Raw genomic sequence first — 57,224 nt, 5'->3', positions numbered from 1 at the left:
GCTGTATCCTCTTCCAGCCCCTTGAAGGACAGGAACTCGGCCTTGCCCGATGGGGTCGGCCAGATGCGCTCGGTCGGCGGCAGGGGCAGGCGGAAGCCACCGGGGATGCGGATACGCTGGTTATAATCCTTGAAGTCCGGCAGGACATTCTCGATCGCATCGCGGATGAGATCGTAATCGGCCACCATCTCGGCCCAGTAGACCTTGCTGTCGGGCAGCGTCGCCATGGCGATGCCGGCGACGATGGCCGTCTCGGAGCGCAGATATTCAGAGGCCGGTGGCAGCTTGCCGCGCGAGGCATGCACCATCGACATCGAATCCTCCACCGTCACGGCCTGGGGCCCGCTCGCCTGCATGTCGCGCTCGGTCCGCCCCAATACCGGCAGTATGAGTGACTGCTTGCCGATGAGAAGCTGCGAGCGGTTCAGCTTGGTGTCGAGATGCACCGTCAGGTCGAGCTTGCGCATGGCGGCATGGCTGCGCTCGGGATCCGGCATGGCGACCGCGAAATTGCCGCCCAGGCAGATCAGGATCTTCGAGCTGCCTGCGTCGATCGCCTCCATGGCGGCCACCGCGTCATGGCCGTGATGACTTGGCGGCTTGAAGCCGAAAGTGCGCTCGATACCCTCGAACAAGGGAGCATTGGGCCTTTCGGTGATGCCGACCGTACGGTTGCCCTGCACGTTGGAATGGCCGCGCAGGGGGCAGATGCCGGCCCCCGGCTTGCCGAAATTGCCTTTCAGCAGCAGGAGATTGGCGATCTGCTGCACATTGGCAGTGCCCCGATTGTGCTGCGTGATGCCCATGCCATAGGCGACGATGGTGGCGTTCGAACGAGCATAGGCCGTCGCGACCTCGCCGAGCTGGGCCTTGCTGAAGCCGCTGATGGCCTCGATGGCCTGCCAGGACGTCGCGGCGAGGTCGGCAGCGAACTCGGCAAAGCCACGTGTGTGATTGGCGATGAAATCGTGGTCGAGGACTTTGTTGTCCGATGCTTCGTCCATCTCGACCAGGGCCTTCATGACGCCCTTGAGGGCAGCGGCATCCGCGCCGACCTTGACCTGATAATAGGACGAGGCGATCCGCGTGGAACCGAAGGTCCCCATCTCGACAGGGTTCTGGGGGTCGGCGAAGCGCTCGAGCGCCCGTTCCTTCAGCGGATTGAACACGATGATCGGCACGCCGCGGCGCGAGCATTCATGCAGCGTGCCCATCATGCGCGGATGGTTGGTGCCCGGATTGTGGCCCAGCGAGAGGATCAGCTCGCAATGGTCGAAATCCTCCAGCGAGACGGTGCCCTTGCCGATGCCGATCGATTGCGGCAGGCCGACGCTGGTCGCCTCGTGGCACATGTTGGAGCAATCGGGAAAATTATTGCTGCCATATTCGCGAGCAAAGAGCTGGAACAGGAAGGCCGCCTCATTAGAGGCCCGGCCAGAGGTGTAGAACTCGGCCATGTTCGGATCGGGTAGGCTGCGCAAGGCGGCGGCGATCCGCGCGAAGGCATCGTCCCATTCGATCGGCTGATAGGTATCCGTCTCCGAATCATAGGCCATCGGATGGGTGAGGCGGCCCTCGTTCTCGAGGTGATAGTCGCTCCAGCCCAGGAGCTCGGTCACGGTGTGATCGGCGAAGAATTCCGGCGTGACGCGTTTGCTCGTCGCCTCCCAGGTCACCGCCTTGGCACCGTTCTCGCAAAACTGGAAGGTCGAGCGGTGCTCCTTGTCCGGCCAGGCACAGCCGGGGCAATCGAAACCGTCCGGCTGGTTCATCCGCAGGAAGGTCAGCGGCGCCTCGAGCACTTCCATCTGCGTGCGCACGGCCGCTGCCGTCGCCTTGAGGGCCCCCCAGCCGCCGGCGGGGCTGTCATAGGCTCTGATCCCGGGAACGTCGCGCTTGCGGGCCATATATCCCTCCGCTCCTCTGAGTCTCGTTGGATCGTCGCGGGTCGCGGCCAACCCGGCCGCCCTCGCATATCGAGGAGCATACCGGGTTGTTTCGGCTCAACCCCAATCCAGCTTGCGCGTTCTCCCCATCCTGTCAACCGACATGAAAGACGCGGCCGGAAAGGTAGGCAGAGAAGCCTGCGTCAGGGGAAATTGCCGCCTCTCAGATCAAGGGCGCGTAGTCGACAGCCTGCATGGCGCGATCTTCGATCACGCCGACCATCTTGCCGTCACGGGCCACGGTTTCGTCCTTGATGCGTTGCCATTCCTGATCGGCCATGAAGCGATCCCAGCTTGCTTTCATGGTCTCGGCATCCGGCCAGCGCAGCAGATAGACGAATTCCGTACTCTCCCGCGTGGTCGTCTCCCATAGCGAAGCGAAATCAAAGCCATAGGTCTTCATGATACGGACGGCATGGTCACGAAAGCGAGCATGGAAAGCCGCCTTGTTGTGCTCGAATATTTCATAGATGCGCAATTGATAGATCATTGATTTTCTGCTCCTTCGGGCATGGCTGGAGCCGGCATGCAGAGCAAAGGCCGCCGTCATGGCAGCCGCTGCACATTTCAGGACATCGCGTCGGTCCGTGGTCTGAAGGTTCATGGCAACCGCTCCCGCTCAGCTCGGAAGTGATTTTGATCACCCAGAGATCATTGTAAAATATATTATAGATAGTCGATTGATAGCTATCACATATCAAACGTGCTCAACCGGCTGACGATTTCGATGAAGCTGTCGCGGATCGGCGAGGCGATATCGGCGCGCCAGCCGAGAACCATGTCCATGTGGCTCAATTCATCCGGTGCGGTGGTGACGATCGGACAAAAGGCCACGCCCTTGCGGTTCTCCTGGGTGGCCGAGGCCGGTACCAGCGCCACTCCGAGGCCGCCTGCCACCAGGCCGACGACGGTCTGCATCTCGCAGGCCTCCTGGGTGATGCGCGGCTCGAAGCCTGCATGGCGGCATAGGGCGATCAACTGGTCATGGAAGCTCACTCCCTCGTCGCGAGGAGTCATGATCAAATCCTCCCCGGCCAGTTGCTCGAGCCTTATCGCTGTACCGGCTGCGAGGGGATGATCGTCGGGTAAGGCCGCCAGGACCGGCTCACGCTCGATCCGCTCGAAGCGAATATCGGCTGCCGGTACGCCCGGCCAGCGCATGAAGCCGATATCGGCCTGTTTGCCTCGCAGGGCCTCGATCTGCTTGGCCGTGGTCGCCTCGCGCAGAACCAGTTCCACCTCCGGGAAACGGGAGCGGAAGGTTCGCAGTGCCAGTGGAACCAGATCGCGGCGGGCCGTGCCGACAAAGGTGATGGCAAGCCGACCCGCCAGTCCCGCCTCGATCCGGCGTGCGCGCAGGGCTCCCTGCTCCAGGGTTGCCAGGCAGGCTTTCGCCGTCTCCAGAAACGCGGCCCCGGCATCGGTCAAAGCGACATGACGATTGCTGCGTGTGAACAGGCGGGCGCCGACCTTCTCCTCGAGCTTGCGCACGGCCTGGCTGAGCGGCGGCTGGGCCATATGCAGGCGCTCGGCCGCGCGATGGAAATGCAGTTCCTCGGCGAGGACGACGAACTGGTGCAGGAGGCGCGTCTCGATCATCGGTCAAAACCATCGCGGCCGTGGTGCTGGCCTGTTTCAAAACGAAAGAGGGAGGGCATTGCCCTCCCTCACCCGCCATAGACTATCGCGAAAGCTCAGTGATGGGCCAGGATGGCCAGCAGCAGCAGCGCGACAATGTTGGTGATCTTGATCGCCGGGTTGACGGCGGGGCCTGCCGTATCCTTGTAGGGATCGCCGACCGTGTCACCGGTCACCGAGGCCTTATGGGCTTCGGAGCCCTTGAGGTGCTTGGTGCCGTTGGCGTCGATGAACCCATCCTCGAACGACTTCTTGGCATTGTCCCAGGCGCCGCCGCCCGCCGTCATCGAGATGGCGACGAACAGACCCGTGACGATCACGCCGAGCAGCATGGCGCCGACGGCGGCGAAGGCATCCGACTTCGAGCCGGTGATCCACAGCACCAGGAAATAGATCACGATCGGCGACAGGACCGGCAGCAGCGAGGGGATCAGCATCTCCTTGATGGCAGCGCGGGTCAGCAGGTCCACCGCCTTGCCGTAATCCGGCTTGTCGGTGCCCTGCATGATGCCGGGCTTCTCGCGGAACTGGCGCCGGACCTCCTCGACGATGGCCGAAGCGGCCTTGCCCACGGCGGTCATGGCGATGCCGCCGAAGAGATAGGGAATGAGGCCGCCGAGCAGCAGGCCGACGACCACGAAGGGATTGGCCAGCGAGAAGTTCGGCTGCACCCCGGCGAAGTAGGGATACTGGGCCGAATTCGAGGAGAAATAGGCAAGGTCCGAGGTATAGGCCGCGAACAGCACCAGCGCCCCGAGGCCGGCCGAGCCGATGGCATAACCCTTGGTGACGGCCTTGGTGGTGTTGCCGACGGCGTCGAGCGCATCCGTCGACTTGCGGACTTCCTTGGGCAGGCCGGCCATTTCGGCAATGCCACCGGCATTGTCGGTGACCGGGCCGAAGGCGTCGAGCGCCACCACCATGCCGGCGAGGCCCAGCATGGTCGTCACGGCGATCGCCGTGCCGAACAGGCCGGCAAGCGTGTAGGTGGCGACGATACCGGCGACGATCACGATGGTGGGCAGTGCCGTCGCTTCCAGCGAGACCGCGAGGCCCTGGATGACGTTGGTGCCGTGACCGGTGACGGAAGCCTGCGAGATCTCGCGCACCGGCCGGTAGCCGATGCCCGTATAGTACTCGGTGATCCAGACGATCAGGCCGGTCACCACCAGGCCGACGATGCCGCAGGCGAACAGGGAGGTGCCGGTGACGTCATGGCCGCCAATGGTGCCGATCGAGCCCCAGCCGATCAGGAAATGCGTGGCGACTGCCAGGCCCGCCACCGAAAGCACGGCCGAAGCGATGAAGCCCTTGTAGAGCGCGCCCATGATCGACTGGTTGGCGCCGAGCTTGACGAAGAAGGTGCCGACGATCGAGGTGACGATGCACGCCGCGCCGATACCGAGCGGATAGAGCAGCACGTTGGAGAGCACCGGCGTTCCGGCGAACAGGATCGCCGCGAGCACCATGGTGGCGACCACGGTGACCGCATAGGTCTCGAACAGGTCGGCGGCCATGCCGGCGCAGTCACCGACATTGTCGCCGACATTGTCGGCGATGGTGGCAGGGTTGCGTGGGTCGTCCTCGGGAATGCCGGCCTCGACCTTGCCGACGAGATCACCGCCGACGTCGGCGCCCTTGGTGAAGATGCCGCCGCCCAGACGGGCGAAGATCGAGATCAGCGAGGCGCCGAAGCCCAGAGCCACCAGCGAATCGATGATCTCGCGCGCCTGCTTGGGATCCGCGAAGGAGAGCTGCATCGGGCCGGTCAGCACATAGTAGTAGACGGCGACGCCAAGCAAAGCGAGACCGGCCACCAGCATGCCGGTGACAGCACCGGCCTTGAAGGCGACTTCGAGCCCCTGCCCCAGCGAGTTCATCGCAGCCTGTGCCGTGCGGACATTGGCTCTCACCGACATGTTCATGCCGATGAAGCCGGCAAGACCCGAAAGCACTGCGCCGATCAGAAAGCCGATGGCGCTCGGGATCGAGAGGAAATAAGCGACCAGCGCGAAGATGATGATGCCGACGCCGGAAATGGTGACGTATTGGCGCCTGAGGTAAGCCTGTGCGCCTTCACGCACGAAACCGGCGATTTCCTGCATCCGGGCGTTGCCGGCGGGCTGCGCCATCACCGACTGGAATGCCCAGATTCCGTAAACGAGGGAAAGCGCCCCGCACGCAATAATGACCCACAGAGAAAGCATGGACTAAATGTTCCTTGTTCTTTACTCGCACAAGCCACTGAACAAATCGCACGAACGAACGACCCCTGCCCTTCGTATCGAAGGTCAGGATATTGCAGGTGCGGCGAATCCTCCCACCGGAGCCGTCTGATTGTCCGGATTGCCGCGATGCTGCCAAAATCATACGGGCAGCGCAACCGACGCCGTGCGTTCGCGGCAAGTTCTTTCGAAGATCCTCTTGGTGCGTCACCCGCCGGAAAACTGTCACGCCTCTGTCATCGGCTCTTGCCAAGGAAGTCCACGCTGAAGCGTTTCGCAATTCGGCCATATTGCTGAAAATTGCGAAGACACGTCGAAACAACAATGACCGGGAGCAAAGACGCGTTTTCGCTGAGGCGCGTCTGTGTTCTGGCCACCGAGCGAGATTTCCATGCGCCTTCTTCGCACCATCCTTCTCACCACCCTCCCGGTTCTGCCGACGCTGGCAATGGCCGAGCCCCTTGCCATCAAGGAGCCCTTCGTTTCTTCCGCCCCGGGCGAAGAGAAGATCGATTTCGCCGGCGGCAGCTTCGTCAATCATGGCCTGGTCGGCGTCGGCCGGCTGAGTGCCGACCTCAAGGACGAAAAGGGCGATACGCTCGGCTCCTTCTCCTCCATGGCGATCGATCCCAAGAGCTGGAGCAAGACCGCCACCGGCTATAAGGGCCAGCTCCGCTCCCTGCCGGACCGCGGCTACAACAATCCCGACAAGGGCCTGTTCTTTGACTATCAGGGCCGCGTCCTCGCCTTCGACTTCGCCTTCACGCCCTATTCCGGCCCTGCCCTGCCTACCGCCGTCACCTCGCAGTCGCAGATCGAACTGAAGCCGCTCGACGGCAAGGGCGTCTTCCTCACCGGCCTCGACGGCAAGCCGACGACGGGGGCCGATCCCGCCGACAACACCGTCGAAATGAACGGCTATACCCTGCCCGTACCGCCGGCCGGAGCGCTTGGCGCCGGCTCCCTCTCCTTCGACGCCGAGTCGATCGCCTATCGTTCCGATGGCAGCTTCTATGTCGGCGATGAATATGCTGCCGCCGTCTATCTGTTCGGACCGGACGGCAAGCTGAAGGGCCTCATCCCGCCCGGCCCGGCCCTGGTTCCCACCAAGAAGGGCAAGATCAACTTCACCTCGATGGAAGCGCCCGACACCGGCCGGCGCAACAATCAGGGCCTGGAAGCGATCTCGCTGACGCCGGATGGCAAGACCCTCTACGCCGTGCTGCAAAGCGGTGCGCTGCAGGACAGCTCGGCCGGCAAGAACCAGGCGAACCGTGCCACCACGCGGATCTACGTCTATGACGTCGCCTCGGACCCGCTGCCCAAGACCCCCAAGGCCGTCTACTCGATCGAACTGCCGGTCTATTCCAAGAAAGGCGACGGCAAGATCGACAGCACGGCCGCACAAAGCGAGATGGTGGCGCTCGACGACCACCGCTTCCTTCTGCTCGCCCGCGACGGCGCCGGCCATGGCTGCGACTGCAAGAATCCGGAGATGTTCAAGGCCATCCTGGTGGTCGACACCAGCGGCGCCACCAATCTGGCCGGCACGGACTATGAAACCGGCACCAAGCCGATCGCGCCCGCCAAGGACGACCGCAATGTTCTCGATCCCGCCATTACCCCTGCCCGCTCCCAGGTGCTGGTCAACCTGTTGAACGCCACCCAGCTCGGCAAGTTCGGCCTCAACATCGACAATGCCAAGTCCAACGATCTCACCCTGTCGGAAAAATGGGAAGCCATGACGCTGGTGCCCGCCCTCGACCCGGCTGCGCCGAACGATGCCTTCCTGTTCGTCGGCAACGACAACGACTTCCTCACCAGGAAAGGCGTGATGAAGGGTCAGAGCTACGACGCCGGCCTCACCAACGACACGCTGGTGCTGGCCTATCGCCTGACCCTGCCGGAAGATCTGGCCAAGGCCTTGGCAGGGAAATAAGGGCATCGATGAGAGTGGGGGTAGTTGCCCTCACCCCCGACCCCTCTCCGAACCTGGGAGAGGGGAGCATCGGCGTCGCGGTTGATAACGGTCGGGCGAAGCGCACGACAACAAGGCGGAACACAACGCCTGCGGCTCCCTCTCCCGAATCGGGAGGGGGACAGCCCCTCAAAAATGACTGAAACTGCCTCGGGCGAACTGGACGTCGTTGCCCTCACTGTCGAACCATCTCGGAACATGATGACCCGATGTCACCACGCCGATCGGGCTGACTGGTACCCCGGAGTTCCGCGCTGCCGCTTCGAAAGCGGCGCGTTGCCCGGAAGGCACGGCGCAGAGGATCTCGTAGTCGTCCCCTCCCGTTAGGGCCGTTTCCAGCAACGTCGCGTCAAGCTTGCAGGCTGCCTGCGCGGCTGGCGAAAGCGGCACGGCATCGCGTTCGACATCGGCCGACGCACCGGAAGCCCTCAGCAGCTTGGCGAGATCGCCGACGAGGCCATCGGAAATATCCATCGAGGCCGAGGCGTGGGCGAGCACCGCCGGCGCCAGCGCTGTGCGCGGCTGTGGCAGGAGGTAGCGCCTGGCCAGGTGATCGCGCTCCACCTCTGCAAGCCCGGCCAAGGCAGCCGCGCCGCGACGTGCCAGCAGACCCAGAGCTCCGTCGCCGATGGATCCGCTGACATAGAGGATGTCGCGAGGCTGCGCGCCGTCGCGGCGCGGAATGCGATCGGAGGGCACCAGGCCGAAGGCGTTGACGGCGATCGTCAACGGCCCCGTGGTCTTGACCGTATCGCCGCCCAGCAGAGCAAAGGCGAATTCCTTGCCGTCGACCGCCAGGCCCTCGGCGAAGCGCTGCAGCCAGTCCTCACGCCAACCCGGCGGCAGGGCAAGGCAGAGCGTATAGGCATGCGGCCGCGCGCCCTTGGCGGCAAGGTCGGACAGGTTCACGCGCAAGGCCTTGCGCGCGATGAGATCGGGATCGTCGTCGGCGAGGAAATGAATGTCGGCGACAAGCGCATCGGTGGTGACCACCAGATGCTCGCCAGGCGGCACACTCAGCGTCGCAGCGTCGTCCGTCAGCCCGCGCGCGCCGGGATGGGTCGCGAGCGGGGCGAAGAAGCGGCTGATCAACTGGTCTTCGGTGAGCCGCGCCATGCGAGGACTGATGCTCAGGAAGCCTGGAGATGGTCGTTGCGTTCGGCCTTGGCGATCTTGTCGAGCACGGCGTTGACCATGCCGGCCTCCTCGCGATCGAGGAAGGCATGCGCGACGCTGACATATTCGGAGATCGTCACCTTCGGCGGGATGTCCTTGCGATGCAGCAATTCATAGACGCCGGCACGCAGGATGGCGCGCAGGATGGCATCCACCCGCTTGAGCGGCCAGCCATCGGCCAGCGCCTGGTCGACCTTGGGATCGATGCTGCGCTGCTCGCGCACGACCCCGCCGACGATGTCGCGGAAGAAGCTCTCTTCGGCCGGCGAATATTCCACGCCGTCGATCTCCTGGCCGATCCAGTGGTTCTCGAATTCGGCCAGCACCTCGACGACATTGGTGCCGCGGATGTCCATCTGGTAGAGCGCCTGCACGCTGGCAAGGCGCGCAGCAGAACGTTTCTGGGCGCGGCTCATGCCTCGACCCCATGCAGGCGGCGTTTCAGGGCAACCATGTGCAGGGCGGCATCGGCGGCGCCGCCACCCTTGTTCATTTCCGAAATGCTGGCGCGAACCCGGGCCTGCTCGTCATTCTCGACGGTGAGGATGCCGTTGCCGAGCGGCAAAGCGCGCTGCACCGAGATGTCCATCAGGGCGCGCGAACTCTCGCCGGCGACGATGTCGTAATGGGTGGTCTCGCCGCGGATCACACAGCCCAGGGCGATTGCCGCATCATAGGCACGGCCGCGCTGTACCGCGGCGTCGAGAGCCATCACGATGGCCGAGGGGATTTCGAGGGCACCCGGCACGGTGAGCACGTCGAAGCTGCCGCCAGCCGCCTTGATGGCGCCGGTCGCGCCGGTGAGCAGCCCGTCGGCGATCTCTTCGTAATACCGGGCTTCGACGATCAGGATATGCGGCGGCAGCGGACCGCCGAAGCCGGACTCGGTATTTTCGAAGGAAGGGGCGGAGGAACTGGAAACACGCCTGGGACCGGCCATGGGAATTCTCGTCTCAGAGGAAAGGCAGGCTCTAAACGCGCCGCCTGAATGCTGTTGGATTGACGGCGTTCCTAGAGCGTTTTGCGATGAGACGGAAGCGTCTCGAATCGCAAAGACGCGTCGGAACGAGGAGCTAGAGCAAAAAAGCGTTCAGTCACGAACGCGCTTTGCTCTAGAGCATTGGGCCGAAAAGGGGAAGCCGGTTTTGAGCAGGAGCGATGCGACCATGAAGCATGGCAGAGCAGACGCCGCTCGGCATCAGGGACGGTCGCTCCAACGCTCGGCGCCGACATCCGCCAGACGTGCGGCATAGCGTGCCATGGTATCGATCTCGATGTTGATCTCGGCTCCCACGGGCGTCTGGCCCCAGGTGGTGACGCAGAGGGTATGAGGGATCATCATCACGCCGAAATCCTGCCCCTCCACTTTGTTGACGGTCAGCGAAGTGCCGTCGAGCGCCAGGGATCCCTTCTGGGCGATGAAGCGCGACAGGGCGACAGGCACGCGGAAGGTGAACTGCGAGGTGCCGTCCTGGTCCTTGCGATCCAGTACCGTCGCCACCCCATCGACATGTCCGGAGACGATATGTCCGCCGAGTTCATCCCCGATCCGGAGCGCCCGCTCGAGATTGAGCTTATGCCCCACGCGCCAGGCGCCGAGCGTCGTGCGCCCGATCGTCTCGGAAGAGGCATCGACGGTGAAGAGCGTGTCGCCCCCCGGCCGCAGGGCCAGACTGGTCATGGTAAAGCAGATACCGGCCACCGCCATGGAGGCGCCCACCGTCATGGTGTCGGCGGGATAGGAGCAGGCGATGGTGATGCGCTTGGCGGAGCCGTGGTCCTCCAGCGCGACGATCTCGCCAATGTCGGTGATGATGCCGGTGAACATGGCTCAGTTCCTGCGTTGAATGGTCATGGTATCACGGCCGACCATACGAGCGGCCAGATTGGGCAATTGCTCGTCAATTTTCGCCTGAAGCTGCGATGTCAGGGCCGTCACCCCCTCCCCGATCGGTTCGGGCGAGGTGAACTGCACGAACTCCTCGACGAGATCGGCCTCGACCAGGCCGGCAGCCAGCTGGGGGCCGGCTTCGACCAGCAGGCGGGTGACGCCCCGTGTGCCGAGCAGGCGCAAGGCCTCGCCGAGATCGAGGGATGCTCCCCCGCTGGGCGAAAGGGCCGAGCAGCCGATCCGCATCACCTCCACCCCCGCCTCGACCAGGTCCCGTTCCGGTTCGACGGGGGCGTCGGCGCGAGCCATGACCCATACCGGCACCTCGCGTGCCGTCTCGACCAGCCGCGAGGAGAGCGGGAGCCGCAGCCTTGAATCGAAGATGATCCTCACCGGCGACTGGGCAGCCATGCCGGGCAACCGCACGGTGAGCATCGGGTCGTCCTTGAGCACCGTGCCGATGCCGACGGCGATGGCATCGCTCTGGGCCCGCATCAGATGCACATGGGCGCTCGCCTCCTCGCCGGTGATACGAACCGGGCGCCCGCCGGGACCGGCGAGCTTGCCGTCCGCCGAGACCGCGATCTTCACGGTGACCCCGGGCCGGCCGAAGGTCACGCGCGTGATGTGCCCGACATGGGCCTGGAAGGCCTCGTCCGCCAGCACACCCTCGCGAACCTCGAGGCCATAGCGCCGCAGCATGTCGAAGCCGCGCCCGCCCACGCGCGGGTCCGGATCGCGCAGCGCTCCAACCACACGGGCAATGCCGCCGCGCGCCAAGGCATCGGCGCAGGGGCCGGTGCGCCCGTAATGCGAGCAGGGTTCGAGGGTGACATAGGCGGTGGCCCCCTTGGCCAGTGCTCCAGCCTCGGCCAGCGCCTGCGTCTCCGCATGGGGCCGCCCACCCGGCTGCGTCCAGCCCCGGCCGACGATGATATCGGCGTCGCCGACCCGGCGGACGATCACGCAGCCGACGGCCGGGTTTGGCCAGGTATTGCCAAATCCCCGCCGGCCCAGCGCCAGAGCCGCCCGCATGAAGCGTTCGTCACGCCGCTGAGCATCGATGGCGGAGACAGGCATGGCGAAAGTCACGGGAAAGCATCAAACCGGCAAGGGGGCTCGAAGCAGCAGATAAGCTTGCCGCATGCGTCATGCAAGCGCGACACGGGAATGCCGCGCCCACATGGACCGGCAGAGCTCACTCCTCGTCCACCCGCGTCTCGTCCTCGATGCTCAATTCATCGAGAACAGCCGTAAAGTCCTTGGCCTCGCTGAAATTGCGATAGACCGAGGCGAAGCGCACATAGGCAACATCGTCGAGGGCCTTGAGCCCCTTCATGACGATGCGGCCGATCTGCTCGGAGGTGATCTCGCTTTCCCCCAGGCTCTCGATCTGCCGAACCAGGCCGTTGACCAGCCGCTCAATGCGCTCCTCATCGACCGGGCGCTTGCGCAGTGCCGTGGTGATGGAGCGCGAGAGCTTGTCGCGGTCAAACGCAACCTTGCGGCCCGAACGCTTGACGACCGTCAGTTCACGCAATTGCACGCGTTCGAAGGTCGTGAACCGTCCCCCGCAGTCCGTACAGACGCGGCGGCGGCGGATCGAGGTTCCGTCATCGGTGGGGCGGCTGTCCTTCACCTGCGTGTCGGGCGCACCGCAATAGGGGCATTTCATGGATTATTCCTGGGAGTGCGGACATCCGACATGCTCGCATGTCGCGATGTCCGCACTTCCTATACTGCACGCGATGCGTTTCCAAGAAGCGGACGTCGCAACATGCAGACATGTGGCTGAGATATCCGCTCTCCCGGCAGCGATCAGTAGATCGGGAAGCGGCCGGTCAGCTTGTTGACCTTGACGCGCACCGCTTCTTCGACTGCGCCATTGTTGTCGGCGCCGTTCTTGGCCAGGCCTTCCAGTGCCTCGGTGATGAGATCGCCGACTTCCTGGAACTCCTCGACGCCGAAGCCGCGCGAGGTGGCGGCGGGCGTCCCAAGGCGGATGCCCGAGGTCACCATCGGCTTCTGCGGATCATAGGGAATGCCGTTCTTGTTGCAGGTGATGTGGGCGCGCTCCAGCGCCTTCTCGGCGAAATTGCCGGTGAGGTTCTTGGGGCGCAGATCGACCAGCATCAGATGGTTGTCGGTGCCGTCGGTGACGATGTCGAAGCCGTTGCTCTTGAGATTGGCGGCCAGGGCGGCGGCATTCTCGACGACTTGGCTTGCATAGGCCTTGAACTCAGGGCGCAGCGCCTCGCCGAAAGCCACGGCCTTGGCGGCGATGACATGCATCAGCGGTCCGCCCTGCAGGCCCGGGAACACGGCCGAATTCACCTTCTTGGCAATCTCCTCGTCATTGGTGAGGATGATGCCGCCGCGCGGGCCGCGCAGGGTCTTGTGGGTGGTCGAGGTCGCCACATGCGCATGCGGGAACGGCGAGGGATGCGCGTCGCCGGCGACCAGGCCGGCGAAATGGGCCATGTCGACGAAGAAATAGGCGCCGACCGCATCGGCGATCTCACGGAAGCGGGCGAAGTCCCAGTGGCGGGCATAGCCCGAGCCGCCGGCAATGATCAGCTTGGGCTTGTGCTCATGGGCGAGGCGCTCGACCTCGTCCATGTCGACGCGCTGGTCGTCGGGACGCACATTGTAGGGCACCACGTTGAACCAGCGGCCGGACATGTTGACCGCCGAACCATGGGTGAGATGGCCGCCGGCATTGAGGTTCAGGCCCATGAAGGTGTCGCCCGGCTTCATCAACGCCAGGAACACGCCCTGATTGGCCTGGCTGCCGGAATTGGGCTGGACATTGGCATAGGCGCAGCCGAACAGCTTCTTGACGCGCTCGATCGCCAGGTTCTCGGCCATGTCGACGAATTCGCAACCGCCATAATAGCGGCGGCCCGGATAGCCCTCCGCATATTTGTTGGTCATGATCGAGCCCTGAGCCTCCAGGACCGCCTTCGAAACGATGTTCTCGGACGCGATCAGCTCGATATGGTCGCGCAGGCGGCCCAATTCGAGATCGATGGTACGCGCCAGCTCCGGATCGGCGGAATGCAGATCGGCGGCGAAGAAGCTGTTCGACAGGGCGGCGGAGCGAGCGTCATTCATCGTGGCAGGGCCTCGTTGGAGAAGAGGCAGACGACATAACGGAGTTGCACCGCAAAGTCATGTCTGCAAGCGACCAAAGTTGCGCCAAGGCTGGAAAGGCGGGCTCCAAACGCAGCAACGCCGCAGACGAGGCTGCGGCGTTGCCAATCTCTTTCAGGACGGAGGGAGCAGCGCCCCGATCAGCCCTGCTCTTCCTTGGTGACCACGGAAAGCGAGGCGAAGCCATCCTTGTTGTAGATGTCGTCGCGGAATTCGACGAGGCCCTCGGGCGTCGCCCAGGCCGTGATATAGGCCCAGAACACCGGCACCTTGGCGGTCGGGTTCACCGTCGTCTGGGCGCCCGAACGGATCACTTCATCGATGCGGTCGCGAGTATATTCGGTACCCTGCAGGATCCAGGCGACCAGCTCACGAACGTCCTGCACACGGGCACAGCCCGAGGAATCGAAGCGGTAGTCCGAGCCGAACACCGACTTGTAGGGCGTATCGTGCATATAGACGCCATACTGGTTGGCGATGTTGATGCGCACCTGGCCGAGCGAATTGCCGAAGCCCGGCTCCTGCCGGAAGCGCATCTTGGTGGCTTCGTCGGTGTTCCAGTTGATCTGCTCGGGCGTGAGCTCCTGGCCCTGCGGATTGAAGATGCGGATATGGTGATCGGCCAGGTAGCTCGGCTCCTTCTGCATCAGAGGGATCAGGTCCTTCTTGATGATGGAGAGCGGCACGGTCCAATAGGGGTTGAAATTGATGTTCTGCACCACGGTCGACAGGATCGGCGAGGGTCGGTCCGGCTTGCCGATCACCGTGGAGTGGCGCTGCTCGACCGCGCCGTTGTTCACCGCTTCCAGCTCGGTCGCCGGAATGTTCATCATGATGTAGCGGTTGCCCAGATTGCCCATCGAGCGCAGCCGCACGATGTTCATCTGCAGCTGCTTGATGCGGACATCGATCGGAATGGCGAGGGCGGCGCGCGAGGTATCGCCGACGACGCCGCTGGACAGGATGCCATGGCGCGACTGGAAGCGCTTCACCGCACCGTCGAGATAGGAATCGAAGACGGGCGAACCGCCGAGCGACGGCGCCAGATCGCCCGAGGCGATCAGGCGCTGGCGCAGCGAGACGACGTCGGGGCTGCGCGAGCCAAGCTGGAGCCGGCCCTTGCCGGTCACCTGGGGCCAACCGCCCTGGGCCGCGATTTCGCTATATTTCTGCAACGCATTCTGCGTGGCCTGCAAGGTGTAGGCCGAGAAAGTGGGCGAGGAACTGCTGGCCTGCCCGATGGGGCTGGCCACGGAATCGTAGCGTTCCTTCATCTCCATCTGGCCGAGGCCATAATCCTGCGCGGCGGCCGGACGCGCCAAGGCGGTCGCAGCGGCCCCGAGGGCCAAAGTGGAGAGAAAACCACGACGAGAATAGTCAGACATCTTGTTCTAATCCTGCAGCAAAGCCCGCTTGCGCCACGCACCTACCGTACCGGTAATTTCCTGCGGCCGTGAATTAGCCGAGCTCTTTACACGGGAGAGGTAAACGAACCGAGACCAAAATCAGACCTCGTCACCGGCCATTTGCGATCCCGGTATACGAAACTTGCGCAATGCCCTATCGCCAGAAAGCGGCAAAACCGGGACAAATGTGGCAAGGCCCGTCACGATCACCGCCATGTGAGCGCGAATCGCGCCTGCGTGACAAAGTTGCAACAATCAGGTCGCCGACTCTCACGGATGGCGCCGCTCGCGCGAGGCGAGAAAGGCCAGCCCGACATAGAGCAGGATCAGAACACCGATCGTCGTCATCATCGCATATTGCCGGCCGAAGATCTCCGGACGGAACAGCGAGATGATGAAATAGCTGCCGGAAGCGATCAGCCAGATGACCCCGCCCCAGGTCGCCGCCATCCACAGGCCGACGGCCGCCACCAGGTCGAAGACCGCGAACACGATCACGGCGCTCTGGGTGAGGACCGGCATGTCGAGGAAGCGATCCGGATCGGCCTGCCCGATCCCAAGGATCAGGCACCAATGAATGATACCCTTGGCCATCCACAGCACGGCGACGGCACGCATGAACCACAACAGGTAGGCGCCATAGGGCGGGCCGTCGCGGTCAAACTCGATATCGCTCATGTCGTGCCTCGTTGCTGTCGGTCCTTCTAACCGTGCAAGGAGCCGAGGGCAAATCACCCGGCCGCATGGAGGCGATCGAAGCCTGGCCGATGAAGGGGGCGAGGAATGCCCGCCATCTCGCGGGTGCTTCCCGGTTTTTGACCATCGAGCCCCTGCATTTGCCGCTGCCGGGGTGTGACATGACGGCATGCCTCCACTGCACCGGATGTGATAGAACCTTTCCAAAGTTCATTTCGAAGAGACTGCCATGCCTTCCTCCGTCACCCCGCTCAAGCCCGCCCTCGCCTCCGCCTCGGACCGTCTCGACCTCGTCGAGCGCCCGCGCCGCAACCGCAAGAGCGAATGGGCCCGCCGGCTGGTGAAGGAGAATGTGCTCACCACCAATGATCTGATCTGGCCGATCTTCGTGCAGGAAGGCGAGAATCTGAGGAGCCCCGTAGCGGCGATGCCCGGCGTCGACCGAGTCAGCATCGACATCGCCGTCGAGGAAGCGCAGCGGGCCGCCGCCCTCGACATCCCCGTGGTGGCGATCTTCCCCTACACCGATCCTTCGCTGCGCGACCCCACCGGGAGCGAGGCCCTGAACGCGCAGAACCTGACCTGCCGGGCCTGCCGCGCCATCAAGGCCAAGGTGCCCGAAATCGGCCTGCTGACCGACGTGGCGCTCGATCCCTACACCTCGCATGGCCATGACGGGCTGCTGGAAGCGGGACGCATCCTCAATGACGAGACCGTCGCCTTGCTGGTGCGCCAGGCCCTGGTTCAAGCCGAATCCGGTTCTGACATCATTGCACCGTCCGACATGATGGACGGCCGCGTCGGCGCCATCCGCGCCGCACTCGATGCCGCCGGTTTCCTCGACGTGCAGATCATGGCCTATTCGGCCAAATATGCCTCGGCCTTCTACGGCCCGTTCCGCGAGGCGGTCGGCTCCTCCGGCGCGCTCAAGGGAGACAAGCGCACCTATCAGATGGACTATGCCAATTCGGACGAGGCCGTGCGCGAGGCCGAGCTCGACATCGCCGAAGGCGCCGACATGATCATGGTCAAGCCCGGCCTGCCCTATCTCGACATCGTCGCCCGCCTCAAGCAGAGCTTCGGCCGCCCGACCTTCGCCTATCAGGTCTCGGGCGAGTATGCGATGATCATGGCCGCCGCCCAGAACGGCTGGATCGACGGCGAAAAGGCGATGATCGAGAGCCTCACCGCCTTCAAGCGTGCCGGCGCCGACGGCATCCTCACCTATTTCGCACCGCGCGCCGCCGAATATCTGCGCGGCAGATAGCAGGCCGGCCTATCTATCGATATGGCCGAGATCGCGATCGGGATCGAGCCGGTCGCGCACCAGCTGCTTGAGAGCTTTGACGTCGGGAAAGCCGCCGTCGCGCTTGCGCTCCCAGATCTCCTGGCCCTCATATTCGATGCGGAAGGCACCGCCGGTGGCCGGCACCAGCGTAACCTCGCCCAGATCTTCCGAAAAGGTCGAGAGCAGTTCCTGGGCCATCCAGGCTGCCCGAAGCAGCCATTGGCATTGCCGACAATAAACGATGGTCACACTGGGCTTGCCGTCACGCATCACGAGTCTCGAAACAGGAAAGGGATTCGACGATATCCCCGCCGCCGCCTCAGGAAAAGCTCGCTATTGAGTGGCCCCTCACCCGGGACGGCCGGGTTTGCTGTCCGAATCGCGGCAAGCCTGTAATCTGCTTGCAGGCAGCGCCGACATAAAAATCGGGTCAACCGGTGTGGCGCGAAGATTCAGGCGGCACCCTTGATCCATCGTGTCATCGCCTTGCTTCTCGTCACTTTGTGCCTGGCTTCCTGTCGCGACAGCCTCGACCCGCAGGAAATCCGCATCTGCCGGCAGACATTGCCCGCCGTGGCGCTCGACGCAGACGGACTTACGGTCACTGCCGTTACCCCCGCCTCGCCACCGTTCAAGATCCGCATCGACTATCGGACGCTACACCAGGGACGCAGCAGCAATCACAGCGTGTTCTGCGCCTTCGGACCGAGCCCGCCGGATAACCGGTTCATCGAGCTGAGTGCCCTGGCCGCGGACGGCAGAGCCTTTGCTGCCTGGAAGCTCCACCTCCTCAAGCGCTATTGGCTCGAACGCCCCGAGGCCGCCCTTGCCGATCCGGGCCCCGGTGAAACCATCGCCGATATACCCGAGGTCCCCGGCAGCATTGCCTTTCTGGTGCAGAGTCTCGGCAACGGGGTGCCGACCACGGCCATGACCATGCTGATCGCGGTGGCCTATGCCCTCGTCTTCGGCCTGGTCCAGCGCATCAACCTGGCCTTCGGGGATTTCGCCACGCTCGGCGGCGTGATGAGCGTCTCGATCATGCTGATCATGCTGGCGCTCGGCTCCCGCTCTCCGGCCCTGGACCTCATCGTCGTGTTCGCGGCTGCGGTCGGCCTCGTGGTTCTCGCCGGTCATATCGTGGAAAAACTGGTCTTCGCCCCCCTCGCCTTCCGGCGCGGCCAGACCATCCTGATCGCAACGGTGGCCGTGGCATCGGTCATGCGCGAGGCGATGCGGGTCGCCCAGGGTCCCAATGATCGCTGGGCACCGCCGGTCACCAGTCCCTATCTGCCGGTGGTGCGATCGGGCGATTTCGTCGTCCATTTCACCGTCATGCAGATGTCGATCGGTGCGGCCGCGTCCATCGTCGCCATCGCCTTCGTCGTGCTGATGCACCGCAGCGAGCTCGGCCGGCGCTGGCGCGCGATATCGGACGATGCCCTGATGGCCAACCTTGTCGGGATCTCGAGCCGGGGCATGCTGGCCTTGACCTTCGGCCTCGCCTCCGCACTGGCCGGTTTCGCCGGTTTCATCATGACCGTCTATTACGGCGGAGCCGATGCTTATGGCGGAGCCATGATCGGCTTGAAGGGCCTGGTCGCAGCCGTCATCGGCGGCATCGGTTCAATCGAAGGGGCGCTGCTCGGCGGCCTCGTGCTCGGCCTGTTCGAGGTTGTCTGGCAGGCCTATTTTCCGATCGAGCACCGGGACGTGGCCGTGATGACCTTTCTTGTCCTCATGCTGATCTTCCGTCCGGGCGGGCTGTTCGGCTTTGCCGATGCCACGCCCCGGCAGGTCTGACGACCGACTTCAAAAACGACGCCGGGCGCGATAATTTGATCTCGCCCGCCAGCAGGACTCTGGCGAGACGCGGCGCCCGGTGGTAGCTTTCGCCTTCATGCATGGAGAATGGCGTTGAGCATTGAAATACGCGACTCACCGCAATTCTATCTGACCGCGCCATCGCCCTGTCCCTATCTGAAGGGCAAGCAGGAACGCAAAGTGTTCACCCACCTGATCGGTGAACGGGCTGCGCGCCTCAACGATGTGCTCAGCCATGGCGGCTTCCGCCGCTCGCAGACCATTGCCTACCGGCCGGCCTGCGAAAACTGCAAGGCTTGCGTTTCGGTGCGCGTGCCGGTTGCCGATTTCATCAGGACGAAATCTTTCCGCCGCGTGCAGGCCGACAATCGCGACGTCGTTTCGCAAATGCGCAGTGCCACGCCGACCTCGGAACAATATTCCACCTTCAGGGCCTATCTCGACCAGCGCCATGCCGATGGCGGCATGGCCGACATGACGGTGCTCGACTATGCGATGATGGTCGAGGATACCCATGTGAACACGCAATTGGTCGAGTACCGGCTATCCGGTGCCGGCCTGCCGTTGAACCGGCAAGGCGAGGGTCCGCTGGTCGGCGTTTCGCTCACCGATGTGCTGGCCGACGGCCTGTCGATGGTCTACTCGTTCTATGAGCCGGGTATGGCGGCACGCAGCGTCGGCACATTCATGATCCTGGACCATATCGCCCGTACGCAGGCGATGGGACTGCCCTATCTCTATCTGGGCTATTGGGTCGAGGGATCGCGCAAGATGGCCTATAAGGGGCGCTTCCTGCCGCAGGAACGGCTCGGCCCCAATGGCTGGGATCGCGTCGAGAAATAGCGGCCGGGGCGTTTGGTGACGGGGCGTCACGCCAAGAATCTCCACGATCCGTCACCCCGCCATCATGTTTCTGAACGTCAGATGACCAGGGCGTTCGCGCCTCGTTCAGGCAGGAACTGGCATCGTGTGCTCATTGCTCCTTGAGTTCCTACGAGCTCGAGCCCCCTCAATGAGGTAACCGATGAACCTTCTCGGCAAGACCATGATTGCGGCCTCCTTCGCGCTGACGGGCCTGATGGCCAGTGTCGGCACGTCCTCGGCCATGAACGTCGCTCCGGCGACGCCAGGCGCTTCGCCGCTGGTCCAGGATGTCCGCTGGGGCTGTGGCCCTGGCTGGCAGCCCAATCGCTGGGGCCGCTGCGTCCCAGTCCGCCGTCCCTACTATGGCTATGGCGGCGGGTATGGCTATGGCGGTGGCTGGGGTCCTCGTCCCCGCTGGGGCTGGGGCGATGGCTACCGTCCCCGCCATGGCGGCTGGGATCGCCCCTATTATCGCGAACGCCGCTGGGACAATTATTGAGCCCACCAAACGAGTTCCAGGGGGCGGTAGCGTATAACCGCCCCTCTTCCCCTATCCGGCCGAGCCACCGGTGTCCTGCGTAATTGGCTCACATTCGGAAACGGTGCCCCAGGCAAGCCCCCAATATCGCGTAGGCAAGACGCCTATGGAGGCTTTGCGGACGCTCCGGCCAGGCGCGGCTTGTCAGGCTGCAATGGCGCGCCGAACCTGGTATCCGCGCCTGACGGCACCGTTTTGACTGAGAGCGCCGTTGCCCCCGCACCCTGCCTCAAGAGACCAGGCGCGCATCCAGCCTGGCTGCCGCTTCCACCACGGCTCGCCTTTCGGGCATGCCGTCCCAGCCATTGCCGAGGCCGCATTTGAGGCTCGCGGCCGCGCTGGCAAAACGAGCAGCATCGATCACGGACCGCCCCTCCGCCAACCCGGCGGCCAAGGCACCATGAAACACATCACCCGCACCGGTGGTGTCGAGCACACTCACCGGCAAAGCCGGCACCAGGGTCAGCCTGCTGTCGACCCACCATAGCGAGCCCCGTGCGCCCAACGTGACGCCAAAGGTGCCGCCAAGGCGCCGAGACAACGCTTCGCAGCCTTTTGCATCCGGTTGCGCCCCGGCGCTGGCAAGCGCAAATCCATCCTCCGAGAACACCGGCAGGCTCGCGCGTCGTGCCAGCTCCAACAGCCGCGCCGGATCGGTCACTTCCGCATCGAGCACCGACGGGACGCCCGCGGCAGCAGCCGCATCCAGCACCGCACAAGAGGCTTCGTGCCAATTGATATCGGCAAGCACCGCGCCCGCCTTGGCAATGTCCTGCAAAGGCAGATGGGCCGGCGAGGCCGGCAGGTCGGTGTGATCGTGACCGACGATGAGCCGTTCGCCCTGCCGATCGACGATCACCACGGCGGAGATGGTATCCATCTCCCCGCTGCATTTCACGCCGTCGATCCCGACGCCGTGATGGCGCAGGCGCTCGCATAGGAAAGCCGCTTCGGCATCGTCACCCAAACGGCTCCACAATTCGACCGGCTGCTGCAAGCGGGCGCAGGCGACCGCGGCCGTCGCGGCCGGACCGCCTCCCCGCTTGAAATGGTGCCGGGCCGTGACCTTGATGGCCTGCCGCGGCATTTCATCGATTTCCAGCACCTGGTCCACCGTCGTGGTGCCGACGCAGATGACGGCTCCCCTCGTTCTCATCGGCTCTTGCATGATCGCTTGTCTTCGCCGCCCGAAGCGTTCTGCAGGCGGACCTTATGGGTTGTTTCCTCGCGATGATATAAAGCCAGTTTGTCAGACAAAACAATATGGCCATCGGCTCATCTGGCGGGCACCGAAGCGGCGCGAACCATGATCAGGGCGGCTTGGCAAGCCTGACCAAACGTCAGCTTCCGTACCGATATAACACCCGCGTCACGCTCGTGCTGGTGTTGTCGGACCAACGTTCGGGAGGATCGAGGAAGAGCGCATGTTGCAGCTATGGACAAAAGCGCTCGCCTCGCACTGCTGTAACAACTTACCGGCGGACTTGGTCGCTTGCGCTCTTCGTGAGGCAATGAAAAGCCCGGTCCACGCAAACGCGGCCGGGCTTTCGCATGTCGGGCAACCGGGTGGCTCGAATCGGGCATCCGACCACCGTGTCTGGTCAATCACGACGGACCGGGCTCGCAATGGCGCTGTGGCTGAAACCGATTTCGGCAAGACCCTTTTGGGTCGGTATCCGATGGGTCTCCCGGCGCTTTTGACAGGCAGGAAACGCCCGACAGCAGATGTGCAATCTGGCAATGAGACTGACAAGGATCATCGCTACCTAAGGAAATTCACCGTTTGTTGCGGTGCAATATAGCGCGCCAAACCGGCCTCCAGCGACGCGAGTGCGTGGCTGGCATGCGGGCCTTTCGCAACAGCCCCAACCCAGGAGCTAGGACTATCGCCTACCTGACTAACCAACCGCCCTCCGAGTTGTCGAAGGGACCCAACACGCATTTTGCACCTATCAATACGACCGATCGCACGGATGAGATCGAGGAAAGTTCACCTATGCCCCTTCTGTCGGCATTCACCGTCGCTCCCACCATCGAGACGTCACGCTTGATTTTGCGTGCGCACAGACCCGGCGATCTGGAGAGCGTCACGGCCATGTGGGCAGAGCCCGCGGTGCTTCGTTATGTGCGCAAATCCCCCTATCCGCGCGAGGAAGTCTGGACCCGCATGCTGCGTTATGCCGGCCACTGGCTCTGGATGGGGTTCGGCTTCTGGATCGTGACCGACAAGACGGACGGGCGATTCCTGGGCGAAGTCGGCATCCATAATTTCGAGCGCGACATGGAGCCTGAATTCTCAGGCACACCCGAACTCGGCTACTCCCTGATCGGCGCGGCCCATGGCAAGGGCTATGCCACCGAGGCAGCCAAGGCGGTGCTGAACTGGTTCGACGGCCATATCGATCTGCCACATACCAACTGCATGACGAGCCCCGACAACATCCACTCCCAGCGTGTCGCCCTCAAATGCGGCTATGAATATCTGCGCCAGTCCATTCATCTGGGTTCCCCCGTTGCGATCTTTCGCAGGCGCAGAGTCATCGCACCGACGCCATGATGCGATGTGAAACCACGGCTTGTTCTCCTTGATGACGTTAAGGACAGCAAAACCTTGACTGAAATTCGATCAGAAAAGCTTGCCGGCGCTTCACGCCGGCAAGCTTTTGCCGAAATGGAAACTGATCCGAGCTGATGAAGGTTCCTCTTTTTTCTTTGGCAGACTCGGTCTATCACCAGGGTGTGCCGTACCTTCGCCGTATTCCTGATCACACAAATAGGCATTCCGGCTGAGGCTTATCCAGAGTCGGCGGCGGGCAATATCCGCCGAAAATGAGGGAGTTAGAATGATGCTTCGTTCCGCCATCATTGGTACCGGACTACTGATCGCCAGCGCGGTCGCGCTTGCTGCGCCAGCGCAGGCGCTCACCATGAAGGAGTGCAGCGACAAATATCAGGCCGCGAAGACCGCGAACACGCTGAACGGCGCGACCTGGAACGACTTCCGCAAGGCACAATGCGGCACGGAAGCAACGCCGGCTGCCACCGCGCCGGCAGCACCTGCAGCCCCCGCCGCGACGACGGCTGCCAAACCGGCTCCGGCCGCCAAGCCGGCTCCGACCGCCGCCACCTCGGGCAGCGCCGTGTTCCCGTCGGCCATCGATCCGAAATATGCCAAGGAATCGGCCGGCAAGCAGCGCATGCATACCTGCCTCGACCAGTATAATGCCAACAAGGCCAACAACGGCAATGGCGGCCTGAAATGGATTCAGAAGGGCGGCGGCTACTACAGCGAATGCAACAAGAAGCTGAAAGGCTAATTCTCTTCTTCTTCATCATGCGGCCGCGGATACCCTCCGCGGCCGTTTTCTTTTACCGCTGATGCAAGGCGGTCAAGCCTTCACTTCCACCCAGCGGCCTTTGGCAAAGCTGTCCGCGATGGCATGGATGGTACGCTCGATGGCAAGGCCATCGTCGAAGTCGAACACCGAGGCCTTTTCGCCCTCGATGCGGGCGATCAGTTCGCGGCATTCGATCACTTTCAGATCGTTGAAACCAAGCCCGTGGCCAGGCGCCGGAATGAAGCGATCATAGGGCTTGTGCACCGGCGCACTGAGAATGGTCCGGAACCCCTGGGTTTCCTCGTTGCCCTCGCGGCGGAAAAGCTGCACCTCGTTGAAGCGTTCCTGATCGAACACGATGGCGCCGGCATCGCCGAAGATCTGCAGTTGGATGCGCCCCTTGCGCCCCCAGGCGGCGCGATTGACGGTGAGCGCCCCCGAAGCGCCGCTCTCCAGGCGCAGCAAGGCGGTGGCGATGTCATAGTTCTCGATGGCTCGCCTGCCGCCATCGGGGTGGGGACGGTCCGCATAGGGCCTTGCCATCTCGCCGAACACTTCGGCGACCCCGCCGAGAACAAAACGCAGCAGGCTGAGGGGATGCACGGCAAAATCGTCGAGGGCCCCGTACCCGGCGCTGGCCTCGTTGCGGGTAGCAAAGGGGGTTTGCCGGTCCGCCATGAAATCCTCGTCCATCTCCAGGCGGACATGATTGACGACGCCGATCGCCCCCTCGCCGATCAGCTTGCGGATCAGGCGCATGGCGGGATTTTGAATATAGTTGTAGCCGAGCACCGCCACCTTGCCGCTGCCGCGCCAGGCGGCGTGCATCGCCTGCGCGTCGGCAAAGACGGTCGCCATCGGCTTTTCGCACCAGACATGCTTGCCCGCCTCCAGCGCCGCGATCGCCATCTCGGCATGGAAACGGTTGGGCGTGGTGATCGAGATCACGTCGATCTGCGGGTCGGCCAGGAGTTCACGCCAGTCTCCGGTCGAGGTCGCGAAGCCGAGTTCCATTGCCTTGGTGCGGGCGAGATCGGCGGACGCCTCGGCAAGCGCGACCAAACGAGGCCTGATGACGTCACCGAAGGTCGAGGCGACCGCATTCCACGCCAAGGCGTGACATTTGCCCATATATCCCGTGCCGATCAGGCCAACACCGAGCCCCTTGCCATCCGATTTGGCCAACGCGTTCATCACTGCTCTCCCTTTATGTCCATTCGCCATACCGCCTTGGTATGGCCGTCATTCCATTTCATTGTGCGACGCAGCACAGATTTGTTGTATGCTGCAGTGCGTCAAAATCGGCACAGATCGATTCGACTCACCGCGGGCGGGCTGCCGTCTCTCGGGGAAAGAAAGGATATCCATGCTGGCTCCGCGGTTCGCCGTCGCAGCCAAGGGGACAACTGCCATGCTGTTTACTGGCATCATCGCGGCCTTGATTGCCCGCATCATCGACAATCCGGCCCGGCGCACGCCGCCGCCCTCCACCGACGCGCCACGCGATCGGGATGAGGAGAAGCCGACAACCGACGGTGTCGATCCGCACACGCGCCGGTGTTGAGCCGATCCACATCCGCGATTGCGAAACGGGTTTCGCGGTCTTTCCAGTTGCACTACCCTTCCGTTGGGCGTGCCTTTGCGGCACGATCCGGTATCGCTGCCGCGTGGCACCACCGGTAGGGTGTCAATGATAGGGAGGGCAGCGAGCACACTGCCCCGCTTCTGGAACGGGACATGGCCATGGCTGAGGACGAGACGCGCGACTTTACCGATTTTTCCGCGCGCCTCGCCGATCGCATCGATCAATTGCCCAAACGCCTGCGGCAAGTGGCTCATTTCGCCAACGACCATCCCGACGAGGTCGCCCTCGGCACCGCCGCCTCGGTGGCAGAGAATGCCGGCGTGCAGGCCTCGACCCTGGTGCGCTTCGCCAAGACGCTCGGCTATTCCGGCTTTTCCGATCTGCAGCAGGTCTTCCTCGCCCGGCTGAAACAGCGCTTTCCCGATTATCGCCAGCGCGTGGCGCTGCTGCGGACCGAAGCGAATGAGGGCTCCCTGTCGGCGCCGCTGCTCAACGGCTTTGCCGACGCAGCCACGCTGTCGATCGAGCGGTTGCGGGCGTCGGCCGATCCCGAAATGATCGATGCGGCGATCGAATTGCTTGCCGGTGCCGACATCATCCATCTGGTCGCAGCCCGCCGGCTTTTCCCGGTGGCGGCCTATCTCGCCTACGCCTTCGGCAATCTGGGCCAGCGCTGCGCGCTGGTCGATCATGTCGGCCAGCTCGGCAAGGAGCAGATTTCGCTGGCGGGGCCCAGGGACGTGGTGCTGGCGATTTCCTACAACCCCTACTCGCCCGACACCGTCGAACTGGCTGGGATCGCGCATCAGCGCGGCAATGCCATCCTGGCCATTACCGACAGCCCGGCAAGCCCCCTGGCCCGCCTCGCCCGCATTCGCCTGGATGTGGAAGAAGCCGATCATGGTGCCTTCCGTTCGCTGGCGGCGACCTTCGCTTTGGCCATGACGCTGGCCGTGGGCACGGCCGAACATAAGGGGCGCGACTGACAAGGGGCGTCCCCTGGGAGCGCGGAGGTCCTCGTCCGCGCTTGCCAACGCTCGGCTTGCCACGAAAGGCGGGTCGTCCAGCACTCCTTGAGTGCCCAGGGACGTCCGTGCTCCAAGGCAAATCCAACCTGCCTATATTTTCACCGTCATCCCCGTCTGGGCCGCCTGCGTGGCGGCATCAGCCAGAATCTGGGCTTTCAGGCCGTCCTCACCCGAGGGATTGGGCGACTTGCCCGCCAGGATAGCGTCAAGAAAGGCCGTCATCTCGAGACGATAGGCCTCGGCATAACGTTGCAGGAAGAAATCCTGCACGGGATCGGCCAGGAAACCGGAGCCGGTCGCCACCTCGACAGTGGTCTTCGGCACGTTGTGGGCGCGGATCAGGCCCTTGGAGCCATGCACCTCGATGCGCTGGTCATAGCCGTAGGTGGCGCGGCGCGAATTGGAGATCTGCGCGATCTTGCCCGACGCCGTCTTCAGGAGCACGGCGGCCGTATCGACGTCGCCAGCCTTGCCGATGGCCGGATCGACCAGGGCCGAAGCGACCGCGTGCACCTCCACCGGCTCCTCGGCCAGCAGGAAACGGGCAAGGTCGAGATCGTGAATCATCATGTCGCGGAAGAGCCCGCCGGAGCCTTCGATATAGGAGACCGGCGGCGGCGACGGGTCACGCGAGATGATGGTGACCAGTTCCACCTCCCCGATCGCGCCCTCGGCGATTCGGTGCTTGAGGGTGGCGAAATTGGGATCGAAGCGGCGATTGAAGCCGATCATCAGGGGCTTGCCGGCCTTGGTGACCTCGGCGAGGCAGTGGCGGATCCGGTCGGACGACAGATCGACCGGTTTCTCGCAGAACACGGCCTTGCCGGCCTGCACGGCCCGTTCGATCAGATCGGCATGGGTGTTGGTCGGCGTGCAGATGAGCACGGCGTCGACGTCGGCGGCGGCGATGGCCTCGTCGATCGTGCTGACGCGGGCGCCTGTCTCGGCCGCCAGGGCCTCGGCGGAGGGCCCGTGCGGATCGGAAACCGAAATCAGCCTGGCCTGCGGATGCAGCGCCGCATTGCGACCATGGATCTTGCCGATGCGGCCAGCGCCGAGAACTGCGAGACGAACCATTTCTCTCCCCAATCGTTTGATTTGACCCGAGGACCGGGCCTGTTTGCTGTAGGATAATCGTCAACCATCGCGCCATGCCACCGAATCGCGGCCATGCACGCAAAAGCGGGCGGCGGCACAGGCTTCACGCCAAAATATGGCATTTTTATTCTATATTGACAACATAATAGAATATATGTTTCATTTTTGAAGCGCCGATCGAAGGGATGAAGCAACCGCCGCAAGGCCCGCCGACGCGCGAGACAACAACAAGGCGACAGGCCGGCACGCAGTCGCCAAGAGGAAACGTTTAGAGCCGGCCGTTTCCGCCCATTGCGGCTGCCTTGTGCATCCGCTGTTCCATGGCGGGCCGGTCCGTCTGTCTGGAGGTCAAGCATGAGCACGCCCGCACTCGATGTCATCACGATCGGCCGCGCTTCGGTGGATCTTTACGGCCAGCAGGTCGGCGGCAGGCTGGAGGACATGTCCTCCTTCACCAAGGCCGTGGGCGGCTGCCCCGCCAACATCGCCATCGGCACGGCGCGCCTCGGCCTGAAATCGGCCCTGATCACCCGGGTCGGCGACGAGGCGATGGGACGCTTCATCCGCGAGCAGATGCAGCGCGAGGGCGTGGCGACCGAAGGCATCCACACCGATCCCGCTCGCCTTACCGCGCTGGTCATCCTCGGCGTGCGCGACGAAAAGCAATTCCCTCTCATCTTCTACCGCGACAATTGCGCCGACATGGCGCTCGACGAAAGCGACGTCGACGAGGCCCTGATCGCCTCTGCCGCCGCCATCGTGGTCACCGGCACGCATTTTTCCCAGCCCAACACCGATGCGGCCCAGCGCAAGGCCATCCGCCTTGCCAAGAAGCACGGCCGCAAGGTGGTGTTCGACGTCGACTACCGGCCCAACCTCTGGGGCCTCGCCGGACATGGGGCGGGCGAGGAGCGCTATATCAAGGCCGATCACGTCACCCAGCATCTGCAGACTATACTGCCCGATTGCGACCTGATCGTCGGCACGGAAGAAGAACTCGCCATTACCGGCGGTTCGGAGGACACGCTCGAGACGCTGCGGCGCATCCGTTCCATCTCCGACGGCACCATCGTCTGCAAGCGCGGCCCGATGGGCTGCGTCGTCTTTCCCGGTGCCATCCCGGCCAGCCTGGATGACGGCATTCGCGGGCCGGGATTTCCGGTCGAGGTCTACAACGTCCTTGGTGCTGGCGACGCCTTCCTGTCGGGCTTCCTGCGCGGGTGGCTGCGCGGCGAGCCGCTCGAAACCGCCTGCGCCTATGCCAATGCCAGCGGTGCCTTCGCGGTCTCCCGCCTGCTCTGCTCGCCCGAGATCCCGACCTTCACCGAACTGAGCTACTTCCTCGAACATGGCAGCAAGGAGCGGGCCTTGCGCAAGGACGCTGCCATCAACCACATCCATTGGGCCACAACCCGCCGCCCGGCCGCCGAGGGGCTGATGGCGCTCGCCGTCGACCACCGCGCCCAGATGGAAGCGATGGCGGACGAAATCGGCGTATCTCGAGAGCGTATCTCCGCCTTCAAGGCCCTTGCGGTCAAGGCTGCCGCCAGGATCGCAGGTGGGCGGCCCGGCTTCGGCATGCTGATCGACGGCATCTATGGCCGCGAAGCCTTGTTCCGTGCGGCCGATCACCCCTTCTGGATCGGCAGGCCGGTCGAGCTTCCCGGCTCCCGCCCCCTGGAATTCGAGGGTGGCCCCGATGTCGGTACCAGCCTGATCGAATGGCCGGTCGGACACACGATCAAGTGCCTGTGCTTCTATCATCCCAGCGACCCCCCTGCTCTCAAGGAGCAGCAGGAGCGCCAATTGCTGCGTCTTCACGCGGCTGCACGCACGGTGGGCCGCGAATTGCTGATCGAGATCATCGCGGGCAAGCATGGTCCACTCGAAGACGACACGGTATCGAGCGTGGTGCAGCGCCTCTACGACCTCGGCATCAAACCCGACTGGTGGAAACTGGAGCCACTGAAGACCGCCGCGGCCTGGCGCGCCGTCGCCGCGGTGATCGAGCGTAACGATCCGCTCTGCCGTGGCATCGTACTGCTTGGCCTGGAAGCACCGGAGGAGGACCTCGAGGCTGCCTTCGCCGTGGCTGCGAGTGAACCGATGGTGAAGGGCTTCGCCGTCGGACGCACCATCTTCAATGAACCGGCCCGTGCCTGGCTGCGCGGGGCTCTCAGCGACGATGATGCGGTCGACGCGATGGCAACGCGTTTCGCCAGGCTGGTTCAGGCCTGGGAGAGTGCCTCGGGACAGGCTGCGGCGGCCCAATAGCACTCGCGAAGCAGCTTCGCGCTGGCTATGGTCCGGCATTCCAAGCGAGGTCCGCAAGGGGCCTCCACTTCTCGACAAAGACATTTGGAGCAGGCCACTCAACCATATTGACAGTTGAGTCCAATATGCTCAGGGAGAGATTTCGTGGCAACCATCCGTCTCACAATGGCCCAGGCCCTGGTCCGCTTCCTCACCGCCCAGAAGACAGTCGTCGACGGGCAGACGGTGCCGATTTTCGCTGGTGTCTTCGCCATTTTCGGCCATGGCAACGTCGCCGGTATCGGCGAGGCCCTCTACCAGGCGCGCGAGACCCTGCCGACCTATCGTGCCCACAACGAGCAGTCGATGGCCCATGCCGCCACCGCCTATGCCAAGGCGATGCGACGGCGCCGCATGATGGCCTGCACCACCTCGATCGGGCCGGGCGCCACCAATCTGGTCACCGCCGCGGCGGTTGCCCATGTCAACCGCCTGCCCCTCCTCCTGCTGCCCGGCGACGTCTTCGCCAATCGCCGGCCGGATCCGGTGCTGCAGCAGTTGGAGGATTTCGGCGACGGCACCGTCACCCCGAACGATGCCTTCCGGCCCGTCTCGCGCTATTTCGACCGCATCACCCGCCCCGAGCAGATCATTCCGGCCCTGGCACGGGCGATGACGGTGCTCACCGATCCGGCCGATTGCGGGCCGGTGACCCTCGCACTATGCCAGGACGTGCAGGCCGAGGCCTATGACTATCCCGCTTCCTTCTTCGAAGAACGGGTCTGGACGAGCCGGCGTACCCGCCCCGACGAAGACGAGTTGGCCGCCGCGGTCACCGCCCTGAAGGCCGCCCGCAAGCCTGTGATCGTCACCGGCGGTGGCACGCTCTATTCGCAGGCTGAAGGCACTCTCGCCACCTTTGCCGCCAAACATGGTATCCCGATCGGTGAAACCCAGGCCGGCAAGAGCGCCATCGCGCTGGACGACCCGCTCGGCATGGGCGCCATCGGCGTGACGGGCACCGGTGCTGCCAATGCGGTGGCCGAGGAAGCCGACCTGGTGCTGGCCGTGGGGACCCGATTGCAGGATTTCACCACCGGCTCCTGGGCTCTGTTCAAGGCCGACACGCATCGCATCATCGGCCTCAACACCCAGCCTTTCGATGCGAGCAAGCACCGCGCCTTGCCGTTGGTCTGCGATGCCAAGGTCGGGCTGGAACTGCTCTCGCATGCCCTCGGCGACTGGAAAGCGCCGACGTCATGGACGGACAAGGCGATCGCAGGCCGCGAAGCATGGCTGAAGACGGCCAGCCGCTACACCGACGCCAGCAATGCCGAACTGCCCTCAGACGCCCAGGTCATCGGCGCCGTGCAGCGGGTCGGCAAGCCCACCGACATCGTGGTCTGCGCCGCCGGCGGCCTGCCCGGTGAGCTCCACAAGCTCTGGCAGGCGGGCGCGCCCGGCGGCTATCATATGGAATATGGCTATTCCTGCATGGGCTACGAGATTGCCGGGGGGCTCGGCGTGAAGATGGCCGAGCCTGACCGCGAGGTCATCGTCATGGTCGGTGACGGCTCCTATCTGATGGCCAATTCCGAAATCGCCACCTCGATCATGGCCGGCGCCAAGCTGACCATCGTGGTGCTCGACAACCGGGGCTATGGCTGCATCAACCGCCTGCAGCGCGCAACGGGCGGCGAGAGCTTCAACAACCTGCTGCGCGATACCCGCCACGACGTGCTGCCGGACATCGACTTCGCCGCCCACGCCGCCAGCCTCGGCGCGCACGCCGTCAAGGTGAAGAGCCTGGCCGAGCTGGAGGCTGCCGTCACTGCCGCGCGCGGGCACAGCCGCACGTCTGTGGTGGTGATCGATACCGATCCCTTGGAATCGACCGATGCGGGCGGGGCCTGGTGGGACGTCGCCGTCCCCGAGGTTTCCCAGCGCCGCGAGGTCGAGGCGGCCCATGCGGCCTATGTCCAGAAAAAAACCCTGCAGCGCGTGGGCGACTGAGCATCACCGGGGGCGGGTCTTCAGACCCGCCTTCTCCCCTACTCCCCCTGTAAGAATGCTGGGTCTGAAGACCCGCCCCCGAACCAATATTCTCCGGAGTTCTCCTATGCCTATCCGTATTGGCGCCAACCCCATCGGCTGGTCGAATGACGACATGCCCGAAATCGGCGGCGACACCCCGCTTGAAACCTGCCTGGCGGAGGCCAGGGAAGTCGGCTTCGAGGGCATGGAGCTCGGCAACAAGTTTCCGCGCGAGGCGAACGCCCTCAAGTCAGCCCTTGCCCCCTTCGGCCTCGCCTGTGTCGGCGGCTGGCACTCGATCGAATTGCTGACCCGGGACGAGCATGCCGAGTTCGCGGCAGCGCGTGCCCATATCGACCTGCTCAAGGCGATGGGCACCAGCGTCTTCATCGTGGCCGAGACCTCCAACGCCATCCACGGCGACAAGGCCAAACCGCTGTCGCAACGCCCTGTCATGGCGTCCGCGGACTGGGCCGAATACGGCCGCCGCATCACCGCCTATGCCGAGATGCTGAAGGCCGAGGGGCTGCAGCTCGACTATCACCATCACATGGGCACGATCGTGCAGTCGCAGGCCGACATCAATGCCTTCATGGCGGCGACCGGCCCCGCCGTGCACCTCCTGCTCGACACCGGCCATGCCACCTGGGGCGGCTCGGATCCTGCCGATCTCGCCCGCCGCTATCGCAGCCGCATCAGCCATGTCCACACCAAGGATGTGCGAACCGAGGTCAGGGCGCGTTCGGATGCGCAGGATTGGAGTTTCCTCGATAGTGTGCTCGCCGGTGTCTATACGGTTCCCGGTGACGGCATGATCGACTTTGCCAGCGTATTCCGCGAACTCCAGGGCTATTCCGGCTGGGTCATCGTCGAGGCCGAACAGGATCCCAAGAAGGCCAATCCGCTGACCTATGCCAAGGCCGGCTATGCGCATCTGCGAAAGGTGCTCGGCGAGACGGGATTGAAGGCAGCCTGACGAGAGCGCGCGTTTTGGCAAAAGACGCGCTTTTATTCCAACCCTGTGGTTCGATGCGTTCTTCCGATCGAAAAGTCGATCGGCTTTTCAGGAAAACGCCCCGGCAGCAATGAGCCCGAGGAGGCCATCATGTCGAAACTTCTCCTCAAGCCTGGCAAGTCCGGCTCGCGTATCCACCAGGTCACGCCGCAATCGGCCGGCTGGACCTATGTCGGTTTCGAAGTCCACGAGCTTGCGGCCGGCGAAAGCCTGAGCGCCGAGACGGGCGCTACCGAGATCTGCCTGGTATTGGTGGCCGGCAAGGCCTCGATCAAGGCCGGCAGCCAGGATTTCGGCGTGCTGGGCGAGCGCAGCAATCCCTTCGAAGGCGCGCCCTGGTCGGTCTACATTCCCGCCGGCTCGAACTATGAGGTCAGGGCTGAAACCCCCGTCGAACTGGCCGTCTGCGCGGCACCGGGCACCGGTGCGCTGCCGGCTCGCGTGATCGGTCCCGACCAGGTCGGGCAGGAAACCCGTGGCAAGGGCTCGAACACGCGCCATGTCCGCAACATCCTGCCCGAATGGGAACCGGCCGAGAGCCTGCTTGTGGTGGAGGTGATCACCCCCTCCGGCAATTGGTCGAGCTATCCGCCCCATAAGCACGATCAGGACAATCTGCCCGCAGAGAGCCAGCTGGAAGAAACCTATTATCACCGCTTCAACCCGACGCAGGGCTATGGTGTCCAGCGCGTCTATACGGACGACCGCTCGCTGGACGAAGTGATCGCATTTTCAGATCGTGACGTCGTGCTCGTGCCGAAGGGTTATCACCCCGTCGGTGCCGCTCACGGCTATGACCTTTATTATCTCAATGTCATGGCTGGTCCCAAGCGCATCTGGAAATTCCACAACGATCCGGACCACGCCTGGCTCGTCCAGGCCTGAGGTTCACTCGACCGATACTTCCCAGCCGACGATCCATTCTTCCAAGGCCCGCCAGCCCCAAGCTCGCGGGCCTTTTGCTATTTCACGATGACGGTAGGTTCGAATACTCACCGACAAAAAGATACTGACATAATACCTTCGAGGTAGAGCCTCTGTCCGCTTGGGCTCAAAACCCCTCCCCCATCGATAGCAAGGTCTACGTCTCCATAAGTCGTTTGGAACAAATTGAAGGTTAATATTTCTAAATAATGAGCTTTATTTCACCTAAAGCTAGGACATACTCCCCGAATTTTCAATTGCAAGCACCATAGAATGGCAATTATATACCGCCATCTCCACGGCATCTATAAAAATCAACCCAGTGTGGCTTTCTTGTTACAGACTCAACGTCCGAGAAACGTCACTATTCGGAAAATGTTGTTAGGACATGTAGCCATGAAAATTTCTGCCGCAGCTCTGGCAATCCTGCTTTCCTCAACGGCTGCCTACGCCGCTGATCTCGCTCCGCAGCCCGTCGAACCGATCGCGCCAGTGGCAGCCCCCTATTCCTGGACCGGCTTCTACGGCGGCGTCCAGGCCGGCTATACTTGGGGCAAGTCCGACTATTCGGACTATTGGATCGCTAGCGGCGAATGGGACTACAAAGGCAAGTTGACCGCTAACGGTTTCACTGCCGGCGTCTACACGGGTTACAATTACCAATTCCAGAACAATCTGGTGGTCGGCATCGAAGGCGACATCAATTACGATTCCTTGAAGGGAAGTGCGAGGGCACGAGGCAACCTCAACTTCTCGCACGGCGCACCAGACCCGATCACCACCTACAAGCAGCGGGCAGAGCTCAAATGGGATGGTTCGGTTCGTCTGCGGGTTGGCTACGCCCTTGATCGCTTCCTGCCCTACGTCACGGGCGGTGTCGCATTCGGGAAATATGATTTCGCACCCATCTGGAATGTCGACGGCCCGCTGCGTTATTCCAGCACCCAGGTTGGCTGGACTGTCGGCGCCGGTCTCGAATACGCCGTCACCGACAATCTGATCGCTCGCGTCGAATATCGTTATGCCGATTACGGCAAGAAGGATTATTTTAATTACTCGACAACGGCGGCTGGTAATTACAACGACCGGATCAATCTGAAGACCCATACAATCCGCGCCGGCATTTCCTACAAGTTCTGATCGACCTCCACCTTCCTTGCTATCTGCTGATAGCGAGGACCGGGAAGGACTGCTACGCGCCGGCTCATGCCGGCGCGTTTGTCTTTGCGTGCCGGCGGCCTAGCCGCGTCGCAGATTCCTCGTCTCGACCAGCCTTGGCACTATTACAGCGCCGACATGATGATCGACGACGATCCACTTTCATTGCACGCAATTAATCTTCATGCTCCGATCGAGATGGAGCAAATCGGGCTCGACTACAGTATGAAGGCACGGCTTCGTCCGTGGTGACGTCGAAACTCGACACCCGAGATCGCCAGCATGATGCCCCTACCGCCAGGACTTCCATGAAACAGCTCTTCAAGGCCCTCATGATGCACAGCGCCATTGGCGCCTGGCTGGGGAAACTGCCCTTCCTGAAGGGACTCTACCTCCGGCATGTCTGGGCCGGCCGGATGGATCTTTTCTACGGGCTCTTCGGCAGCTACGCCGAAGCCGAGCGCTTTTCTGCCAATATCGGCAAGGTCGGCTGGCATGACGACACACTCGCCGAACTGCTGGTCCGCGATGCGGAAGTCGAAGCCCCAACCCTGTTCCAGACCTCGCAATTCGCCGTCATGCTGTGGCTGTCGAAGCTCCTCCAGCCGGGCAGCACGGTGGTCGACTTCGGTGGCGCCGGCGGCATCTTCTATGAATTATGCGAGCGTTATGGCCTCCTGAAGCCGCCCCTGAGCTGGCATGTGGTCGACATGCCCGACATGGTCGAGCGCGGGCGGCAGCGCCATGCGAGGCTCGGCTCCACCATGATCAGCTTCGGGTCGGAACTGGCAGAGGCGCCGGCCCCCGACATCATGCTCATGCTGGGCATGATCCAATATCTGCCGGATCCCTTCGGCGAGCAGGGGCCCGGCATTCTGGACACGGTGCCGGCCTTGCCCAAACATATTCTGATCAACAAGATTCCGATCTCAGACGCCCCCGATGCCTGGACGGCCCAGAACCACGTATCCTCCGTCATCCCGTGCCGGCTGTTCAATCGCGCGAAGTTCCTGGCCTATTTCGAGGCGCGTGGCTATCGCCTGCAGGATCGCTGGCTGGTGCCCGAGCTCCAGGCCGAAATCCCCTTCCATCCCGAGCGCACACTGACCTATTTCGAGGGATTTTATTTGCGCCGGCAGGCCTGAGCAGCGTTCGAACCCCGCCTGTTCCTCCTGATCGATGCCGTGGCTCGACCGGAAGGAACAGGCTTGGCCAAACTGCGAAATCGTCCCCTTCGCGGAATGGCAGCCCCCTCGCGCCTGCGGCGGCGAAGCTCCGCCTTTGTGAGGCCATTCCCGCCTCCAATCGCCAAAAGAAGTAGACGGCGCTCCATCGCAGGGGTCTTGCAACCGACCAAATAAGGGCTGTCTTACGTTCGGATAACCCCCTCCGTACAATTCGGAGTACCCTCAGTATATCCAAACCTATCCACTAAGACCGCTACACTTCACATTTTTCCCAACTTGTAACCGTCGATCTCAATAAGCAAGATACTTTCAAAATTAGTGCATGTCTTCTTTTCACGAATGGTCCCGGCCATGAGCCTTTCCGCCGACGAACTCATCACCCTCGATGCCGATGGTTATCGCGCCGCCTACGATCGCGTACCCCTTGCCTTCGAGCACGGCCTTCATCGCCTGCCGATGTTCCAGCCCGACGCGCTGGCGGCTCTGGCCGAGCGTTATGCCGACAGCCCGCAGGATTATTTCATCGCGGGATCGGCGCCGACACCGGGCACGAAGTTCTATGACGTCGAGCAGAACCGGGCCAGGCCGCACGAGGTCCTGGCGCAGTTGGGCAATGCACCCGCCCGCGTCCTGCTGAAACGCCTGGAGAACCACGATTCCGGTTTTCGCGACCTGCTGGACACGCTCTTCCGCAAGGTCACCGCACTCCGCGGCGGCCTGGGCGACGAGAGGATCGCACGACTCGAATCCGCCCTCTTCATTTCCTCGGCCGCATCCACCACACCCTTCCATTTCGATCCGGAAATCACGCATTTCTTCCAGATCGAGGGGCCGAAGCATTATCACGTCTTCCCGCCCAACGTGGTGGAGGAGAGCGATCTCGAACGCTTCTATGTCAGGGGCACGGTGAATATCGGCCAGCTCGATCTCGAAGGCTGCGACCCCCAGCAGGAGCATGTCTTCGACCTCGAGCCGGGCCGCGGCTTCCATCAGCCGCAGGATGCCCCCCATTGGGTGCGGACCGGCGGCGTGCGCAGCATCTCCTACGCCTTCTCCTTCGAGACCGATGCCAGCCGTGGGCGCGGGCGCGTCCGCGCTGCCAATCGCTATCTGCGCGCCATCGGCATGCATCCGCAGCGCCCAGGTCCCAGCCCGAGCGCCGATCGGGCCAAGGCCGCCGTCATGCAGGTTGTCACGCCGACCTTGCGAAGCGTACGCAGGGTCGTCAGGCAGGTGTCGGGACGCTGAGGCGGATCAGCGCAGGCGGCCTGCCGCCCTCATGATCCCTGCCGCTCCCGCGGCATCACGTCGAGGGAGCGGGGCTTGCCGTTGCGCAGCACGTCGAAGCGCGTCGACCTGCCGATCCGCTCCTCGCCAAGCAGCCGGATGAGATCGTCCACCGCAGCGACACGGCGTCCGTCCAGGGCGACGATGATATCGCCCATCAGCAGTCCGGCACTGTCAGCCGGGCCACCGGCTTCGGCTGTGGCGATCATCACGCCTACGCCCTGGTCGATGCCGGCCGCCATCTGCACGCGGCGGGCGATCACCGCCTGCTGGGCGGCAATGCCGATGGAGGCGCGCCGCACGCGGCCATGCCGGATGAGCTGCCCCATCACGAAGCTCGCCGTGTTCGACGCCACCGCAAAGCAGATCCCCTGCGCGCCCATGATCACGGCCGTGTTGATGCCGATGACCTCGCCGAGCGTGGAGACGAGGGGGCCGCCTGAATTGCCCGGGTTGAGCGCCGCATCGGTCTGGATCACGTCGTCGATCAACCGCCCGCTCTTGGCGCGCAGCGAGCGTCCGAGTGCGGAGATCACCCCGGTCGTCACCGTGGCCTCGAAGCCGAGAGGGTTGCCGATGGCGATCGCCACCTGCCCGCGCCGCAACAGGCTGGAATTGCCGAGCCGCGCCGAGGGCAGACTGACCGGCTGCTCGATGTGGACGAGGGCCAGGTCCGTATCGGGATCATCACCGATCAGGCGCGCATCGAAATGACGGCCATCCTGGGTTTGCACCGAAACGCGGGCGGTCCCCTGCGCGACGTGGCTGTTGGTGAGTACCAGGCCGTCCGGTGAAAGGATGACGCCGGAGCCGGACCCTGCCGGCTTGCCGCCCTTGCGGATGTCGAGCTTCACGACGGCGGGACCCAGGCGTTCGGCAACGTCGATGACGGTGTTCGAATAGGCGTCAAGCAACAGCCCGTCTTCGGGCGTGGAAAGGGATGATGTCTGTTGAGGATGCGTATCCTCGTCCAAAATCACGGAGGGTGTATCGTCGAGCAACATGGTATCGACCCAAGACAAAGAAATTGAATACTGAGCACCGATATGGGAATGCCGCCGCCTCGCGGAAAGTCCCCTTCCCCCCGCCCCCGGCATGGCGGAAAAGCGGGTTCCCTTGGCTTTGCATAGCTGCGCTTGATCGAAACGATCAAAAATGATCATGACCGGTGGCATCGACGGACCGTTGCGCTCGGCTCGAATTTCGTCTGTTGTGCTGGTCCCTCAGTGTGCTTGTCCGAGTCACCATGAACATCCTGTCCATTCAGTCCTGGGTCACCTATGGCCATGTCGGCAATGCCTCGGCGGTTTTCCCGATGCAGCGCCTGGGCTGCGAGGTCTGGGCCATCCATACCGTGCAATTTTCCAATCACACCGGCTACGGTGCCTGGAAGGGCCGGGTCTATGACGGCACCATGGTGGATGAATTGGTCGAGGGCCTGGCCGAGCGCGGTGTCCTGCCCCTCTGCGATGGCGTGATCTCCGGCTATATGGGTTCTTCCGATATCGGCAACGCCATTCTCGCCGCCGTCGACAAGGTGCGCAGCGCCAATCCGGCCGCCACCTATTGCTGCGATCCGGTGATCGGCGACATCGGCCGCGGTGTCTTCGTAAGGCCGGGCATTCCCGAATTCATGCGCGACCAGGCCGTCCCGGCCGCTGATGTCATCACCCCCAACCGCTTCGAGCTCGAATATCTGGCCGGGCGGGAGGTACGCAGGCTCGCCGATGCCAAGGCCGCGGTGACCGCCCTGCATGCCGTCGGCCCCAAGGTGGTGCTGGTGACCTCCCTCGACACCGACGACACGCCGGACGACGCCATCGACCTGCTGGCCTCGGACGGCAACGGCTTCTACAGGGTGCGCACGCCCCGGCTGGGGCTCGACATCAATGGAGCGGGCGACGCGATCGCCGCACTGTTCAACCTGCACTGGAAACGCTCGGGCTCGGCAGCCGAAGCGCTGGACCTTGCCAGCGCCTCGATCTACGGCCTGCTCAAGCGCACCGCCGAGGCCGGCTCGCGGGAAATCCTCACCGTGGCGGCCCAGGATGAATTCGTGACGCCGAGCCGTCGCTTCGAGGTCGTCGCGGTATAGGGCAGAATGCGATTTCTCGCACGTTGCTCTAACTCTCTGTTTTGACGCGTTTTCTTGATCGAAAAGGCTATCAGCTTTTCTGGAAGACGTTTTCGTTTCCGCCGGATCGTCCGCGCGCAGAGCCCTGCCCTGCAGCCACTGTCCTTTACCCCTTTGCCTTGCGAGGAACCTTCTGATGCCCCGTCGTTTCTATACGCTCGATGTCTTCGCCGACCGTGCCCTGGCCGGTAACCCTCTGGCGGTGGTGCTCGATAGCGAGGGACTTGATGCCACCGCGATGCAGCAGATCGCACGCGAATTCAACCTGTCGGAGACTGTCTTCGTCCTGCCACCGGACGACGGCCGTCATCGAGCCCGCATCCGCATCTTCACGCCGGGCCTCGAAATGCCCTTCGCCGGGCACCCTACCGTTGGCACGGCCGTGCTCCTGGCACTGCTCGACCATGACCGCAAGCCGGGTGACTATCTGTTCGGGCTGGAGGAGCAGATCGGAATCGTGCCCTGTGCGGTCTCGCTCAAGGATGGCAGCGTCTATGCCCGGTTCGACATTCCGGCCCTGCCGACCGAGCGTGGCGCACCGGCGGCCACGAACCTGATCGCCGAAGCGCTCGGCCTGAGCGAACATCAGATCGGTTTCGAGAACCACCATCCCACCGTGTTCGGCACGGGTTTCCCCTATACGTTCGTGCCTGTCCGGTCGCTGGAAGCCATGGGACACATCCGCATCAATACCAGCCTGTGGACGGAGGCTTTCGGCCAGGAGGGCCTTGGCGCGGCCTATGCCTATACGCGCCAGACCGCCCAGGCCGGATCGAGCTTCCACGCCCGCATGTTCTCGCCCGGCGATGGCATCCCCGAGGACCCCGCCACCGGGTCGGCCGTGGCCGGGCTCACTGGCGTGATTGCCCGTTTCGATGATCTCGCCGACGGCACTCGGCATTTCCGCATCGAGCAGGGCTTCGAAATGGGCCGTCCTTCCCTGATCGACCTCACCATGACCATCAAGGGCACGCGTCTGGCTGGAGCCTCGATCGGCGGCGCAGCCGTGATCGTCAGCGAGGGAAGCCTGCATGTCTGAGCCGGAGATCGTCGAGCTCGACGCCATCGATTGCCGCCTGGAGCAACGGCCCTGGCGGTTCGCCGAGGAGAATGCCGAAGCGATAAGAGCGCATTGGCAGAAGGTGATCGAGGCCAAGCCGGCGAGCTTCAATGGCAAGATCCTGCTGCTGCATCGCTGGCAGATCATGGGACGCCGGTTCAGCGGCGCCTATCTGATGACCGATTATGCCAGCTTCCTGGCCTGGCGGGATTTCGGCATGCCGGGCGAGGCCCGGTGGAACTGTTTCGCCATGGCCGCGCTCGAGGCCGCCGACGGCGCCTTCCTGCTCGGCGAGATGGCCGAGCATACCTCCAATGCCGGAGCGATCTATTTCGCGGCCGGCACCCCGGACCCCTCCGACCTCGATGGCGATATCGTCAATCTCGCCGGCAGCGTGACCCGTGAACTGCAGGAGGAGACCGGGGTCACCACGGCCGACGTCGAAATCGCTTCCGGCTGGACCGCTGTTTTCCACGGCCCGCGCATCGCCCTGATGAAATCGGTGCGATCGCCCCTGTCTTCGGTCGAGCTCAAGGACGGGATCGAACGCTTCCTGGCCGAAGACGAGAGGCCGGAACTCGAGCGCATGCATGTCGTTGCGTCACCGGCCGACATCCGCGCCGATCGCATGCCGGCCTTCCAATGCGCCTATCTGGCGCATCGGCTCGATACCTGACGACACGCCTTAGCGAACGGGGTAGCCGTGGCGGCGCTGCGTCGAGGAAATCAGCGCCTGGGCCTTGGCGTCGTCGCCGGCCCGGCAGGCCTGGCCCGCATCGGCCAGATCCTTGCTCATCGCATCATGCACCTTCTTGTCGGCAAAACCGGTCTTCACGTCGCCGTCGATGACGCGCTGCACGAAGGCAATGCGCTCGGAGCAGGAAGCGGCCAGGGCCGACGATGACGAAACCGCCAGCAGGGCGAGACAGATCAGGAAGCGCATCGGGTAGGTCCATTGGTTGATGTCCTGTGATCGCAGGCAAGCGTGTCGCTCTCAAGTCCTTGCATCCACCTCTCCACCGCAAAGGCATTTTGGCGTCGTGCTCGTCGCGGCATTTCCCCTTGCCCCCTCCATCACAGCACTGTACAAGCCCTTGCACCTGATGGCTCCGGGCCATCACAGGAAAGGGATTGAGCCGTGGCGATATCGCCCGCCAAATTCGAGACGCTTGCGCATCCGGCGCCGGCGCTCGCGCTCGCCCTCCTTTCCGGCCTCCTCCTTAGCCGCCCCTGAGGGCCGGCCGGGCTTCAGCCTGGGCGCTCAGGGGAATACGATCGCGGTCGACTAGCCTCGCCGCCCCTTTCTTTGGCTAAGAGTTTTCGACATGACATATGCAGGCAAGGTTTCTCAGTTTTCCGCTCCCAAGGTTGACGTCGCCGCCAAATACAAGCCGTGGCCGCCGATCGACCTGCCGGACCGCCAATGGCCCTCCCGTGCCATTACGCAGGCGCCGACCTGGTGCGCCGTCGATTTGCGCGACGGCAACCAGGCGCTGATCGAGCCGATGGGCCACGAGCGCAAATTGCGCATGTGGGACACGCTCGTCGGCATGGGCTTCAAGGAGATCGAGGTCGGCTTTCCCTCGGCCTCGCAGACCGATTTCGATTTCGTTCGCTTCCTGATCGAGACGGGCCGCATTCCCGACGGTGTTGCCATCCAGGTGCTGACGCAGGCGCGCGAGGAATTGATCCGCCGCACCTTCGAGAGCCTGAAAGGCGTGAAATGCGCCATCGTGCATCTCTACAACTCGACCTCCGAGCTGCAACGCCGCATCGTCTTCCGCCAGGACCGCGCCGGCATCCGCGACATCGCCGTCAACGGCGCCAAGCTGATCATGCAGCTCACCAAGGAACTGGGCATGGAGGCGAATATCCGCCACCAATATTCGCCCGAGAGCTTCATGGGCACCGAACTCGACTTCTCCAAGGAGATCTGCGAGGCGGTGATGGACGTCTACCAGCCCACCCCCGACAACAAGCTGATCCTGAATCTGCCGCTCACGGTCGAAATGTCGACGCCCAACGTCTATGCCGACCAGATCGAATGGATGTCGCGCAACATCAAGAATCGCGACAGCGTCATCATCTCGCTGCATCCGCACAATGACCGCGGCACCGGCGTGGCGGCGACCGAGCTCGGCCTGATGGCCGGGGCGGACCGTGTGGAGGGCACGCTGTTCGGCAATGGCGAGCGCACCGGCAATGTCGACCTCGTCATCCTGGCGGGCAACCTGATCATGTCGGGCGTCGATCCCCAGGTCGACATCTCCGACGTCAACGGCCTGGTGCGCGTGGCCGAGCATTGCAACCAGCTGCCGATCCACCCGCGCCATCCCTATGCCGGCGAGTTGGTGTTCACAGCCTTCTCCGGCTCGCACCAGGACGCGATCAACAAGGGCTTCAAGGCAATCGAGACGGCGACCTCGCCGGTGTGGGAAGTGCCCTATCTGCCGATCGACCCGAAGGATCTCGGCCGTTCCTATGAGGCGGTGATCCGCATCAATTCGCAATCCGGCAAGGGCGGCATCGCCTATATCCTGGAAAAGGAACACGGCATCGAATTGCCGCGCCTGCTGCAGGTCGAGTTCTCGAAGGTGGTGCAGGGCATCGCAGACGGTGAAGGCGTCGAGCTCGGCGCCGACCGGCTGTGGGATGCCTTCACCCGCGAATATATCGACAATGGGCGCTACGCTTTCCTCTCTCACCAGATCGTCGGCGACACGGAGAGCGAGGAGCGGACCATCACCGCGCGCATTCGAGATGAAGGTGTCGAAAAGACCATCACCGGCGTCGGCAACGGCCCGATCGATGCCTTCGTAGCCGCGATACGGGCCGAGAGCGGTCTCGACTTCGATGTCGCCAATTATCGCGAGCACGCCATGGGCTCTGGTGCGAATGCGGCGGCCGTGTCCTATGTCGAATTGCGCATTGCCGACGGCTCCACCTTGTTCGGCGTCGGCATCGACAAGGACACCACCAAATCGGCCCTCAAGGCTGTGACTTCCGGTGTGAACCGCATCCTCAAGCGCTGATCGGCAACTTGCTTGCCACAAAAAGGAAGCCGGCCCTGAGGCCGGCTTCTTTCTTGCTGAAGTCAGGAAAGACCGCCCTTACTGAGGCAGGGTCGCCTGCGGCTGCCGGTTGGCGCTGCGATAGAGCTTCCATTCGTCGACGCGCCGGCCATCCGGCAGCTGGCAATCGGCACGCTGGCCTCTCGCCGACTGCACGGGGATGGACCTGCCGCCCTGCTGCGCACAATAGGTCGAGGCCGGATTTGCCATGCCGGGCGCCTGTGGCGTCGCCATGCCGGGCGTCGGCGGTGCTGTCATGCCGGCCGCCTGCGGATCCGCCATCGGATCTTGCTGGTTAGAGACACACCCCGTCACGATGAGGCAGGCGAATACCAGCGGATAGAACATCTTCTGCATGGTACCTCCAGTGCTTTTTCGATGGATGGATTGAGGAGCGTGTCCGTGCCGCATGAGGAGCAGCGCACGATGCGAACAGCGTCCGCATCATCCTGGGACGCTCCGGTCAGGGGACAGTCTCTGAAGCGCCCCCCCCGTTACCTATATCCTATTTCTCTCGATCTTGAACCCCGAATATCCGAATTGCCCACAGATCTACCCTAGAGACAATATAATAGGACATGGCCCGCAAATAGCGGGCCATGATGGAATTACTGTGCTATTCGGAAATCCTCTATCCTGCCGTGGCGCTCTCATCGCGCAGGCGCTGTGCGTACACATTGATGATCAGTGCGATCAACAGAATGACGCCGCGGATCAGGATCTTGAGGAAGCTGTCGATCTCGACATGATCGAGGCCATTGTTGAGCACACCGAGCACGCACAGACCGACGATGGTGTTGCCGATGCCGCCGCGCCCGCCGAACAGGCTGGTACCTCCGACCACGACGGCCGCGATGGCATCGAGCAGATAGCCGGTGAACTCGTTCTGCTGTGCGCTGCCGAAATGGGCGACGCCCACCATGCCCGCCACACCCGAGCATAGAGCCGCGATTACCATCACGCTGGCCAGGATCATCTTGACGTTGATGCCCGAGAATTCCGCTGCCTCGCGGTTGCCGCCCACCATGTAGATGTAGCGGCCAAAGCGCGTATAGGTCAGCACGATATGGCCGACGCCGAGGAAGACCGCCAGCACGATGACGATCCAGGGCAGACCGCCGACGCTGCCCGAGCCCAGTGTCGAGACCAGGTCCGGCACCGCATAGGCGATCTGGCCCCGCAGCAGCAGCGCACAGATACCGTCGGCGATCTGCATCATGGCCAGCGTCATGATGAAGGAGGGAATGCCGATCCGCGTCAAGCCGAAGGCGTTCACCAGCCCCAGCGCCGCGCAGGCCACCAAGGCCAGCACGATCGCCACGCCGCCGGGCATGATGAAATTGGCGTTGGCGATGTTCACATAGGATTCCTGCGCCGTGAAGAACGCCACCGCCACGCCTGTGACGTTAGCGACCGAGGCGACCGACAGATCGATCTCCCCGCACAGGATCACGAAAGTTAGCCCGACGGCGATGATGCCCGTCACCGAGATCTGCACCAGGATATTGGCCAGATTGTCGAGCGAGAGGAAGGAAGGGCTCGCCACTGCAAAGAAAATCACCAACGCCAGCAAGGTGGCGAAAGGCGCGATGTTGCGCATCTGGTTGCGCAAGATCGCGCCAAGGCCTTGGCGTGCAAACTGCGCCTGGCTGCCATCCTGAACCGGTGTGCTCATTCCTCAAAACTCCTAACCGATCTGGAGTGCCAGCCTCCGGCCGACAAGCCAAAGAAATGTCAGCCGGAGGCTGACACTCCGTCAGGCCGCTTCCAGCAATTTGTCCTTCGAGATCGTCTCGGCTGCGAACTCGCGCACGATCCGTCCCTTCTTCATCACCACGACCCGATCGGCCAGCGAGAGCACGGTCTCAGGCTCCGCCGAAACCACGATCACCGCGAGCCCCTTGTCGCGCAGGTCGCGCACGATCTTCACCACATCGTCCTTGGCGCCGACATCCATGCCGCGGGTCGGCTCCGACAGGATCAGGACCTTGGGCATGTGGGTCAGCCATTTGGCGAGGGCAACCTTCTGCTGGTTGCCGCCCGAGAGCGAGCCAAGCAGGGCGTTCACCATGGGCGGGCGGATATGCAGGGCCTCGATATGTCCCTGCGCGGTCTTGCGCTCCACGCCCGGCTTCAGCCAGAGCCGCGAGATCTTCTCGAGAATGCTGATCGAGATGTTGCGATAGAGCGGCTGATGATGGAACAGCATCGAGCGTCGGCTCTCCGGCACGAAGGCGATACCCGCCTCGCGCGCCTGCGCCGTATTGCGCAGGGTCCTGGCCTTGCCCTCCAGCTCGATATGCCCCTGGGCCGGCTTGAGCTTGCCGAACAGCGCGCGGGCGAATTCGAGCTGGCCGCAGCCCATGAAGCCATAGACACCGAGCACTTCGCCCGCACGAACGTCGAGCGTCACGTCGGCAAAGGCCCGCCCATAGCTGAGGCCCTGCGTCGCCAGCACGGGCGCGCCTTCCGGTCTTGCCGGCAAGGCGATCGACCCCGAATAGCTTTCCTCCAGCCCCTCATGGCCTCGGCCGATCATGTGTTCGATCAGCCAGTTCTTGTCGATGCCCTCGGTCGAATGGGAGATGACGTGGCGGCCGTTGCGGAAGATCGTCACCGCATCGGAAATGCTCAGGATGTCGTCGAGGAAATGCGAGATGAAGACAATGCTGCGGCCGTCGGCCCGCACCTTGCGCAGCACCTCGAATAGCCGCTGCACCTCCGGCGGCGAAAGCGCCGATGTCGGCTCGTCGAGGATGATGATGCGCGCGCCTGAGAACAGCACGCGGGCGAGTTCGATCAATTGCTGCAGGCCGATCGGCAATGCCCCGATGCGCATGCGCGGATCGACGTCGATGCCGAGATTGCGCAACTGCTCGCGCGCGCCCTTCACCATGGCTGGCCAGTCGACCAGGCCGAAAGCATTGAGCGGTTGCTTGCCGAGATAGACATTCTCGGCGACGGTAAGATCGGGAACGATCGAGAGTTCCTGATGGACCATGGAGATGCCGGCGGCGAGGGAGTCATGGGCGGAGCGGAAATGCACCTGCCTGCCATCGATCTCCAGGCTGCCCTGATATTCGGTGTGCACCCCGGCGATGATCTTCATCATCGTCGACTTGCCCGCCCCGTTCTCGCCGACCAGGCCGTGGATCTCACCGGCCCGCAGCGTGAAATCCACGCCCTTGAGGGCCGCCACGCCACCAAAGGACTTGGAGATGTCGGTCATCTTCAGGCGCGGAGGCGCATCGGCCGTCGATTGCTTGTCGTCTGGCGCCATCATGCCTCTCGGAACGCGAAATAGGGTGTGCCGATGTTCGGACCATCCCCTTCAAGGTATTTGGAACCCACCGGGGCAAGGCTGGGATAGGGCAGCTTAACCCCTCATCCGATGCTTCGCGCCACCTTCTCCCCTTGCGGGAGAAGGTGGCGGCAGGCGGATGAGGGGTTGCACCGTCCTATCTGGACCTCCAAACTTCAACACCTTGAAAGGGTGGTCTTCACACCGGCCGATTTCCTGGTGGACTGCCGGTCTCATTCCTTCGGCAAGCCGACGGAACTGACAAGACCGACATCCAAGGCTCAGATCAGATAGTGCTTTTCCATCCAGAGCATGCCGGCCGCGTTGTCCTTGGTGACGACGGGACCGTCGGTGACGACATTCTTGGGAATGCCGCCTTCGCCGGTCTTCTCGCCACCGACCACGGCCGCGACGCCGGCGACGATCGCCCCGCCATGGATGCGGCAGGACGGGTTGCGCACGGTGGCGAACATGCGTCCGTCCGCAACGGCCGAAATGGCTGGCGGCATGGCATCGACGCCGCCGATCTTGATGTCGGTACGGTTGCGCGCCTTCATGATATTGTAGGCGGCGAGCGCCATGTCGTCATTGTGGAAGAAGGCCGCATCGATCTGCGGATATTTGGTCAGGTAGGTCTCCCATAGGCGGGCCGCCTTGGTGACGTCCCAGTCGGCGGGCTGCGTATCCAACACCTCGATGTTGGGGAATTGCTTCACCACGCTTTCGAAGCCCCTGGCGCGGCCCTGGGCACCGGTGTGGCCGAGGGCGCCCTGGGTCATGATGATCTTGCCCTTGCCGCCAATGGCGTTGCACAGGGCCTGCGTGACCGACGCGCCCATGAACTCGTTGTTCGGGGCGAGGAAGCTGTGCACGTTGATCTTGTCGAGCGGTGCGATCAGCGTGTCCATGTCGATCACGGGAATGCCCGCATCGATCATCTTCTGCACCGGCTGGGTTAGCGTGCCGATGCCGAAGGCCTGGATGGCGACGAAGTCCCATTTCTGGGAGGCCATGTTGTCGATGGCGGCGCGCTGCTTGACCGCATCGAGCTGGCCGTCAAACCAGGTGACCTCGACATTGAAGAGTTTGCCCCAATATTCGGCGGCTTCCTTGCCCTGGGCGCACCAGGTCGCCTGCAGGCCCGCGTTGGAGAAGGCCGCCTTGAGCGGCTTTTCGGAGCGGCCGGCCACCTTCGCGGCCTCGGCGGCAAAGGCCGGATCGAGGCCGAATCCCCCGAATAGGGCCGCGGCAGCGCCGGCGGAGAACGAAGCAGAACGAATAAAATCGCGCCGCGTATGCGGCGTCCTGTCCTTAGGCATCCATTTCCTCCCTCGAGCAAAGCGTGTTCAGAACGCTTGTTTGCTCTCACCCTTTGTTTCGACGCGTCCTTGCGATTCCCGGCGATTCCACCAAATCGCAAAGCGCTCCGGCATATTGCTTTCGGCGCACAGCACCGATGCGGCTCTTTGCGAGCCTGGCGCAGGCGGTTGAATCCGCTGCGCTGACACCATCTTATGTTTGTTCCGACAATTGACAACCGCTATTCTTTTGACCGGATAGTTTCTTCAAGCTGGCGAGCGCTGTGGACCGGTACCGCAGCCCGGTGGCAAGACCCATCCAGCCACAGTACGGTCGCGGTCATGGTCAAGCTTTCCATTGCCATCGTCGGCGCGGGCGTCGCCGGTCTGGCGGCAGCCTCCTGTCTCGCCGATGCCGGCCACCGCGTGGTGGTGTTCGAGCGTTTCGAGCAGGCCAAACCGGTGGGCGCCGGGCTTTTGCTGCAGCCGACGGGCCTGGCCGTCCTCGATCGCCTCGGCCTGCGCGAGGATGCCGCCACCCTGGGCAGCCGAATCGAGCGCCTGTACGGGCGTTGCGGTCCGACGGGCCCGTTGATCTTCGATCGGCGTTATGACGAGCTTCTACCCGGGCTGCACGGCGTCGGCATTCACAGGGCAAGCCTGTTCCACCTGCTGATGACGGCGGCCGAAACGCGCGGCATCGCCCTGGAGCAGGCGGCCGACATTACCGGCATCGAAAGCATCGAGAACCGGCCCGTGCTCGAGGACTCGGCCAGACGTCGACATGGCCCCTTCGATCTGGTGGTCGATGCCGGCGGCGCCCGCTCCAGCCTTCGTGACAGGCTCGGCGCACCGCAGCGGCGGCCTTATCGGCATGGCGCGGTCTGGGGCGTGGCCGGGGATAGCGGCTTTGGACGCGACGCCCTGCAGCAGCGTTACCGAACGGCGCGTTTCATGATCGGTGTGCTGCCGGTGGGACACTTGCCCCACGATCCCACGCCGCTCAATGCCTTCTTCTGGAGCATGCCGGTCGAAGATCTCGATCGCTGGAGCGAGACCGACCTTGCGGCCTGGCGGGCGGAGGTCGCCGCGATCTGGCCGGAGACGGCGGCACTGACGCGGCAATTCACCCGGCATGAGCAATTGACGGTGGCACGCTACGCCCAGTTGACGGTTGCTGCGCCCATACGCGGCCGCCTGGTGATGATCGGCGATGCCTGGCACCAGACCAGCCCGCAGCTCGGCCAGGGCGCCAACATGGCCTTGCTGGATGCCGTCGCCCTGGCGGATGCACTCAGCCTGCACCACGATATCGACACCGCCCTGCCCGCTTTCCTGGCACAGCGCCGCGGCCACATCCGCTTCTACCAGATGGCGAGCACCGTGCTGACCCAGTTCTTCCAGTCGCATTCGCGGCTGACCGGGCCGGTGCGGAACCTCGCCTTCGGCCCGATGGGACGCCTGCCCTGGCTGCGCTCCGAAATGGTCAAGACCCTCGCCGGTCTCAAGACGGGCCCGTTCTCCTGGAGCCGGCCCGAAGATCTCGCCGGCCGCGCGACCGCAGGGCGGTTCCCCATCGCCGTCAATCGGCAAGAGGCCTGACCGCCTGGGCGACCTGTCCCGGAGATCTATCTGTAGAGATCCTCGCGCGTCGGCGGCAAGCCGGAAGGTCCCTTGGCCTTGCGCGAGGCAAGGGTCTGGAAGATGCCGACGGCAGACCGTTCGAAGGCCAGCGAGCAACCGGCGAGATAGAGCAGCCAGATCCGGGTCTTGGCCTCGCCCACCTCGGCCGCAGCCTGGTCGCGCCTTGCATAGAGATTTTCGGCCCAAGCCTTGGTGGTGCGGGCATAGTGCTCGCGCCAGGCCTCGACGTCATGCACCTCGAAGCCGTTGCCCTCCAGCCCGTTGGACGACATGCCGACGGTATCGAGCTCGCCCCCGGGGAAGATGTAGCGGGTGAGAGCAGCAAATTCGGGCCGCTTCTTGCGGAACTTCTTCATGTCGCGCTTGGCCGGCCGGGCAATGGCATGGTGCAGATAGAGCCCGCGCGGCCGCAGCAGGCTGTGAATCTTCCTGAAATAGGCTTCGTGATTGTCGAGCCCGACATGTTCGAACATGCCGATGGAGGCGACCTTGTCGAAACTGCCGGTCAGGTCGCGATAATCCTTGAGCTCGACAGTGACCCGGTCCTGCAGGCCGAGGCGGGCGATGCGCGCCTGGGCAAAATCGAACTGCTCCTGGGCCAGGGTGACACCGTGGGCGGTGACGCCATAGTGTTGGGCGGCATGGCAGATCAGCCCGGCCCAGCCCGAGCCGATGTCGAGGAAGCGGTCGCCCGGCTGCAGGCGCAGCTTGCGGCAGATCATGTCGAACTTCGCCGTCTGCGCTTCGTCGAGCGTGGTTTCGGGCCGGGGCCAATAGGCGCAGGTATAGGCCATGGTCGGCCCGAGGAAGAGACCGTAAAAGTCGTTCGACAGGTCGTAGTGGAACTGCACCAGCGGCTTGTCGTCCCGGCCCTTTTCGACCTTGTCCTCGACCTTGCCGGCGAAATCGTGCTTCTCGGCGACGCCTTGCTTGGGCAGGGAGCGGGTGACGAAGGGCCACAGGCCGCGAGCGAGCTGCAGCTTGCTCAGGCGCTTGAACAAGCCCTTGGTATTCATGCTGCCACGCCGTTCGGCGACATCCAGAAGCGTGCCGCCCTCGATGGTGAGGCTGCCGTCGGCCAGGAGCTGGATGAGCTGGTCGAACAGCGCATGCGGCCGCCGCACCAGCCGGGTGATCGCATCGGCGTCCGCGATCTTGAGGCGCAGATCCGTACGGGCGTTCGGGCCGAGCGGCACGACCTCGCCGTTCCACAATTCGACAGCAAGGTCGGCCTGCAGCTGATCGGCCAGATGCGAGATCAGCCGTTTGGCGGCATTGAGATATTTGTCCACGGTGCCTCCGCGCGATTGGGAGGCCTTATACCGTGATTTGCCGGCCTTGCCAGCGTCTCAGTGGATACGGAACTCCTGCCCGATCGCGCGCAGCTCCGCCGGCTTGATCAGCCCGCTATGGCAGACCGTGACCGAATGGAGCGCTCCTTCCAGCTTGTCGCGCCAAAACCCCAGGAATTTGTGCAACTCCGGAAAGGCTGGAGCCAGATCGTATTCCTGCCAGACATAGGCCTGCAGCAAGGCCGGATGGTCCGGCAGACGATAGAGAATATTGGCCGTGGTGAGGCCGTACCCTTCCAACTGACGCCGAAACACAACAGACACCATTTCCGTCACCTCCATGGTGATTGGAGACAGCATGATTGCACCGCAACCTTAAGGAAATGGCAATATGAATTTGGAATTAATCCATAAGAATCAATATCTTATCACTCAATGAAGATGAGTGCTGCCAAAAAAATGGAGCGAGCGCCCCTCCCAGCAACGCCGCGCGAGGGGTCTTCCCGCCTCAATCGATCGCCTGCCCGGTATGGTCGCGCATGCTGGCCAGGGTCAAAACGCTGACGAGCGCCGCTGCCGCCACATAGAAGGAAGGCGCGATGGTGAGGCCGGTCCTCTCGATCAGCAGCGTCACGATCAAGGCGGCGAAGCCGCCGAACAGCGCCACGGCGAAATTATAGGCAAGCGACAGGCCGGTCGAGCGCAACGCAGCCGGGAATTGTTCGGCCAGCAATGCCGGCGCGGGGCCGGTGAAGGCGGCGAGCAGGAGGCCGAGCACGACCTGCACGGCGATGAGAACCGGCAGCGTCGGATTGGCGTTGAGCCAGGCAAACAACGGAATCACCAGGATGCCGATGGCGATGGCGGCCGTGAGCAGAAGGCTCTTGCGGCCGATCCGGTCCGACAGCCTGCCGGCGACGGGACAGCCCAGCATCAGCACGATGCCGCCCAGCGTGGTGGAGATGAAGGCGTCCTTGGCCGGGATGCCCAGGAATTTCTCGACATAGAGCGGCATGTAGAACAGCAGCACATAGGTGCAGACGGTCCACAGAATGGTGACACCGAAGCCGGAGAGAACACCGCGGCCGTGGACGCTCAGAGTCTCGCGCAAGGGACTCTCGCTCTTGCGCGTCGTCTCGGCTGCAAAAACCGGGGTCTCGTCGAGGCGAGCCCGGATATAGAGTCCGACCGGCCCGATGAGCAAGCCGAACCAGAACGGCACCCGCCAGCCCCAGCTCTCCACCGCCTCCTGCGGCAGGAACTGGGTGATGGCGACGCCGCACAGCCCGCCCAGCACCACCGCGAGAGCCTGGCTGGTCTGCTGCCAGCTGGCCGCCAGGCCGCGCTGCTCGGGCCTGGCGTATTCGACCAGATAGGAGGTGGCGCTGCCGACCTCGCCACCGGCGGAAAACCCCTGGATCAAGCGGGCGAGCATCAGGACGGCCGCGCCGAACACGCCGGCCTGGGCATAGGTGGGCGCAAAGCCGAGCAAGGCCGTGCCGAGTGCCATGGTCAGGATGGTGATGGTGAGCGCCGCCTTGCGGCCATGGCGATCGGCGTAGACCCCGAGCACGATGGCGCCAACCGGGCGCATGCAGAAACCGACACCATAGACCGTCACGGTCAGGAGGATGGCGGTCAGCGGGTCTTCCTTGGGAAAGAACTGCCGCGAGATCAGGGCGGCGAAGAAACCGTAGACGGTGAAATCGAACCATTCCAGGCCATTGCCGATGGTCGCCGCGACAATGGCGTGCCGTCGCTTGCGATCAGAAACGAGAATTCCGGCGGATGCTTCGACCGTCATACCAAATTTCTCCGTTTAAGCGGTTTGGTATGACATTTGACAGTGTGATGACAACGCTGTCCAGACCGTCTCCCGATTCAAGTGAACCGGGAGACGACATTATTAAACTTCATAAATCGGAAAAGAATACTTCCGAAATCCTTAATTGCGGGCCTTGTCGGCCAACTTGTCCTCGCTGATCCAGGGCATCATGCCGCGTAGCTTCTCGCCGACCACCTCGATCTGGTGGGGATCGTTCAGGCGATGGACGCCCTTGAAGCGCGAGGCGCCGGAGCAATATTCCTGCACCCAGCCCCTATCTTGGATTAGCCGAGCAGAACGCCATGCTGCAAGCTCTCGCCACCAGCGCCAAGTCCTCGGATGACCAACCGAAGCCTTTCGATGCCTGCGACTAGCGCCGTTGAGATTTGAAGTGTTCCAATCAAATCCCAAACAATTTAGGGGGTTTGACTACTCGGCCCCACCACACGATCCGGATCTGCATCGAAGATAATGTCCACAGTGACCTCGCGGCCACCGCGCCATATCTTGAACGGCACTTTCGCGCCGACTCGGACATCGGCAAGCAAGCGGATCAGATCCTTCGGTTCCCATAGCGTGCGGGAGCCTAGTTTGACGATGACATCATCCTTGCGGATACCCGCGAGCATCGCCACGCTGCCGGTCGCCACATCGACGACAAGCACGCCCCTCGACGGATCGACACCAATGCGCTTTGCAACGGCAAGGCTGAGGGGTTTTATCGTCACCCCAAGCTTGGCCTTGGCGGGAGCCGGCACCGGTTGGGGCGGCTCGGATGGAGGCAGCTTGGCATCTTGCTGGGGCGCATCCGGCAAAATTGGTTGCGGGTCGATCTTCGTGCTGCTCTCGCTGCCGGTCGGGTTGAGAATAATTTCCCCATCGATCTGATCATAAAAAGCCGGCTGCTGCTCATGATTTTGAGTTCTCGCCAAGGCACGGACCTCTGTCTGTACCTGTTTGGCTAAAAGAATGTGGCTAAGTCCGGGTTTGCTGAGGTATTTCGTCAGAACCCTGGTAAATACCGAATTCTTGACGGTGTCGCCACTACCCAACCTATCAAGGGCTGTTTGACCTGCCCCCGCCGAGAACAGAACCAGCACCCCCGCTGGCGCATCAACGCGAGCCAGCCCCCGATCCGCACCGATGCCGCGCGTGCCGATGGCTTCGAACGGATTGTTGCGGCAGGCGTCAATCACCGCGATCAGGGATGTCGGCGCGCGGGCGCGCAGCCGGGCTATTACATCGTCGACATTGTAGGATTCGGCCTTAATCAAACTTTCGGCCCCCGGATCCGGGCGCTCGATATCGGTAGGCAGAAGATAGTTGGCGCCGCCGATGGAGATGCCGTGACCAGCAAAATAGACGAAAACCGTGGCACCAGGCGTTATCGAGGTTTCGAAACTACTGAGTAGCCGGTTGGTCGCCCGGAAATCGAGATCCTGGCCGGTCGTAACTTTGAATCCCAGCGCTTCCAGCTTGTCACGCATCGACACCGCATCGGCCACCGCATTCTGGAGTCGCGGAGCGACAGCATAATTGTCATTGCCTATGACGAGTGCCAAGCGCTCACCCGCTGCCCACGCAGGAAGCGAGAGGGCAAGCGCCAGCATCAAGCCTGTCCCCGCCCAAACCAACAATCTGCGCATGACGGGCTCTCCGTGGATGACAAATTGAACCCAGACTGGCGAACGCCCAGCGACAAAAGCACAGGATGTGGTTCACAATGCCTGAAGTTCTTCAGAGCCGGGTTCACCATATTGGATCCGCGCCACCCAATAGTCGACCGGCGTGTACCAGGTCGCGGTGCCACGAATGGAGCGACCATCCGCCGAAACCGTGCCGTGATACTCACCCAGGGAACGCCGGAGCAAGGTGATCATATTGTCTTGGATGCCGGCATATTCGATGGTATCGCGCACGATATCGCCGGATACATTGTCGCGTACGGCCATGGCGAACGAAATGCTCCCAGTGCGGGTCCAACGTCCCCTGAAACGTCGGTTCCCACTTACCGAGACCTCTTCCACATCCCAGTACTCACCAAGGTCGATATCCCTCGCGAGCGCGGGGCTAGAGACAATCGCGGCAACAAATCCTTGCAGCATGGTACGCCGGTTGACGGGCATCTCGGGCCTCGGTCTATTGAATGAAAAGGCTTCCTTTAGGAGAAACTATCAAAGCCGCGACCTTGTGCGAGTGCGCGACCACACATCACATTTCGCCCCTGCATATAGACGTTGCTGGACACAAAAAGTCTATGTCTCCCGATTCAAATGAACCGGGAGACGACGTTATTACACCTCACCATTCGGAAAACAATACTTCCAAAGGCTTTAGTTGCGGGCCTTGTCGACCAGCTTGTTCTTGCCGATCCAGGGCATCATGCCGCGGAGCTTCTCGCCGACGGCTTCGATCTGGTGGGCGTCATTCAGGCGGCGGATACCCTTGAAGCGCGAAGCGCCGGCACGGTATTCCTGCATCCAATCGGAGGTGAACTTGCCGGTCTGGATGTCCTTAAGGACGCGCTTCATCTCGGCCTTGGTCTCATCGGTGATGATGCGCGGACCGGAGACATACTCACCCCACTCGGCCGTGTTGGAGATCGAGTAGTTCATGTTGGCGATGCCACCCTCATAGATGAGGTCGACGATCAGCTTCACTTCGTGCAGGCACTCGAAATAGGCCATTTCGGGCGCGTAACCGGCTTCCACCAGCGTCTCGAAGCCGGCACGGATCAGCTCGACCAAGCCGCCGCAGAGCACGACCTGCTCGCCGAACAGGTCGGTTTCGCATTCTTCCTTGAAGTTGGTCTCGATCACGCCCGAACGGCCGCCGCCGACGCCGCAAGCGTAGGACAAAGCGATATCATGGGCGTTGCCCGAGGCATCGTGATGGATGGCGATCAGGCAGGGCACGCCGCCGCCCTTCTGGTATTCGCCGCGCACCGTGTGGCCGGGGCCCTTGGGGGCGATCATGATGACGTCGACGGTCTTCTTCGGCTCGATCAGGCCGAAATGCACGTTGAGGCCATGGGCGAAGGCGATGGCGGCGCCGTCACGGATATGGGGGGCGATCTCATCGCGATAGATGTCGGCCTGCAGCTCGTCGGGCGTGGCCATCATCAGGAGGTCGCCCCACTTGGCGGCCTCAGGAACAGTCATGACCTTGAGGCCGTCGGCTTCCACCTTCTTGGCGGTGGTCGAATCGGGGCGCAGCGCGATCGCGATCTCCTTGGCACCCGAATCCTTGAGGTTCATGGCATGAGCACGGCCTTGCGAGCCGTAGCCGACGATCACGACCTTCTTGGTCTTGATCAGGTTCAGATCGGCGTCGCGATCATAGTAAACGCGCATGGTCCCTTGTCCTTCAGACAGTTCATGATTGGGAAATGATGCGGGCGAATAGCCCGACATCGGGTTTGAAGCAATGTTTGTGATGAGAAAAAGCGCGATGGGCTTCATTTCTTGCGCCCACCGCCCTGTTGGCGCATGGAAAGAAGGGTCTAGAGCGGCTCGGGGCCGCGGGCGATCGCGGCAATGCCGGTGCGCGAGACCTCGACCAGCCCGATCGGGCGCATCAATTCGATGAACTGATCGAGCTTCTCGCCCTTGCCGGTCAGCTCGAATACGAAGCTCTCGACGGTGGCATCGATCACCCGCGCCCGGAAGGCGTCGGCGATACGCAAGGCCTCGCTGCGGGCCTCACCCTTGCCGCGCACCTTGATCAGCATGAGTTCCCGCTCCAGGGCCTTGCCGGTCAAGGTGAGGTCGACGACCTTGTGGACGGGAACGAGCCGGTCGAGCTGCGCCTTGATCTGCTCGATCACGCTGGCGGTGCCGGTGGTGACCACGGTAATGCGCGAGACATGCTCGGCATGCTGGGTCTCGGACACGGTCAGGCTTTCGATGTTGTAGCCACGGCCCGAGAACAGGCCGACGACGCGGGCAAGCACGCCCGGCTCGTTGTCGACCTCCACCACGAGGGTGTGGGTCACGATCGTCTCGGCCGTCGAGGCCATGAAATAGGCGGATCCGGTCATTGGGGGTTCCAGAAATTCCTGGGAGCGCGG

General features: G+C 63.2%; 52 protein-coding genes and 1 pseudogene (1 of these 53 cut by a window edge). 22 read left to right on the top strand and 31 right to left on the bottom strand.

The window, feature by feature from the left end:
• The 4 genes from ACTJKX_RS13120 to ACTJKX_RS13105 form a co-directional block, all read right to left on the bottom strand.
• Positions 1–1,907: the 5' portion of an FdhF/YdeP family oxidoreductase gene (locus ACTJKX_RS13120; protein WP_394308132.1), read on the bottom strand. It extends 367 nt beyond the left edge of the window; only the first 1,907 of its 2,274 coding nucleotides appear in the window; its start codon is at positions 1,905–1,907; its stop codon lies off the left edge, out of view.
• A gap of 202 nt (positions 1,908–2,109) precedes the next feature.
• Positions 2,110–2,550 carry an NIPSNAP family protein gene (locus tag ACTJKX_RS13115; RefSeq protein WP_440725513.1) on the bottom strand — a complete coding sequence of 147 codons (441 nt, stop codon included), beginning with the start codon at positions 2,548–2,550 and terminating at the stop codon, positions 2,110–2,112.
• Between the two features lie 86 nt (positions 2,551–2,636).
• Entirely contained in the window at positions 2,637–3,545 is a 909-nt protein-coding gene (locus tag ACTJKX_RS13110) for a LysR family transcriptional regulator (RefSeq protein ID WP_440725512.1), read from the bottom strand.
• A gap of 95 nt (positions 3,546–3,640) precedes the next feature.
• Positions 3,641–5,791: a sodium-translocating pyrophosphatase gene (locus tag ACTJKX_RS13105; RefSeq protein ID WP_311935473.1), complete on the bottom strand. Its 2,151-nt coding sequence runs from the start codon at positions 5,789–5,791 to the stop codon at positions 3,641–3,643.
• Between the two features lie 409 nt (positions 5,792–6,200).
• Between ACTJKX_RS13105 and ACTJKX_RS13100 the strand changes: the two genes are divergently transcribed.
• Entirely contained in the window at positions 6,201–7,748 is a 1,548-nt protein-coding gene (locus ACTJKX_RS13100) for an esterase-like activity of phytase family protein (protein ID WP_440725511.1), read from the top strand.
• A gap of 168 nt (positions 7,749–7,916) precedes the next feature.
• Here ACTJKX_RS13100 and thiL read toward each other — a convergent pair whose 3' ends face one another.
• The 9 genes from thiL to ACTJKX_RS13055 form a co-directional block, all read right to left on the bottom strand.
• Positions 7,917–8,903, bottom strand: a complete 987-nt coding sequence (gene thiL, locus ACTJKX_RS13095; RefSeq protein WP_394308123.1) for a thiamine-phosphate kinase — start codon at positions 8,901–8,903, stop codon at positions 7,917–7,919.
• Positions 8,904–8,917: 14 nt separating this feature from the next.
• Positions 8,918–9,379, bottom strand: coding sequence for a transcription antitermination factor NusB (gene nusB, locus ACTJKX_RS13090; RefSeq protein ID WP_367623179.1), 462 nt, complete (start codon positions 9,377–9,379; stop codon positions 8,918–8,920).
• A complete protein-coding gene (locus ACTJKX_RS13085; protein ID WP_082980224.1) occupies positions 9,376–9,903 on the bottom strand; it encodes a 6,7-dimethyl-8-ribityllumazine synthase in 528 nt (175 codons plus the stop codon). The genes nusB and ACTJKX_RS13085 overlap by 4 nt, the downstream gene beginning before the upstream one ends.
• A gap of 258 nt (positions 9,904–10,161) precedes the next feature.
• The gene (locus tag ACTJKX_RS13080; protein ID WP_440725510.1) at positions 10,162–10,791 is read right to left on the bottom strand and encodes a riboflavin synthase; all 630 of its coding nucleotides are present in this window, start codon (positions 10,789–10,791) and stop codon (positions 10,162–10,164) included.
• Positions 10,792–10,794: 3 nt separating this feature from the next.
• Positions 10,795–11,934, bottom strand: a complete 1,140-nt coding sequence (gene ribD / locus ACTJKX_RS13075; protein ID WP_440725509.1) for a bifunctional diaminohydroxyphosphoribosylaminopyrimidine deaminase/5-amino-6-(5-phosphoribosylamino)uracil reductase RibD — start codon at positions 11,932–11,934, stop codon at positions 10,795–10,797.
• A 118-nt stretch (positions 11,935–12,052) separates the two neighbouring features.
• Positions 12,053–12,529: a transcriptional regulator NrdR gene (nrdR, locus tag ACTJKX_RS13070; RefSeq protein ID WP_311935487.1), complete on the bottom strand. Its 477-nt coding sequence runs from the start codon at positions 12,527–12,529 to the stop codon at positions 12,053–12,055.
• A gap of 143 nt (positions 12,530–12,672) precedes the next feature.
• Positions 12,673–13,968: a serine hydroxymethyltransferase gene (glyA, locus tag ACTJKX_RS13065; RefSeq protein WP_311935489.1), complete on the bottom strand. Its 1,296-nt coding sequence runs from the start codon at positions 13,966–13,968 to the stop codon at positions 12,673–12,675.
• A gap of 179 nt (positions 13,969–14,147) precedes the next feature.
• Entirely contained in the window at positions 14,148–15,392 is a 1,245-nt protein-coding gene (locus ACTJKX_RS13060) for a L,D-transpeptidase family protein (protein ID WP_068298907.1), read from the bottom strand.
• 291 nt (positions 15,393–15,683) lie between these two features.
• Positions 15,684–16,091: a DUF6163 family protein gene (locus tag ACTJKX_RS13055; RefSeq protein ID WP_394308117.1), complete on the bottom strand. Its 408-nt coding sequence runs from the start codon at positions 16,089–16,091 to the stop codon at positions 15,684–15,686.
• A gap of 247 nt (positions 16,092–16,338) precedes the next feature.
• Here ACTJKX_RS13055 and hemB point away from each other — a divergent pair, with 247 nt between their 5' ends.
• On the top strand, positions 16,339–17,376 hold the full coding sequence (hemB, locus tag ACTJKX_RS13050) for a porphobilinogen synthase (RefSeq protein ID WP_311935494.1): 1,038 nt from the start codon (positions 16,339–16,341) through the stop codon (positions 17,374–17,376).
• Positions 17,377–17,385: 9 nt separating this feature from the next.
• On the opposite strand, the gene ACTJKX_RS13045 is transcribed toward hemB, so the two are convergent.
• Positions 17,386–17,667: a SelT/SelW/SelH family protein gene (locus ACTJKX_RS13045; protein WP_068298899.1), complete on the bottom strand. Its 282-nt coding sequence runs from the start codon at positions 17,665–17,667 to the stop codon at positions 17,386–17,388.
• A 195-nt stretch (positions 17,668–17,862) separates the two neighbouring features.
• Here ACTJKX_RS13045 and ACTJKX_RS13040 point away from each other — a divergent pair, with 195 nt between their 5' ends.
• The 3 genes from ACTJKX_RS13040 to ACTJKX_RS13030 all read left to right on the top strand — a co-directional run bounded on the left by ACTJKX_RS13040 (position 17,863) and on the right by ACTJKX_RS13030 (position 20,584).
• On the top strand, positions 17,863–19,200 hold the full coding sequence (locus ACTJKX_RS13040; RefSeq protein WP_440725508.1) for a branched-chain amino acid ABC transporter permease: 1,338 nt from the start codon (positions 17,863–17,865) through the stop codon (positions 19,198–19,200).
• A 114-nt stretch (positions 19,201–19,314) separates the two neighbouring features.
• Positions 19,315–20,064: an arginyltransferase gene (locus ACTJKX_RS13035; RefSeq protein ID WP_367623185.1), complete on the top strand. Its 750-nt coding sequence runs from the start codon at positions 19,315–19,317 to the stop codon at positions 20,062–20,064.
• 181 nt (positions 20,065–20,245) lie between these two features.
• On the top strand, positions 20,246–20,584 hold the full coding sequence (locus ACTJKX_RS13030; RefSeq protein ID WP_311935501.1) for a hypothetical protein: 339 nt from the start codon (positions 20,246–20,248) through the stop codon (positions 20,582–20,584).
• Positions 20,585–20,852: 268 nt separating this feature from the next.
• Here the strand turns inward: ACTJKX_RS13030 and ACTJKX_RS13025 are convergent, their stop codons facing one another.
• Complete coding sequence (locus tag ACTJKX_RS13025) at positions 20,853–21,779, bottom strand: PfkB family carbohydrate kinase (RefSeq protein WP_440725507.1); 927 nt, start codon at positions 21,777–21,779, stop codon at positions 20,853–20,855.
• An 840-nt stretch (positions 21,780–22,619) separates the two neighbouring features.
• On the opposite strand from ACTJKX_RS13025, the gene ACTJKX_RS13020 reads away from it, so the two are divergent.
• Positions 22,620–23,180, top strand: coding sequence for a GNAT family N-acetyltransferase (locus ACTJKX_RS13020; protein WP_311935505.1), 561 nt, complete (start codon positions 22,620–22,622; stop codon positions 23,178–23,180).
• 286 nt (positions 23,181–23,466) lie between these two features.
• Positions 23,467–23,940: a hypothetical protein gene (locus tag ACTJKX_RS13015; protein WP_311935507.1), complete on the top strand. Its 474-nt coding sequence runs from the start codon at positions 23,467–23,469 to the stop codon at positions 23,938–23,940.
• 72 nt (positions 23,941–24,012) lie between these two features.
• Here the strand turns inward: ACTJKX_RS13015 and ACTJKX_RS13010 are convergent, their stop codons facing one another.
• Positions 24,013–25,155, bottom strand: a complete 1,143-nt coding sequence (locus ACTJKX_RS13010; RefSeq protein WP_440725506.1) for a Gfo/Idh/MocA family protein — start codon at positions 25,153–25,155, stop codon at positions 24,013–24,015.
• A 172-nt stretch (positions 25,156–25,327) separates the two neighbouring features.
• Between ACTJKX_RS13010 and ACTJKX_RS13005 the strand changes: the two genes are divergently transcribed.
• Together ACTJKX_RS13005 and ACTJKX_RS13000 are read left to right on the top strand one after the other, a co-directional pair.
• Positions 25,328–25,525: a hypothetical protein gene (locus ACTJKX_RS13005; protein ID WP_394308109.1), complete on the top strand. Its 198-nt coding sequence runs from the start codon at positions 25,328–25,330 to the stop codon at positions 25,523–25,525.
• Between the two features lie 173 nt (positions 25,526–25,698).
• Positions 25,699–26,532, top strand: a complete 834-nt coding sequence (locus tag ACTJKX_RS13000) for a MurR/RpiR family transcriptional regulator (protein WP_311935512.1) — start codon at positions 25,699–25,701, stop codon at positions 26,530–26,532.
• Between the two features lie 132 nt (positions 26,533–26,664).
• Here the strand turns inward: ACTJKX_RS13000 and iolG are convergent, their stop codons facing one another.
• Positions 26,665–27,651 (bottom strand): inositol 2-dehydrogenase, encoded by a 987-nt coding sequence (gene iolG / locus ACTJKX_RS12995; RefSeq protein ID WP_311935514.1) that lies wholly within the window; start codon positions 27,649–27,651, stop codon positions 26,665–26,667.
• A 375-nt stretch (positions 27,652–28,026) separates the two neighbouring features.
• Between iolG and ACTJKX_RS12990 the strand changes: the two genes are divergently transcribed.
• From ACTJKX_RS12990 to ACTJKX_RS12955, 8 genes are all read left to right on the top strand, one after another.
• Positions 28,027–29,946 carry a bifunctional 5-dehydro-2-deoxygluconokinase/5-dehydro-2-deoxyphosphogluconate aldolase gene (locus ACTJKX_RS12990; RefSeq protein WP_440725505.1) on the top strand — a complete coding sequence of 640 codons (1,920 nt, stop codon included), beginning with the start codon at positions 28,027–28,029 and terminating at the stop codon, positions 29,944–29,946.
• 165 nt (positions 29,947–30,111) lie between these two features.
• Complete coding sequence (iolD, locus tag ACTJKX_RS12985; RefSeq protein WP_440725579.1) at positions 30,112–31,938, top strand: 3D-(3,5/4)-trihydroxycyclohexane-1,2-dione acylhydrolase (decyclizing); 1,827 nt, start codon at positions 30,112–30,114, stop codon at positions 31,936–31,938.
• 106 nt (positions 31,939–32,044) lie between these two features.
• Entirely contained in the window at positions 32,045–32,935 is an 891-nt protein-coding gene (gene iolE / locus ACTJKX_RS12980) for a myo-inosose-2 dehydratase (protein ID WP_440725504.1), read from the top strand.
• A 129-nt stretch (positions 32,936–33,064) separates the two neighbouring features.
• Positions 33,065–33,859 (top strand): 5-deoxy-glucuronate isomerase, encoded by a 795-nt coding sequence (gene iolB, locus ACTJKX_RS12975; protein WP_440725503.1) that lies wholly within the window; start codon positions 33,065–33,067, stop codon positions 33,857–33,859.
• A 435-nt stretch (positions 33,860–34,294) separates the two neighbouring features.
• Positions 34,295–35,038, top strand: coding sequence for an outer membrane protein (locus ACTJKX_RS12970; protein WP_311945136.1), 744 nt, complete (start codon positions 34,295–34,297; stop codon positions 35,036–35,038).
• Positions 35,039–35,104: 66 nt separating this feature from the next.
• Entirely contained in the window at positions 35,105–35,308 is a 204-nt protein-coding gene (locus tag ACTJKX_RS12965; RefSeq protein WP_440725502.1) for a hypothetical protein, read from the top strand.
• A 56-nt stretch (positions 35,309–35,364) separates the two neighbouring features.
• Positions 35,365–36,201 (top strand): methyltransferase, TIGR04325 family, encoded by an 837-nt coding sequence (locus ACTJKX_RS12960; RefSeq protein ID WP_311945135.1) that lies wholly within the window; start codon positions 35,365–35,367, stop codon positions 36,199–36,201.
• A 393-nt stretch (positions 36,202–36,594) separates the two neighbouring features.
• Positions 36,595–37,491, top strand: a complete 897-nt coding sequence (locus tag ACTJKX_RS12955; RefSeq protein ID WP_440725501.1) for a hypothetical protein — start codon at positions 36,595–36,597, stop codon at positions 37,489–37,491.
• A gap of 29 nt (positions 37,492–37,520) precedes the next feature.
• Here the strand turns inward: ACTJKX_RS12955 and ACTJKX_RS12950 are convergent, their stop codons facing one another.
• Positions 37,521–38,531 carry a S1C family serine protease gene (locus tag ACTJKX_RS12950; protein WP_440725578.1) on the bottom strand — a complete coding sequence of 337 codons (1,011 nt, stop codon included), beginning with the start codon at positions 38,529–38,531 and terminating at the stop codon, positions 37,521–37,523.
• A 245-nt stretch (positions 38,532–38,776) separates the two neighbouring features.
• On the opposite strand from ACTJKX_RS12950, the gene pdxY reads away from it, so the two are divergent.
• The 3 genes from pdxY (at position 38,777) to ACTJKX_RS12935 (ending at position 41,400) form a co-directional block, all read left to right on the top strand.
• Positions 38,777–39,625, top strand: a complete 849-nt coding sequence (pdxY, locus tag ACTJKX_RS12945; RefSeq protein ID WP_311945013.1) for a pyridoxal kinase PdxY — start codon at positions 38,777–38,779, stop codon at positions 39,623–39,625.
• A 175-nt stretch (positions 39,626–39,800) separates the two neighbouring features.
• Positions 39,801–40,703 carry a PhzF family phenazine biosynthesis protein gene (locus ACTJKX_RS12940; RefSeq protein ID WP_440725500.1) on the top strand — a complete coding sequence of 301 codons (903 nt, stop codon included), beginning with the start codon at positions 39,801–39,803 and terminating at the stop codon, positions 40,701–40,703.
• Positions 40,696–41,400, top strand: a complete 705-nt coding sequence (locus tag ACTJKX_RS12935; protein ID WP_311945016.1) for an NUDIX hydrolase — start codon at positions 40,696–40,698, stop codon at positions 41,398–41,400. The genes ACTJKX_RS12940 and ACTJKX_RS12935 overlap by 8 nt, the downstream gene beginning before the upstream one ends.
• 9 nt (positions 41,401–41,409) lie before the next feature.
• Here ACTJKX_RS12935 and ACTJKX_RS12930 read toward each other — a convergent pair whose 3' ends face one another.
• Positions 41,410–41,667: a hypothetical protein gene (locus tag ACTJKX_RS12930; protein WP_311945018.1), complete on the bottom strand. Its 258-nt coding sequence runs from the start codon at positions 41,665–41,667 to the stop codon at positions 41,410–41,412.
• Between the two features lie 382 nt (positions 41,668–42,049).
• Here ACTJKX_RS12930 and leuA point away from each other — a divergent pair, with 382 nt between their 5' ends.
• Positions 42,050–43,756, top strand: a complete 1,707-nt coding sequence (gene leuA / locus ACTJKX_RS12925; protein ID WP_440725499.1) for a 2-isopropylmalate synthase — start codon at positions 42,050–42,052, stop codon at positions 43,754–43,756.
• Positions 43,757–43,834: 78 nt separating this feature from the next.
• On the opposite strand, the gene ACTJKX_RS12920 is transcribed toward leuA, so the two are convergent.
• The 4 genes from ACTJKX_RS12920 to ACTJKX_RS12905 all read right to left on the bottom strand — a co-directional run bounded on the left by ACTJKX_RS12920 (position 43,835) and on the right by ACTJKX_RS12905 (position 48,415).
• On the bottom strand, positions 43,835–44,152 hold the full coding sequence (locus ACTJKX_RS12920) for a putative hemolysin (protein ID WP_311941533.1): 318 nt from the start codon (positions 44,150–44,152) through the stop codon (positions 43,835–43,837).
• 274 nt (positions 44,153–44,426) lie between these two features.
• A complete protein-coding gene (locus tag ACTJKX_RS12915; RefSeq protein ID WP_394308094.1) occupies positions 44,427–45,470 on the bottom strand; it encodes an ABC transporter permease in 1,044 nt (347 codons plus the stop codon).
• Between the two features lie 81 nt (positions 45,471–45,551).
• Entirely contained in the window at positions 45,552–47,078 is a 1,527-nt protein-coding gene (locus tag ACTJKX_RS12910) for a sugar ABC transporter ATP-binding protein (protein WP_311941539.1), read from the bottom strand.
• A 299-nt stretch (positions 47,079–47,377) separates the two neighbouring features.
• Positions 47,378–48,415, bottom strand: coding sequence for a sugar ABC transporter substrate-binding protein (locus ACTJKX_RS12905; protein ID WP_149251383.1), 1,038 nt, complete (start codon positions 48,413–48,415; stop codon positions 47,378–47,380).
• 321 nt (positions 48,416–48,736) lie between these two features.
• On the opposite strand from ACTJKX_RS12905, the gene ACTJKX_RS12900 reads away from it, so the two are divergent.
• A complete protein-coding gene (locus ACTJKX_RS12900) occupies positions 48,737–49,996 on the top strand; it encodes an FAD-dependent oxidoreductase (RefSeq protein WP_440725498.1) in 1,260 nt (419 codons plus the stop codon).
• Positions 49,997–50,022: 26 nt separating this feature from the next.
• Here ACTJKX_RS12900 and ACTJKX_RS12895 read toward each other — a convergent pair whose 3' ends face one another.
• From ACTJKX_RS12895 to ilvN, 8 genes and pseudogenes are all read right to left on the bottom strand, one after another.
• Positions 50,023–51,330, bottom strand: coding sequence for a class I SAM-dependent methyltransferase (locus ACTJKX_RS12895; protein ID WP_440725497.1), 1,308 nt, complete (start codon positions 51,328–51,330; stop codon positions 50,023–50,025).
• Between the two features lie 57 nt (positions 51,331–51,387).
• A complete protein-coding gene (locus ACTJKX_RS12890) occupies positions 51,388–51,657 on the bottom strand; it encodes an usg protein (protein ID WP_440725577.1) in 270 nt (89 codons plus the stop codon).
• A gap of 181 nt (positions 51,658–51,838) precedes the next feature.
• Complete coding sequence (locus tag ACTJKX_RS12885) at positions 51,839–53,134, bottom strand: MFS transporter (RefSeq protein ID WP_440725496.1); 1,296 nt, start codon at positions 53,132–53,134, stop codon at positions 51,839–51,841.
• Positions 53,135–53,275: 141 nt separating this feature from the next.
• Positions 53,276–53,425: pseudogene (locus tag ACTJKX_RS12880) on the bottom strand (ketol-acid reductoisomerase); the annotation flags it as partial.
• Positions 53,426–53,571: 146 nt separating this feature from the next.
• The gene (locus ACTJKX_RS12875) at positions 53,572–54,801 is read right to left on the bottom strand and encodes a caspase family protein (RefSeq protein ID WP_440725495.1); all 1,230 of its coding nucleotides are present in this window, start codon (positions 54,799–54,801) and stop codon (positions 53,572–53,574) included.
• Positions 54,802–54,873: 72 nt separating this feature from the next.
• Positions 54,874–55,281: a hypothetical protein gene (locus ACTJKX_RS12870; protein WP_440725494.1), complete on the bottom strand. Its 408-nt coding sequence runs from the start codon at positions 55,279–55,281 to the stop codon at positions 54,874–54,876.
• 207 nt (positions 55,282–55,488) lie between these two features.
• Positions 55,489–56,508, bottom strand: coding sequence for a ketol-acid reductoisomerase (gene ilvC, locus ACTJKX_RS12865; RefSeq protein ID WP_068282228.1), 1,020 nt, complete (start codon positions 56,506–56,508; stop codon positions 55,489–55,491).
• A gap of 149 nt (positions 56,509–56,657) precedes the next feature.
• On the bottom strand, positions 56,658–57,194 hold the full coding sequence (gene ilvN / locus ACTJKX_RS12860; RefSeq protein WP_202908416.1) for an acetolactate synthase small subunit: 537 nt from the start codon (positions 57,192–57,194) through the stop codon (positions 56,658–56,660).
• Between the last annotated feature and the right edge of the window lie 30 nt (positions 57,195–57,224).

Source organism: Labrys sp. 22185, assembly GCF_052045555.1.
Taxonomy (GTDB): domain Bacteria; phylum Pseudomonadota; class Alphaproteobacteria; order Rhizobiales; family Labraceae; genus Labrys; species Labrys neptuniae.
This window is presented reverse-complemented; position numbering and strand designations above follow the sequence as displayed.

Coding starts and splice junctions, on each gene's coding strand:
- thiL (WP_394308123.1), bottom strand. CDS start 8,903: ATGGCGCGGCTCACCGAAGACCAGTTGATCAGCCGCTTCTTCGCCCCG.
- ACTJKX_RS12930 (WP_311945018.1), bottom strand. CDS start 41,667: ATGCGCTTCCTGATCTGTCTCGCCCTGCTGGCGGTTTCGTCATCGTCG.
- ACTJKX_RS12915 (WP_394308094.1), bottom strand. CDS start 45,470: ATGAGCACACCGGTTCAGGATGGCAGCCAGGCGCAGTTTGCACGCCAA.
- iolE (WP_440725504.1), top strand. CDS start 32,045: ATGCCTATCCGTATTGGCGCCAACCCCATCGGCTGGTCGAATGACGAC.
- pdxY (WP_311945013.1), top strand. CDS start 38,777: ATGAACATCCTGTCCATTCAGTCCTGGGTCACCTATGGCCATGTCGGC.
- iolG (WP_311935514.1), bottom strand. CDS start 27,651: ATGGTTCGTCTCGCAGTTCTCGGCGCTGGCCGCATCGGCAAGATCCAT.
- ACTJKX_RS12875 (WP_440725495.1), bottom strand. CDS start 54,801: ATGCGCAGATTGTTGGTTTGGGCGGGGACAGGCTTGATGCTGGCGCTT.
- ACTJKX_RS12990 (WP_440725505.1), top strand. CDS start 28,027: ATGAGCACGCCCGCACTCGATGTCATCACGATCGGCCGCGCTTCGGTG.
- hemB (WP_311935494.1), top strand. CDS start 16,339: ATGCCTTCCTCCGTCACCCCGCTCAAGCCCGCCCTCGCCTCCGCCTCG.
- ACTJKX_RS13055 (WP_394308117.1), bottom strand. CDS start 16,091: ATGAGCGATATCGAGTTTGACCGCGACGGCCCGCCCTATGGCGCCTAC.
- ACTJKX_RS12905 (WP_149251383.1), bottom strand. CDS start 48,415: ATGCCTAAGGACAGGACGCCGCATACGCGGCGCGATTTTATTCGTTCT.
- ACTJKX_RS13100 (WP_440725511.1), top strand. CDS start 6,201: ATGCGCCTTCTTCGCACCATCCTTCTCACCACCCTCCCGGTTCTGCCG.
- ACTJKX_RS13085 (WP_082980224.1), bottom strand. CDS start 9,903: ATGGCCGGTCCCAGGCGTGTTTCCAGTTCCTCCGCCCCTTCCTTCGAA.
- ACTJKX_RS12885 (WP_440725496.1), bottom strand. CDS start 53,134: ATGACGGTCGAAGCATCCGCCGGAATTCTCGTTTCTGATCGCAAGCGA.
- ilvN (WP_202908416.1), bottom strand. CDS start 57,194: ATGACCGGATCCGCCTATTTCATGGCCTCGACGGCCGAGACGATCGTG.
- ACTJKX_RS13060 (WP_068298907.1), bottom strand. CDS start 15,392: ATGTCTGACTATTCTCGTCGTGGTTTTCTCTCCACTTTGGCCCTCGGG.
- ACTJKX_RS13105 (WP_311935473.1), bottom strand. CDS start 5,791: ATGCTTTCTCTGTGGGTCATTATTGCGTGCGGGGCGCTTTCCCTCGTT.
- ACTJKX_RS13115 (WP_440725513.1), bottom strand. CDS start 2,550: ATGAACCTTCAGACCACGGACCGACGCGATGTCCTGAAATGTGCAGCG.
- glyA (WP_311935489.1), bottom strand. CDS start 13,968: ATGAATGACGCTCGCTCCGCCGCCCTGTCGAACAGCTTCTTCGCCGCC.
- ACTJKX_RS12955 (WP_440725501.1), top strand. CDS start 36,595: ATGAGCCTTTCCGCCGACGAACTCATCACCCTCGATGCCGATGGTTAT.
- ACTJKX_RS13015 (WP_311935507.1), top strand. CDS start 23,467: ATGATGCTTCGTTCCGCCATCATTGGTACCGGACTACTGATCGCCAGC.
- ribD (WP_440725509.1), bottom strand. CDS start 11,934: ATGCCTGTCTCCGCCATCGATGCTCAGCGGCGTGACGAACGCTTCATG.
- ACTJKX_RS12970 (WP_311945136.1), top strand. CDS start 34,295: ATGAAAATTTCTGCCGCAGCTCTGGCAATCCTGCTTTCCTCAACGGCT.
- iolB (WP_440725503.1), top strand. CDS start 33,065: ATGTCGAAACTTCTCCTCAAGCCTGGCAAGTCCGGCTCGCGTATCCAC.
- ilvC (WP_068282228.1), bottom strand. CDS start 56,508: ATGCGCGTTTACTATGATCGCGACGCCGATCTGAACCTGATCAAGACC.
- ACTJKX_RS13005 (WP_394308109.1), top strand. CDS start 25,328: ATGCTGGCTCCGCGGTTCGCCGTCGCAGCCAAGGGGACAACTGCCATG.
- ACTJKX_RS12940 (WP_440725500.1), top strand. CDS start 39,801: ATGCCCCGTCGTTTCTATACGCTCGATGTCTTCGCCGACCGTGCCCTG.
- ACTJKX_RS12935 (WP_311945016.1), top strand. CDS start 40,696: ATGTCTGAGCCGGAGATCGTCGAGCTCGACGCCATCGATTGCCGCCTG.
- ACTJKX_RS12965 (WP_440725502.1), top strand. CDS start 35,105: ATGCCGGCGCGTTTGTCTTTGCGTGCCGGCGGCCTAGCCGCGTCGCAG.
- ACTJKX_RS13025 (WP_440725507.1), bottom strand. CDS start 21,779: ATGAGAACGAGGGGAGCCGTCATCTGCGTCGGCACCACGACGGTGGAC.
- leuA (WP_440725499.1), top strand. CDS start 42,050: ATGACATATGCAGGCAAGGTTTCTCAGTTTTCCGCTCCCAAGGTTGAC.
- ACTJKX_RS12870 (WP_440725494.1), bottom strand. CDS start 55,281: ATGCCCGTCAACCGGCGTACCATGCTGCAAGGATTTGTTGCCGCGATT.
- ACTJKX_RS12920 (WP_311941533.1), bottom strand. CDS start 44,152: ATGCAGAAGATGTTCTATCCGCTGGTATTCGCCTGCCTCATCGTGACG.
- ACTJKX_RS13045 (WP_068298899.1), bottom strand. CDS start 17,667: ATGCGTGACGGCAAGCCCAGTGTGACCATCGTTTATTGTCGGCAATGC.
- iolD (WP_440725579.1), top strand. CDS start 30,112: ATGGCCCAGGCCCTGGTCCGCTTCCTCACCGCCCAGAAGACAGTCGTC.
- ACTJKX_RS13080 (WP_440725510.1), bottom strand. CDS start 10,791: ATGTTCACCGGCATCATCACCGACATTGGCGAGATCGTCGCGCTGGAG.
- ACTJKX_RS13000 (WP_311935512.1), top strand. CDS start 25,699: ATGGCCATGGCTGAGGACGAGACGCGCGACTTTACCGATTTTTCCGCG.
- ACTJKX_RS13030 (WP_311935501.1), top strand. CDS start 20,246: ATGAACCTTCTCGGCAAGACCATGATTGCGGCCTCCTTCGCGCTGACG.
- ACTJKX_RS12900 (WP_440725498.1), top strand. CDS start 48,737: ATGGTCAAGCTTTCCATTGCCATCGTCGGCGCGGGCGTCGCCGGTCTG.
- ACTJKX_RS12890 (WP_440725577.1), bottom strand. CDS start 51,657: ATGGTGTCTGTTGTGTTTCGGCGTCAGTTGGAAGGGTACGGCCTCACC.
- nusB (WP_367623179.1), bottom strand. CDS start 9,379: ATGAGCCGCGCCCAGAAACGTTCTGCTGCGCGCCTTGCCAGCGTGCAG.
- ACTJKX_RS12910 (WP_311941539.1), bottom strand. CDS start 47,078: ATGATGGCGCCAGACGACAAGCAATCGACGGCCGATGCGCCTCCGCGC.
- nrdR (WP_311935487.1), bottom strand. CDS start 12,529: ATGAAATGCCCCTATTGCGGTGCGCCCGACACGCAGGTGAAGGACAGC.
- ACTJKX_RS13020 (WP_311935505.1), top strand. CDS start 22,620: ATGCCCCTTCTGTCGGCATTCACCGTCGCTCCCACCATCGAGACGTCA.
- ACTJKX_RS13010 (WP_440725506.1), bottom strand. CDS start 25,155: ATGAACGCGTTGGCCAAATCGGATGGCAAGGGGCTCGGTGTTGGCCTG.
- ACTJKX_RS12960 (WP_311945135.1), top strand. CDS start 35,365: ATGAAACAGCTCTTCAAGGCCCTCATGATGCACAGCGCCATTGGCGCC.
- ACTJKX_RS13110 (WP_440725512.1), bottom strand. CDS start 3,545: ATGATCGAGACGCGCCTCCTGCACCAGTTCGTCGTCCTCGCCGAGGAA.